Here is a 57186-nt window from a genome sequence, read left to right on the forward strand (position 1 = left end):
CCGAGGGTGTAACCGAAGCCCGGCTCCAGCGGCTCGATCACGAACCGGGAGCGGAACTCGTCGACGACCTCTTCGGTCAACGAGGGACGCTGAGCAATCAGCACGAGGTATTGCCTCCAGTGTTTGGCGCCCGCTATCTGACGCCGTCGTCCCCGAAGAGTACGGGGGGTGCGGCCTCCTACGAAGCCGAACCGCCCGGCTCCGCCCGTCTACACTCCGGCCGGTCGGCCGGCTCAGCTCGTGCTGGAGTGGAGTCCAACGTTCAGCGAGGCGGCCACCACGCAGTTCGTAGGCGCATACTAGGGGCAATGACAAAGCGTGCTGCACCGAAGCGTCACTTGCCCACCAGCCCCTTCAAGGCCCCGGTCACGCCGGCTCCCAAGCACTTCGTCGTGGGCGACCAGGTCACACACGACGTGTACGGCCTCGGCCGAGTGATCGGCATCGAGGACGGAATCGCGGCACTCGTGGATTTCGGCTCGGAGCAAAAGCGGATCTTGAGCCCGTACGCCAAGATGACCAAGCTGTAGCACCGCTCTGCCCGCGTCGGCACGGTCCCCCAGTCGATCCGGCGTGCTCTCGGATCGCGGTTGTGGTCGTGCGGGAACGCGGGCGTGGGCGTGATGGGACACACCACGGCGTCGAACTCGGCGAAGAGCTGCCGCCGGCCGTGGCGGTGGAGTCCGCGACGGCAGTTCGCCTCGATCCAGGGCCACCTCCTCCGCCTTGAGCGCGATGGCGACCATCGCCTCGACGCGCTCGTGCTCCGGATATGAGGGTGGGGAACGCCAGGCGCCGGTCGCACGAGCGTCATGACCGTGCGTGCACGCGGCGAGTCCTCCAGCACCAGTCTCGGGCGAGTCTGCGGCGTGCGCTGTCGTCCGTGACGGATGGTTGCCGTCGGGGCCGACTTCGGATCCGATGCCCCGCCGCAGGAGAGGGAGTTCGTCCATGGCGCAGGAGCCGATCCTGGTGTTGGCCGCGACCGGCGGGCAGGGCGGTGCCGTGACCGACGCGCTGCTGGCCCACGGGACCCGGATCAGGGCGCTTGTCCGCGACCCCGGCCGGAGTGCCGCGCGACACCTGGCCGACCAGGGTGTCGACGTGGTGGCGGGTTCCCTGAGCGATCCCGGGTCGCTCGGCGCGGCCATGAAGGGGGTGACCGGTGTCTTCGCCTTCACCACACCTTTCGAGGCCGGTGTCGAGGCGGAGGTGGAGCAGGGGCGGGCCATCCTCGCGGCGGCGGCGCGAGAGCGCGTTGCGCATCTCGTGTTCAGTTCGGTCGCCGGGGCCGACCAGGACAGCGGGGTACCGCATTTCGAGAGCAAGGCGCGCATCGAGGCGGAACTGGCCGCGGGCGATGTGCCGTACACGATCCTGGGTCCGACGTACTTCTTCGACAACGCGCTCGGCGGAGCGCGGCGCATCCTGGACGGCGTGCTCGATCTGCCGCTGCCGCCCGACCGGCCGTTGCAGCAGCTCGCCCGGCCCGACCTCGGCGCGTTCGCGGCGGAAGTGCTGCTCAACCCCGCTCCCTACGTCGGGCAGCGCATCGAACTGGCCGGCGACGCGCCCACGCCCACGCAGATGGCGGCCGCGCTCGGTGCGGCGCTGGGACGCGAGGTCCGCCACGAGTACGTACCGCTCGCGGCGATCGGCAATCCGGACATGCACGCGATGTGGACGTTCTTGAACGGGTCCGGCTACCGAGTCGACATCCCCGCCCTCCATGCCGCCCACCCGGAGATCCGTTGGACCGGCTTCGCCGACTGGGCACGGCAGACCTGGGCAAGCGCCGGCTGAACCGGCCGTCCGTGCCTTCTGGGCGATCGGCGCCCATGGCTGGGCATGTTCCCTTGGCGCCGCGAAACTTCCAGGCGATCCTGCTTCACCCCAGGAAGCTCAAACGCACCGGCCGGTCGGGGTTGTCGCGGTTGGTGTCCGCCAACCTCCGCTGAGACAACCCCGACCCTACCGATAGGCCTGCCGCAGCTCCATGGGTGATCCAAGGCAACGATGGGAAGCTGCGGTCCCGGGGCCGTCTCACCCGAGGTCATGCAGGAGCCGACGGCTGCGGGATCACCCCGCTCTGCTCCCGGTCCAGCGCGCGATGGTGGTCCCGTGCTGGATCCGCAGCTCACGAGCGCGCTGCTCGGTCGAATACGGCCCAGAAACCTGTATTCACGTGGGGCAACGCGGCCCCCGCCACGATCTGGTGCTCCCGCGCGGACTGCTCCTTCATCCAGCCACGGAGCCCGGCTGTTCAGCGGCCTGCTGTCCGGCCCGCGGCTGGGCGGTGCTGGAAGGCCTGGTCGCCGCCACCATGCTCACGATGGGCCGGCTGCTGCCGACCGCCGCCCGACCGCCCCTCATTGCGCTCGTCGAGCCCCATCGGCCCCGGGGCGCGCATCATCAAGGAGGGGAGACCATCGACGAGGAGTGGCGATGAGGTTGTCGTTCCTTGAACCCCTCTACGCGGAGCCGGGCCCGTTCGCCTCCGTGTACCTGAACACCTCCCGAAACGTCGAGCATCCCGACCGGGCGATCGCGCTGCGCTGGGGGCGGCTGCGCGAGAGTCTGTCCCGTCAGGGCTCGGACCGGGCTCTGGTGAACGCACTGGAGGAGGTGGTCGGCGCCGACACAGAGGTGCCGGGGGTGCACGGTCAGGCCATGTTCGCCGCCCACGGCACGCTCGTCCTGGACGGGGAACTGCCCAGGCCGCCCGAGCACGACTCCGCGCGCTACAGCATCCTGCCGGACGCGATGCCCCTGGTCACCCAGCATCTTCCGGGGATCCCCTACATGGCCGTAGTCGTCCACTACGGCGGCCTTCCGACCGCCGAGACCCACGGCTGGGTGACTCTGGAGGCGGAGGCCGGCACCTGGCCCGAGTCGACTGTCACCCCGGGTGAGCGGCTGCGGCGCAGGGTCGCGGTGGCGGCCTGGCACCATACCTCCGTCCGGCTCGGTCACCGACTGGACGAACGGGCGCGGCGCGCCCATGCCGATGCCGTCGTCGTGGGCGGGGACGAGTGGGCGTGCAACGTACTGGTCCGCCGCCTGCCGCACACCCTGCGGGACAAGGTCGTACGCGTGGGCGGCCGGACCCCCACCGACACAGGACGCGCCCTGTTGGAGCCGCAGCTCGACGGCGTCTTCCGCGGCCGCATGGCCGCGCACGACCGGGAACTCGTGGACATCTTCATCGGCCGGCGTGCTCTGGACGGACCCGTGGCGGAGGGGCTGGCCGCCGCCGTCGCCGCCCTCCAGCGTGGCCAGGTCGCGGCACTGCTACTGAACCGGCCGCCAGGGTCTTCGCTACGGCTCTGGGCGGGCCCCCAGCCCACTCAGCTTGCCCTGACCGAGGCGGAGCTGATGTCCTTCGGCGTGCGGGCCCCGCGCGAGGAACGCGCCGACGAGGCCCTCGTCCGGGCCCTCGTCGGCACTGGTGCCGAGCTGGTCGTCGTGCCGGAGAGCGAGCTGAGGCTGTACGAGGGCGTGGGCGCCCTGCTGCGGTACGCCGACCCGGGGACCCCGTCCTGACGCCGACGCGCTACGCCTCCCGGATCACGGGGCGCCCCTTGCGACCGACCGCCCCGCATCGCGCCACGCGCGGAACATGCCGACACTGGGCTGGAGCGGCGGCGCGGCGTATGAGCGGCGGATGGGGCACGTGGACAGGAGCAGCGGCGCGGAGGAGACGGACGTTTCGATCACCCCGCCCAAGACCTGGACGGCAGGCGTGCCGGCGGTGGCCAACCCGCTGCGGTACTCCCTGGAGCCGACGACGGTCCGCCTGACGACGCTGATGCTGAGTTCAATTCCGCTCATGCGCGCCGCCATAGCCGCAACGGCGGCACCGGCACCGGTCCGCACCCCGAAACCCCCGCTCGGCCGAGCCCACCCGGGCCGCCTCCGGAAGCGGGGGTGAAGATGGCAGTGTGCCGACAAGGATCCTGCTCGAGGGCCGCCCCGGCGCGGGCAAGACGACCGCCCTGCGTCGGCTGGCCGCGCTGCTGCCCACCCACGCGGCCACCGGCTTCACCACGGAGGAGATCCGGCAATCCGGCGCCCGCGTCGGTTTCGCCCTGGAGACCTTGGCAGGCCGGCGGGAAGTGCTCGCCCATGTCGACCTGCCCGGTCCGCCACGGGTGGGGAAATACGGCGTCGACCCGGCCGTCATGGAACGACTGGCGCTGCCGTCGCTTCGGCCGGCAGCAACCGAGGAGGCAACAGGGCGGCTGGTACTCATCGACGAGCTGGGGCGCATGGAACTGGCGTGCACGGCGTTCCGGCACGCGGTCGACGCGCTGTTCGTCGCAGAGGTCGACGTCGTCGCCACGGTCCACAAGTACCGCGATCCGTTCACCGACGCCCTCAAGCGGCGCGCCGACATCGAGGTCATCCAGCTCACTCCGGCAAATCGGGACGTCCTGCCCGGGGAGCTCGCGGCCCGGCTGCAGCAGCCCCGGACGCACGGAAGGCCTCCCCCTCACGGATGAGAGAGCAACCTCCGACCTGCTGAAAGCGGAGTCGGGGCGACAGGATGTGTCGACCGCCCGTCCCGGGATCACCCGGCAACCAGTCGAACTTGTGCTGGGTCAAGCCCGACTCAACCAACACCAGGTTGCACAGGCCGACTACGTACGCCTCATCACTGTCGTCTCCCGTTCCCATGGCGGCGCATCATGCCAGCCCCCTGACGCATGCCACCCTGGAGCCGGAGATGGACGAGCACTTGGCCACGGAGGCCCGCCGGGTCGGCGGGCGGGTCCCGTTCGGGCGGCAACATGCGCAATGGCTACGGGCCCAGAAGGTCATGACGAAGGTCGGTGCGGTCACGGTCCGGGTCCCCCGGGACCGGCTGGGTATGTTCCGGCCTCAGCTGCTGCCCTCGTACGTCCGCCGCACGGGCGCGCTGGACGACATTCTGGTCTCACTGACCGCGAAGGGCCTGACCGGCTGCTGCGGCTCCTGCGCGACAGCCGGCCCGTGCCGAACCCGCGAAGGCCTGCTGGAACGCACAGTCGGGCAGTGTGACGCGTCACATACAGACAACGCTGCACCACTGTGGGAACTTCAAGTGCCCATCCTGCCAGCCTAGTTATTGAAAAGCCGAGCGTGAGGTCCGGCCGACCGCACGGATCGCGTCGCTCGTCCCATCTGTACGTAAGAGGCGGAACCGCGGGCCGTCGGGGAACCGGCGAGAGGGGCGGCCCGCCTGCGGAGAGGATCGAATGCGCTCTTTCGATGCCCTGACGCTTGATCAGGTAGTCGACACGGCTCACTATCCCCTGTCGGAACTCGCGAGCGCCCGGGGACAGGCCGTGGTTTCCCGTGCCCGGCGCGACCTGTTGACTCTCGGATGCACCGTGCTGCCGGACTTCTTTCGCCCGTCGCTACGCGATGTGCTGCGGCAGGAGTGCTCGGCCATCGCCCCCCGGGCGCACCACGACACCGAGACGGTGAACGTCTACAACATCGCAGTGGACTCGGCACTGCCGGAGGACCATCCGGGCCGGAAGATCTTCGAGCGGGGTAACGCGTTCGTCGCGCGGGACCGCATCCCCGCGGACTCCCTCATCAGCCGGCTCTACTCCAACATGGCATTCCGGCACTTCATCGCCCGCTGCTTCGAACTGCCGGAGCTGCACGAGCTGGCGGACCCGCTCTCCGGGCTGGTTCTCAACGTCATCGCGCCGGGCATGGAGCACCCCTGGCACTTCGACACCAACGAGTTCACCGTGAGCATGCTCACCCAGCAAGCGCAGGCCGGCGGCGTCTTCGAGTACTGCCCGAACATTCGGACCGCGCAGGACGAGAATTTCGACGACGTCCGGGACGTAGTGGACGGCCGGGGCGAGCGGTTGACCCGGCGCCTCCCCCTGCAACCTGGTGACCTTCAGTTGTTCAAAGGCCGCTACTCGCTGCACCGAGTCAGCCCGGTGCGCGGCGAGGTCGCGCGCCACTCCGCGATATTCGCCTACAGCGAGCGCCCCGGCGTCATCGGGAGCGTGGAACGGACCCGGCAGCTCTTCGGCCGGGTGCTGCCCGAGCACCTGGCGGCCGAGGGCCGGGCGGTCCGCGGCGACCGGCTCCTGGACTAGGCCCTGTCGTCGAATTCCCGCCTGCCTGCCTGGCGGGCGGCGAGAAGGCGCAGTCGCCGTAGGCCGTTTCCCCCTGCGCGATCCCACGGAGGAGTAAGCCCTGTGCGTTTCGACGTGACCGGAAAAGTCTCACTCGACCACATCTACGACCAGCCCGATCCGCGAACCTATTTCAGGGTGCTGCGCCCGCTCGACTACTGCGTTCCGCAGCAGGCCAAGCCCTACTTCGCCAAGATCATCACGGAGTACCGGGAGGCCCGGCACGTCGCGGTACCGAAGGTGCTGGACATCGGCTGCTCGTACGGAACCAACGCCGCCCTGCTGAAGTACGACGCGACCATGGACGAGCTGTACGCGCGCTACGGCGACGAGGAGCGTGCGGGTGAGAGCCGCGAGGCTTTGCTGGCCCGCGACCGGGAGCTGGCTCGGTCGCGCCGACCCCCGCAAGCGATCCGCTTCGTCGGCCTCGACACCTCCGGCAGCGCGCTGTCCTACGGTCTTGAGGCCGGGTTCCTCGACGACGCGGTGCAAGCCGACCTGGAGGAGCACGAGCCCACACCGCGACAGCGCGCCCAGCTCTCGGGTACGGACCTGGTGATCTCGACGGGCTGCATCGGCTACGTCACCGAGCGGACGCTCACGCGAGTAGTCCGAACACAGGGCACCCGCCGGCCCTGGATGGCGCACTTCGTGCTGCGGATGTTCCCGTTCGACCCCGTCGAGCGCGCATTGGCGAGTCTGGGCTACCGGACCGTCCGCGTCGACGAGGTGTTCAGACAGCGGCGGTTCGCCTCCCCGCAGGAGCAGGCGCTCGTGCTCGACAGCATGTCGGCCGCAGGGGTGGATCCACGGGGCCTGGAGGCGGAAGGCTGGCTGTACGCACAGCTCTACCTTTCCCGGCCGTACGACATCACAGGTACCGACGATCCGAATCGAGAACAGAGTTGAAGACCAGTCAGGATGCGTCAGGCAACGCGACCTTCGCCCAGGAGGACAGCCTCCCGCGCGTGCCGCTGCCTACGCTGGATGCGAGCTGCGAGAGGTTTCTCGCCTGGTGTACGCCGCTGCTGACCGCCGACGAGCGGTCGGCGACCGAGGCGGAGGTTGCCGCCTTCCTCCGACCCGGTGGCCCCGGCCGGGTGCTGCATGCCGCGCTGGAGGAATACGACGCCACGGAGGGCGTGCACAGCTGGCTCGACACCTTCTGGCCGTACCGATACCTGGGCCGCCGGGACCGGATCGCACTCAACGCCAACTTCTTCTTCCTGTTCCAGGACTCCGGCCAGGCGCAGGTGGAGCGGGCGGCCGGGCTCGTCGCCGGGGCCCTCAACTACAAGCGGCAGCTCGATCAGGGGCTGATTCCACCGGTGGTGCAGCGCGGAGCACCTCAGTCGATGGTGCAGAACAAGTTTCTGTTCTCCACCACGCGTATCCCCGGCGTGCAGCAGGACACCGTCCGCGCCCCCTACACCGAGGAGTGGCCGGGCCCGTCCGAGGCCCGGCACGTCGTGGTGTTCTTCCGGGGCGGCATGTTCCGGCTGGACGTGCTGGGTCCGGACGGTGTCCCGCACAGCCTGGATGACATCGAGGCGGGACTGCGCGCCGTGATGAAGGCCGGCGCCGACCCGGCCGGCGCGGACACCTCGGTGGGCCACCTCACCACCATGGCCCGCGCGGAGTGGGCGGCCGCCCGGGAGTCCCTTGTCGCCTGCCACCCCCGCAACGCCGACGCCCTTGACGATGTCGAGACCGCGCTGTTCTGCGTCGCTCTGGAGGACTTCGCCCCCGCGGACGTCCAGGAGGCCTGTGACCAGCTGCTGTACGGCGACCGCGGCAACCGCTGGTTCGACAAGGCCGTGTCCTTCGTCGTCTTCGCCGACGGACGGGCGGGCATCAACGTGGAGCACTGCGAGTTGGACGGGACCACGATCCTCACCTTCACCGACGCCCTGCTCAACACCCCGGCCGAGGAGCAGTCCCAGCAGTCCGGAGCCCGGTCCCAGGGGCTGCCGGCGCTGGAGCGGATCGTGTTCGAACTGGACGACGCGCTGCGGGACCAGGCGCGCTCCGCCGCCGACGCGTTCGCGGCGTACGGGGAGAACACCGCGACCAGCACGCTGTCGTTCGCGGACTTCGGCAGCAGCGCGGCCAAGGTGTTGGGCGTCTCACCGGACGCGTTCGTCCAAGCCGCCTACCAGCTCGCCCACCAGCGCGCCAAGGGACACCTGGGTGCCACGTACGAGTCGATCGCCACCCGGCAGTACCGGCACGGGCGGACCGAGGCGATGCGCGTCGTCACCACCGAGATGGTGGCTTTCGTGGCGGCGATGGAGGACCCGGCAGCGGACGCGGACGCCCGGCGCGCCGCGTTCCGGGCAGCCACCGAGGCCCACGTGGCGCGCGCGAAGGCGTGCCAGGCAGGGCAGGTGCCGGAGCAGCACCTGTGGGAGCTGGAGCTGATCCAGCGCCGGCGCGGGGCCGAGCTCGGGGTGACCGAGCAGCCCGCGCTGTACCGGACGCCGGGCTGGTCGACCATGCGGGACGACTACCTGAGCACGAGCTCCGCGCCGTCCGTCAATATCCAGTACTTCGGCTTCGGGTCGACCAGCAGCCAGTGCATCGGTGTCGCCTATGTGCTGCTTCCCGAGCGGTTCAACCTCTACCTGAGCACGCCGATGGCGGTCGCTGCGCAGATGCGGACGTTCGCCGACCGGCTCCGGGAGGCGATGGACGAACTCCGGGAGCTGCTGGCGTCCGAGCTGCCCGAGGACTGAACGGAGCCCGCCGCCGGACCGGAACTCCCGGCCGGGGATCACGGTCCGGCGGCACGGACGGCTCCAGTCGCTGAGCCGGTCCTGAGCTGAGCTGAGCTGAGCTGAGCTGAGCTGAGCTGAGAAAGGCTAGCCGAATTGCGATCGCGCGCCCAGCGTCGGTGCCGTGGTCATCCCCTCTCGGGACAACCCCGCCGGCTGCCAAGATGCGGAGGCGTTCACGGTCGACACGCCAATCACTCGTCAGGGTCGAGACGTTCGGAGACCTGCTGCTGCCGAGCTCGCAGGTGGGCCTACGATCCTTCTGGGCTGTACGGGCACGCCGGCTTGACCACGCGTGCCCCGTCGCCGCCGCGCAGCGTGGACACGGTGCCCGTGCTGCCCTCGCGTGAACGCAGGCGCACCATCACGTCCCGCAGGGGGCGCAGGGAGATCACCGGAGAGCCGTACTGCAGCACGTTCCCCGGGACGAGGTTGAGCCGGAACCGCTGGTTGATCATCGCCACGATGATCCGCAGTTCGAGCAGCGCCATGTTGTTGCCGACGCACTGCCGAGGGCCCGCCCCGAAGGGGAAGTACGCCATGCGGGGCCGCTCCCGCACGGCCTGCGGGGTGAAGCGGTACGGGTCGAAGGCCACCGGGTTGTCCCAGTGGCGCGGGTTGTGGTGCGAGGCCAGGGGCGAGAGCAGGATCGACGACCCGGCCTCGATGTCGTAGCCGCCGAGGGTGTCGGGGCCGACGGCGGCCCGCGGGAAGATCCAGATGGGCGGATACATCCGCAGGCTCTCGTCCACCACCATCCGCGTGTACGTCAGCTCGGCCGCCGTGCCGGCGTCGGGAGCCCCACCGCCCAGCACGCCGCTGATCTCCTCGTCCAACTCGGCCTGAACGTTCGGGTGGTTGGCGATCGACAGCAGGGTCCAGCACAGGGAAACGGCGGTGGTCTCGTGGCCCGCCAGATAGATGGTGAGCAGCTCGTCGCGCAGCTGCCGGTCGGTCCACGGCTCGCCGGTCGCCGGGTCCTCGGCCTGCTCCATCAGGGCGATCAGCGGACCCTCCCCGGTCCGAGCGTAGTTTTCCCGGACGTCCGCGACCACCTTGTCGAAGACCCGGTGGATGTGGTCGATCTTGCGCTTGCGGGCCGTGGGCAGCCAGGACGGAAGCATTTCGGACGTCGTACCCCGCCGGAACATGACCTCCACGACATCGTCGACGATCCGCTTCAGCACGGCCGACGCGGGCTTGATGTCGTAGGCGAACAACGAACGGCTGAGCGTGACCAGGGTGAGCCGCAGCATCTCGGTCATCAGGTCCACCGGCTCGTCCCGCGCGGCCTTCGCCTCCCACTCGTCCAGCATCTCCTCGGTGGCCGCGACGATGTTGGGGACGATGTCGGTGACCGCGTTCTTGAGGAACACCGGCTGCACGGCCCGGCGGTGCCCGCGCCAGAAGTCGCCGTCCGAGGTGAGCAGGCCCTTTCCCATGACCACGCCGAACTGCTCGTACAGCGGCCCGCGGACGTAGTTGGCGTTGTTCTCCACCAACACCCTGCGCACTGCCCCGGGGTCGGTGACCTGATGGACGGTCATCGGTCCCAGCCGCATGCGAACCAGCTCGCCGTAATCGCGCTGGAGGCCGAGCAGGAACTCGGCGGTGTTACGGCGCCAGGGACCGAGGCTGCCCAGGAGAGGGGCGCCCTTGGGGCCGGGGGCGGTGGGCATCGCGGTGGCGGATGTGGTCGTGGATATGGTGGTCATCAAGAGTCCTTACCTGGTCAGGCTGCGCGGCTGAGCCGTGCCGTGCGGTACCGGAAACGCGCGCCGCACGAAGAGGTGGTCGAAGACCGCGTCCGGGGCCAGCCGCCGCAGCGCGATGGTGCTGCGGGCGAGGAAGCCGACGGTGTAGCGGGCGCGGGGGCGCCGCTTGTGGACGGCGCGTTCCACTACGCGGGCCACGTCGTCGGCGTGGACGGTGAAGGTGCCGGCCAGGGTGCGGCGGCTCCCCGTATAGATCGCCTCGAAGTACTCGGCGGTGCGCTCACGGAACTCGTCGTAGACCTCGCTGACGGCGGGGAGGTTGTCGACGTACGTCGTGCCGAAGTTGGTGGTGCGCACGGGGCCCGGCTCGATGAGGACGACCCTGACTCCGAAGCCGGCCGTCTCCAGCCGCAGCGCGTCGCTGAGGGCCTCGACGGCGTGCTTGGAAGCCTGGTAGAAGCCCCCGCCGGGGACCGCGTAGCGGCCGAAGATCGACGAGATATTGATGACGGTTCCGGTGCCGGCGGCCCGCATGCCGGGCAGCACCAGCTGGCTCAGCCGGGCCAGCCCGAAGACGTTCGTCTCGAACTGCCGCCTCATCTGGACCGGTTCGATCTCCTCCACGGCACCGGAGGCGGCGAAGCCCGCGCTGTTCACGAGCGTGCCGACCGATCCGTGTTCCGCTTCGACGGCGTCGACGGCCGCGCGCATGCTGTCCTCGTCGGTGACGTCCAGCCGCAGCGTGCGGATGCCCTCCGCGGCGAGTCCGGCGAGCGTTTCCAGCCTGCGCGCGGTGGCGTACACGAGCATTCCGCTGCGGTGCATCCGGAGGGCACAGGCCCGGCCTATCCCGGATGAACAGCCCGTGATCAGCACGGGGTTTGGTCGGTTGTTCACGATCTCCCTCTTCTCTCGGTCGCGTCGGACGGTTCGGCCGGTGCTCTACGGTTTGGGGCGGGGCTGTGCGGAAAGGTGCCGTACATGTATCACCGGATCGTGGCCGCGAAGCTGCGCAAGGCATTCTCCGACATCAACTCCGGAAACTGGCAGTCCATGGTGGACACACTCGCACCCGAATTCACGTACGTCTTCTACGGGGAGCACGCGCTCTCCGGCGAGCGTCATACCGTCGAATCCATGACCCTGTGGTGGCAGCGGGTCTTCCGTCTCATTCCCGAGGCCGAATTCGAACCGCAGGAGATCATCATTTCCGGTGGCCCTTGGCTGACCAAGGTGGCCACCCGTGTACGGATCGGCGGGCCGCTGCCCGACGGCGCCCGCTACGACAACGTCATGACCCAGTTCATGCATCTCAAGTGGGGGCGCATCACCGAGATCCACACCCTGGAGGACACCGTCGTCCTCCAGCGGGCGCTCGACCGGATCGCCGCCTCCGGCAACGCCGAAGCCCATGCCGAGCCCATCACGGACAGGCCCTAGGCCTCGCGCCCGGCGCCGGCGCGCGTTCAGCCGAAGGCGCCCAGCTGCTTCGCGAGGTCGAAGGCGTCCAGGGCGAACCAGCTCTCCACGATCACCCCGTCCCGGAACTCGTCGATGACGATTCCGGGGACGGCGAACTCCCGGCCGACAGCCGGGATTCCCTCGTAGGGCTCGCCCGTGTGGGTCCCCCGCGCGGTGAACCGGCTGACGACCTTCTCGCCCTCCAGGATCCAGTCGTCCACCGTCACGTGCAGGTCGGGGAAAGAGGCGCGCTGGATCCGTACCCATTCCTTGAGGTGTTCCACGCCCTCCTCGCTGTTCGAGGCCGTCCCGTGGCTGATATGGTCCTCGGCGGCACCCTCGTAGATGACGTCGAGATTTCCCTTGTTGAGGCACTCCTCGTAGTAGCGCTCCAGAACTGCCTTGTTGTTCAGGGTGTTCGACATTTCTCTCCACTCCCATTCTGTGAGGTGTCGGTAATGGGTCGGCGCGTCAATCGCCTGCTACCGGTCCCTCGAATCCCGTTATCGTCATGACGCGGGCGCCGGAGGACGCGCTCGTCACTTTCCATGTGCCGAGCGCGGGGTCTCCTTCGATGACGGAATTCCCGTCCTCCGCCGCGTGGACGGTGACGCGCCCGACGGTCAGCGGGTCGACCGCGACCGAGATGCCCGCGCCCTGCCTGGCGCACAGCCGCACCACGTTCTCCAGTGCGGACACGGCGAGGGCGGTGCGGGGGACGGCCGGTGTCGCCCACATGTCGTTGGGCGCGCAGGGGCGTACCTCGCCGGCCCAGCGGCCTTCCTCGGTACGGGTCCACCGCGCGCGGGGCACGACCGACGCACGCCAGCTCAGCAGCGGAGGTCCCGAGCGCCAGGTGGTCATCCGGGTGAGGCCGGCGCGGGGTGGGGCGGGTGAGCGCGTGTCCCCCGGCGCGTAGACGATGCGTGCCCTCGCCTCCGGGCCTGGACTACCGTCACGGCCACTCCCGCCGTCACCGGGGCGCCGGAAGCGGACTTCGACCGTCCAGGACCGTCCGTCGTGGACGCCCCGAAGCTCCCGTTCCCAGACCGTCGTAGGACCGTCGAGCCGCAACAGCTCCAGGGGGACGACGACGTCCTCCAGACAGTCGACACTCAGCTCCGGAAAGTCCGGGGGTACGACCCACCCCGCGCCCCGGACCGCGTTCTCCAGCAGCAGGCTCAGCGGAACCGCCTCGGCGCCGTCCACCAGGAAGTCCGTCAGGACCGGGGCGGTCTCCCGGTCGAAGCGGACCCTCGATACCAGCCGGGCGTGCGGCTGATAGGAGGTCACCTCGCCGAGGTGGTGGATCTTCGGGTAGACCTCGGCGTATCCGGGCAGGTCGGGCACGACCGGGTAGCCGGTGGCCTGGCCTGGGTCGATGGCGTCGCCGAGCGGTCCCACGAAGGTGACCTCACCGGCGGAGCCCGCCAGCAACTCGGCCTGCCACTTGGCGAGTCCGTCGGCCACGCCGAGCGGTGCCATGTAGCGCCGCGTCGCCGAAAAGTTCGCGATGAGGCCGATGCGGTCCCAGGTCGGCCAGGCAAGCGTCATCACCGGGTAGGCCGCCCTGCGGTCCGCCCACCTGCCCAGCCGGGCGAGCCCCTCGTTCGCCGCGGCGTACTCCAGCTGGCCGACCATGCCGCCCAGCCGCCCGGTGAGCGAGCCCACGTTGCAGAAGAACTTCAGCTCGCTGCCGGCCAGTTCACCGAAGAGGTAGACGAAGCTCTCGATCTTCGTCTCCACGGTCCGCAGGATGTCGTCGTCCGACTTCTTGGGCAGCCTGGCCGCGGTGTCCACGCCCGCGTTGTGCACGACGCCGGTCAGCGCGTCGCCCTCGCGCGCCAGTAGCGCGCGCACCTGCTCCGGGTCGGTGAAGTCGCAGGGGACGTACTCGATGCGCAGTCCGCGCGCCCGCGCGCCGGTGATGTTGCCCGCCAGCTCCCACAGACGGCGGACGCGCGCGATGTCGCGGCGGATGTCGGGCAGTGGGCGCCCCCGGCGGCTGCCGGACCACAACTGCTGCTCATACGCCTTGAGTTCGTCCGCATCCGCCCCGAACCAAGGTTCGCCCTCGGAGGGGAAGGGCTCTCGACCGGTCACCAGAACCCGCATGCCGTGCTTCTCCGCGAGCGTGCGGGCCAGCTCCCAGCCGATGCCCCGCCCGCCCCCTGAGACCAGGACGCAGTCGTCGGCCCCCAGGCTCACGGCGGGAGGACCGACCGGCTCCGCGACGGGAGAGAGGGTGAGGCGCCGCCCGTCGCGGTGGCCGACCTCGATCTCGCCGGTCCGGCCCAGCTCGCTCGCGACGACGCCGGGCAGGTCCTCCACGGCAAAGAGCGCGGTGTCCACGACGCGCGCGTTGCAGTTGGGGAACTCCCGGTGCAGCGTCTTGGCCAGCCCTGCCCAGATGCCGCCCAGCGGTTGGGCCAGGTCGTCGTCCGGATGCTGCCCCATCCCGCCGCCGAGGTGGGTCACGGCCAGGTAGAACAACCGCCGCGCGGAGGTCTCCGCGGCCCAGTCCTCGTACTGCTCGCGCAGCGCGGTCAGGGTCCGCAGCAGCGGCTCTCGCCACACGCCCGTCAGGTCCGCGGTGCCGCGCGCGGGTGTCCCGCCGCCCAGGGTGAGATCGACGATCGCGTCCACGGCGCCGTCGTCGTCAGGGGGCACGGCGGTCGCCGGCGTACGGCGCCGCACCCGCGCCCCGTGTCCGGCCAGTTCGCGCTCGACCCGCTCGGTGCTCTCGTCGTCGCCCGAGAGGAGCAGGATCCGCATCCCGGCCAGGCGGGACGTCGCCCCGGTGAGCGGCGGCAGCGTGGCGGGCCGCCACACCATCCGGGTCGTCGGCTGCACCCACGGGTCCTCGGGCACCGGCACCGGCTCCCGGGTGGGAGCGGTCACGACGGCACGCGACGATTCGCGCGAAGTCGTCTGCATGTTTCGCGTTCCTTCCTGGTCACGCGGATCACGTCGGTCGGACAGGTCGGATCCGCCGCGCCGATCACTCCGGTCAGGCGCCATCGGCGGGGACGGCCTCGCCCGTCCGGACGTCGACGTAGCCGATCAGGGCCGCCCGGAGGTCCTTCATCTGGAGGACCATCAGGCCGTCGGGACGGGCCGCCACGAACCGGTTCTCCACCCGGTCCGCGGACAGGCCGAACCCCGGAGGCGTGGCGTACAGGTCGACGGGGCTCCGGTCGGCCGACAGGGTGTGGTCGTTCGCCTCCTCGTAGAGGTCGATGCGGCGGATCGACAGGGGTGCGGCGACCGGCACCAGCCGGCCGTCCACCAGGTCCAGCACACCGACCCTGGCCAGTCCGTCCAGCAGCACGCACGGCACGGTGAACCGCGACCACACCGGGTCGTCCGAGGGAAGCGAAAGGGCGTACCGTCCCCGCTTGCCCAGGGGATGGATGCCGGTGCCGGTCGTCGAGACGAAGGGCCCGCTCAGCCGGACCGGCGAGCCCGGCTGGTGGTACGGATCGGGGACGGGGGTGTCGTCCGCGCTGTCCCACGGCTCCCAGCGCGGGGCGGGGGCGAACCTGTCCGCCAGGACCACCCGGGCCGCGAAGTGCGGCCTGTCCGCGACCAGGACGACGCCGCCCGGTGACACCACGTCCTCGGAGACGAGGACCTGGACGACGGTCGCGTCCTGCTCGTCCTCGACGATCTCCGCCGTGATGCGCTTCGGCGCCGTCGGGACATCGCGGTACACCCGCAGGAAGTGCTCGAACCTCAGGTCCTCGAAGGCGACCACGTGCCGGCCGGGCACCAGATGGCGGGCCGCCTCGGCCGCCAATTCGGTGACGAAGGTGCCGGGCAGCGTCGGTTCGCCGCGCACGGTGTGGTGTTCCAGATAGCCGTCGGTCCGCAGGTCGAAGGGGCAGGCGAACTCGGCGGAACGGCCGTTCGAGGACACCAGGCGACGCAGGAAGAAACCGGGAGGCGAGGGCCTGGCGGCCGGGGACGCCGGGGCGTCCTCGGTCCTCAGGTAGCCGGGGTAGAACTTCTCCACCGTGGCCTCCTCCGCGTCCCCGAGGTGCACGACGGAAGGCCGCCGGACGGGGGCGTGCAGCTCCTGCACGAAGTGGTGGACGCCCTCGGGCACCGGCATGCTGCTGTAGGAACCGGCCCGTTCGTAGTACGCCTTCGTCAGCTCGCCCGCGCCCATGCCGACGCTCCCCCACAGCGTCCACCCGATGGTGACCTCCTGGTGGTCGGAGGTGGCCGCCGCATAGGTGGCGGCACTGCCCAGGAAGTCGTTGGCGGCGGCGTAGTCCGCTTCGCCGAGCTGCCCGAAGTAGCCGAGGAGCGAACCGAAGTTGCACCACAGACGCGGCGGGGCATCGCGCAGCGCGTACTTCAGGTTCAGGTACGACTCCACCTTCAGGTCCCGGATGGCGGTGAACTCCACGAAGTCCTTGTCCTTGATGAGAGCCGAACGCTGGAGCCCCGCGGCGTTGATGAGCAGGTCGATCCGGCCGTGCTCCCGCAGAACCTCGCCGAGGGCCTTCTCCACCTCGGCGCCGTCGCGCATGTCGCAGGTGCGGTAGGTGACCCGGTCCGCGCCGCTGACGACGGCCATCTCCTCCAGGTTCCGCCGGGACTCGCGCGCGTGGAGCATCCGGTCGAAGTCCTTGGTGATGCTCGCGACCTTCCGGCCCGCGCCCTTGGCGAGTTCGGCGGAGATGTACGCGGCCCGCCCCGCGGCGAACTCCTCGTCCGTACCGGCGAAGACGGACGGTGGATAGGCGTCGAGGGTGTTACTACCGAACACGTGGATACGTGAACCGAATTCCCTGGCGAGGGATTTGACCACCTCCGCGGTGATCCCCCGAGTACCGCCGGCCACGACGATCACCGAGTCCCGGTCCAGTGCGACGGGCGTGTCCTCGTCCAGCGCGACCGGCTCGTCCCGCAGTCGACAGGTACCGCGCGTCCCGTCGTTCTCGACGACCACGGGAAAGTCACGGGCGACACCGCTCTCCTCCTCGACGCTCCGTACCGCCGCCTCGGCGTCGCCGCCGGAGGTGAGGAACGCGAGACTGCCGCCCTCGGGCAGTTCCAGGCCCGCACTCTTCAGCAGGCCCGTGAAGAGACCGGAGAAGGGGTGCGGTGTGCCCTGCTGTACGGCGCCGAGCAGGAGCATCGTCAGGCCCGAGCCGGGCCGGGCCAGATCGTCGTAGGCGCACTGGACGGCCAGGTACGCGGCGTCGTGCAGGGCGAGCAAAGAGGGTGTGCCGTCCGCGACGAGGGCCTGGTCCGGCGGCACGGCGCGACTGAGATCGCTCAGGATCCGCAGCTGGGTGACCGGCCCCCCGATGTCCGACAGTGCCTCGCGTACGGCCTCGGGGGTGACCCGCGACAGGTGGTGCCAGCCGGCGCGTGGACCGTCGAACGGGGTGGTGGACAGCACGGTGAGCGCGGAGTCCGGGTCCGCCACGCGGGCAACCAGGTCGGGGGCGTCGGTGACGACGACGGCGCCGTCCGGCAGGAACGGGACCGGCTCACGGACCGGGCGGGACGCGGCGGCTTCCCACACCGGGACCCGACGCCGGACCCGCAGGGGCTCCCCGGATTCGGTGTGGGTGGTCGAGCGGAAGCTGTCGCGAAGGGTTCCGGGGGTGCCGGTGGGGTGCGGGGTCCGGGCGAGTTCGCGGGTCCCTGTGGTACGCCTGTCGGGGATGGTCAGCCTTAGCCTGGCCCCTGTCGCGCTTCCGTCGTCCGCGCTCGAGACCGTCACCTCCCCCGCAGGGCCGTGCAGGGCCCTGAGGACAGCCAGGCCTCCGGCCGCGCCCAGGTAGCGGGCGTTCTCCGGGGCGCCGGCCCCGCAGAGAACCGTCTCGTGCTCGGCCTCTTCGTTCTCAGCGGCTACGTCCAGGGGCTCGTCCACGTACGCGAGGACGGGCAGGCCCGCGCGCCGGGCTCGTTCCTCGGTGGTCAGCGCGAACAGGAAGGCACCCTCGGCCAGTTCCTTCTCGTGCTCCGGCAGCAGGTCACCGACGAGGGACCGGTACTCCGGGAGGCTGTTGCCGTTGATCCCGCCGGCCAGGGCGAAGTCCAGCTCCCCGGTACGCAGATACCGGCCGGCCAGGGTGATCGACGACAGGGCGGAGGCGAAGCCCGAGTCCAGCGTCATGTTGGAGCCGTTGAGGTCGAAGTAGTTCGCCACCCGGGCGGAGATGATGTTGGGCATCTGACCGGGGAACGAGTCCTCGTTGGACTCCGGGATCATCGACCGCACCTGTTCCCGCAGCCGGTCCAGTGCCCCCGGCATCCCGGCGGCCCCGGCGACCGGCGATTCGGCGAGTGCCTCGCCGATGTCGTCCAGGTAACACCGGTTGGCGTACAGCATCGCGGCCCTGGTCGGCCCCATGTGCCCCACGAACACCCCGGTCTTCGCGGTCTGCTTGCTCCAGGAGTCCGGCATCCGGTCCCGGAGTTCGTGCGCGCACTCCAGGATCATCAGCTGGCACCGGTCCAGGGCTCGGATCGTCTTGGGAGGCAGCCGGACCTTGTTGAACGGCGGCACCGGGTAGTCCGCTCCGAAGCTGTCCAGCGGCGGCCGGCCGCCCGCCAGCCACCTGGTCACGTCCTCGCGCCCGTCCAGGCCCGGCACATGGGCCGACCAGCCGACGAGAGCCACCCTGCTGTCGGTGGCGGGAGCCTTCGTGGCCGGGGTCTGCGTCACCGCCGCCTCGGCGCGCGGGCGGTTCTCGGAGACGATGAGATGGGCGTTCGTACCTCCGAAACCGAACCCGGACACGGCCGCCAGCCGGGGCCGCTCCGCGCTCTCGGGCCATTCCCTGGACTCCGAGGTGACCTCCAGCCGCGTGTCCGCCAGCCGGAAGTCGGCACGGGGGGTGTCGAGGCGGAACTGGCCGGGGATGGTGTGCTGCTCCAGGCCTTTCAGGCTCTCGATGAGCGAGACGACACCGGCGGCCCACCCTGTGTGCCCCAACAGCGACTTGTTGGACGTGACGGCCGTCGGAGCGGAGGTGCCGAAGTGCTCCCGCAGCGTGGTGAACTCCTCCAGGTCACCGGCGGGCGTACCGGTCGCGTGCGCGTTGATCCACTGCACGTCGGCGGTGTCGACCGCACCGCCCTCCAGGGCCCGCTGCACCGCCAGCCCCTGACCCCGCGCGTTGGGCGCGTAGATCGCCTTGCCCTTGCCGTCGGAGGACGAGCCGAAGGCCCGCAGCACCCCGAGAACCTTGTCGCCGTCCTGCTGGGCCTTGCGCAGCCGCTTGAGTACGACGAGGGCGGCGCCGTCCGCGAAGATCACGCCGTCGGCACTCTCGTCGAGGGCGTGCACGGTGCCGCGCTTCGACAGTCCCTTGAGCTTCGAGAACAGGACGGTGCCGCGCGGCGCCAGCGCGAAGGCTCCGCCGCATACGGCGATGTCCTGTTTTCCCATCAGCAGGCCCTTGGCCGCGATGTCGACGGCGTACAGCGACGAGGAGCAGGCGGTGTCGACCATGTGGAGTTCGGTGGAGGGCGGAAGGACGCCGTCCATGGCCACCTCGCCGACCCGGTGGGGAAGGAAACGCGAGGGTGAGTGGGCGCCGCGCCGGTACCGGTCGGAGAGGGCCCGGTCGATGCCCTCGCGGAGCGTGTCCCGCTGCTCGTCCGGGACCTGCAGGCCGTCGACGATGCCGTGCGTCATCCGGTTCGCGCTCGCGAGGACGCCCGCCTCTTCGAGGTGCTGGCTGCCGTCCGGGGTGTAGCCGACCACGAAGGAGCACCTGTCGGTGTCGTTGCGCGTGACGCCGTCGAGCGCCTGCACCAGGCTGTGGCGCAGCCACTTGGTGGTGAGCTCCGCCTCTCCGGAGCCGCCCGGCATGCCCTCCAGGGCGCCTTCCGCGGCGGCGAAGTCCGTGATGAACACGCACTGTTCGGCGTACGCCTTGTCCTCGGCGGCCAGGTCGGACGAGTGGAAGCTGCCGTGCTGCCAGCGGTCGCGGGGGACCCTGATGAAGAGCTCGTCGCCTGTCGTACGCAGCTTCCAGAACTCGTCGGGGCTGTTGGCCCCGGCGACGGCCATGCCCATGCCGACGACGGCGATGGCGTCGTCACCGAACTCGACGGGTTCTTCGGACGGCGGGACGCGACCGGGCTTGGGGTCGGTGTCTGCTTCGGACACCTCGACCGCCTCCGCCGGAGGCGAGAGAAGGGCGGCGCCGAGGGTGAGGCCGCCGTCGGCAAGGACGACCTGTCCCGTGATCCACCTGGCGTCGTCGGAGGCGAGGAAGGACACGAGTGCCGCGAACTCGTCCGGCCTGCCGAGCCGCCCCCACGGGGTGGCCCGCGCGATGACCTCCTGCATCTCCCCGGCATCAGGGAACTTGTCCGCCACCTCACTGCTCAGCATGGCGGCCGAGGCGACGTTGACCCGGATGCCCAGCGGCGCCAGTTCGACGGCGAGATAGCGGGCGGCGGCCTCGGCGGCAGCCTTCGCCGGAGCGCAGGCCGAGTAGTTGGCCATCACCATCTGCGAGCCGCCCAGCGCGGACACGGTGACGATGGAGCCGCCCCCGCCCCGCGCCATCAGTGGGGCTGCGGACCGAGAACAGCGCAGTCCGCCCTTGTAGTTGGTTTCGATCGCCTTGTCGAGGTGATCCTCGGTGACCTCGTCCGGCGGCAACAGGGCGCCGTTCGCAGCGTTGTTGACGAGGATGTCGAGCCTGCCGTGCAGCCGGTCGATCTCCTGGAACATCCGGTCGACCTGTTCCTGCCGGACCACCGAGGCCCGTACGAGATCGACCCGGGCCCCCTCCGCGACGAGTTCGTCGCGCGTCTGCTTGGCCTGGTCGTGCGAGTGGAAGTAGTTGAGGACGATGTCGGCCCCTCGTGCGGCGAGATCCCGCACGATGGCCTTGCCTATCCCCCTCGACCCGCCGGTTACCAGCGCCACCTTGCCGGTGAGGTTCTTCATCGAAATGCGTGTCCTTCGTGTCCGTCGTGTTCGTCAGGAATCAGGCCGCCGGCGCCGGCTCGGGGTGCCGTTCCAGCTCGGCGATCACGAAGTCGGCGATGGCGTCCAGCGTGTTGTAGGGCGCCAGCCGGAAGTCGGCCTCACGCGGCGGCAGTTCGTATCGCTTGGAGACCCGGGAGAGCAGCTCGACCTGCTTGACCGAGTCGACGCCGAGTTCGGCCTCCAGCTGTGCTCCGCCCTCGAAGACCTCTTCCGGGTACTCCAGCGCTTCCGCGTACAGGGCCCGCAGCTCGCCGAGGACCTCGTCGCGGTCCAGCGCGGCGTTGGGGGCCGCGCCTGCCCGTGCGGGCTCCTGATCGTCCGAAGTCACCGAGCGACGGACCGGCTCCCGCACCCGCTCCTCCTCCGCGAAGGCCTCCGCATCCGTCCGCACCCGCTCCCGTACCTCGTGCCCGTGTGCCTTCCAGTACGCCTCGAAGAGGTCCGAGGGGACGGTCGGGGCCAGGAGCTCGGCGAGTCCGGGCCGGGATTCCGACGTACCGTCCGGATCGGCCAGGCCCGCCGTGCGCAGCTCCCGGAGTGTTGCGTCCAGCGCCAGCCGACCGCCGTCGTCGAGCGCGAGGGTGGGAAGGGAGCGCACGTCCGAGCCCTGGGTCAGCCGGGTCACCAGCTTGGACAGCACGGGACGTCCGCCCGCCTCCACGAACGTGGAAACACCGTCCCGGTGCAGCGCGCGCACCGCCGCGGCGAAACGGACCGGCTGGACGAAGTGGTCAGCGAGGCGGCCGGCGAGGGCTTCGCCGGGCTCGTAGTAGCGCTGGAGGATCGGCGAGTACACCGGCCGCTGGAGCGGGAGCTGATCCAACGTGCGTACGTACGCCTCGAATTCGGGGGCCGCGGGCGCCAGCGCCGGGGTGTGGAAGGGGAACGGCGCGTCGATCTCGATCGCGCCGATGTCCAGCTGCGCGGCGATCGCCGTCACCTGGTCCAGCACCCCGTCAGGGCCGCTCACCACGGTCTGCTCGTCGTGGTTCTCCGTGGCGACCGCCAGCAGCGGGTCGTCCAACAGGCCGAGGAGCATCCGTACCCGGTCGGCCCCGGCCGACAGGGCCACCATGCGTCCGTCGATCCCGTCATGGCGCTCGATGACCGCGACGCGCTGCGCGACGATACGCACCCCGTCCTCGGCCGAGAAGGCCCCGGCGGCCACGAGGGCGGTGATCTCCCCGAGGCTGTGGCCCGCGAGCACGTCCGGCCGTACGCCCCGGTCGGTGAGGATCTCGTACGCGGCGAAGCCGGCGCCGTAGATGGCCACCTGGGACATCCAGGAGTCGCCCGCCAGCAGTTCTCGCAGGTCGGCCGGTTCAGGCCCGAACAGCACATCGCTGATACGACGTGAGAACAGCGCGTCGGTCGCGGAGTCGAGGCGTTCGAACACCCGCTGGATCTGCGGGTACTTCTGCTTCGCCCGCCGAAGGGCTGCGGCGTCGAAGCCGCCCTGACCGGGGAAGACGAACGCGGTGCTCGGGCCGGTGGAGGTGTTTTCGGGCATACCGAAGAATCCCTTGCTGAAAGAAGTGGGTTGGTGGGCGTGGTGGCTCGGACCACGTCAGTGGTGGGAACGGGGTGGGTGGCTAGATCGACGGCTGCGCCGCCGGCCGCGGGGAGCCGTCCAGCAGGTACCGCCCCATGGGGCCGAGGCTTCTGGCGATCAGCCGGTCACCGGCCCGGGTCGCCGGGGCAAAGTGCCGGGGTGCTCCGCGCACCAGCCAGCGCACCATCCGCAGCTTCCAGCTGGTGTCCGGACCGGACTCCACGTGGTCCAGCAGGGCGTGGATGCTGGAGGCGGAGTAGAACTGCGCGGGGTCCACGATCGTGGCGAAGACGCCGACCATGTCCCGGCCGTGCGTGGCGCTGCGGCTCATCGCCCGGATGAACTCGATCTCCTCGGAGCTGTGGTTCGCGATGAGGGCGTGCTCGCAGGTGTACTGGAAGTGGCCCGTGACCAGGGCGTCCCGCCGGCGGCCGTACGCGGCGAGCGCTGCCGGCAGTCCGGCACCACCCGTCGGCGACAGGCCCTGCTCGACGGCCTCCACGAGGAGTTCGGCGCTGCGCAGGCCGTCGGTGATGCCGGCGGCCGTGATCGGGTCCCGGGTGTATCCGGCGTCCCCGACCAGCGCCCAGCCGGGGCCGTGCGAACGGCGCAGGAAGTTCGGCACGGCACCCGTCAACCAGCGGCCCGCGCGCTTGGTTTCGCGCAGCGACGCGGCCCAATCGGAGTCCACGTCCTCGAAGGCGTCGATGACCGTCCTGTCGCGCTCCTCGTCGCCGCTCGCCTTGAAGTCCCGCGCCGGGAGGGCGACGCCCACGATGGTCAGGTCGTCGTGGGTGGGCCACGTGAAGGTGTGCTTGTGAGCGTGCCGGTGGGTGCGCACCCGGCCGTCGTGCGGCAGCCCTTCCCAGTAGGCCCAGTGGCTCTTGTTGAGGACGGGCCGAGTGGCGTACTTCTCGGCGCCCGTGAGCCGGGCGATCGTGGAGTTGGAACCGTCGGCGCCTACGACGAGACGGGCGTGCTCGGTCACGGTGGCGCCGTCGCCCGACCGTCCGCGTACGCCGGTCACGGTGCCCGCCTCGTCCGTGCACAGCTCCCGCACCGAGAAGTCCTCGCGGAAGTCGGCGCCGGCCTCGATCGCGGCGTCCAGCAGGATCCGGTCCAGCGTGGCCCGGGCCGGGGAATACGCTTCGTCGACCCCGTCGACCGCCGGCAACGGGGCCATCAGCCGGGCCCGGCCGCTCTGGAGGCCGTACTCCCGGATCGGCGGGCAGCCCGTGGCGATCAGCCGGTCGAGCAGTCCCCAGCGCTTCAGCCGGACAATGCCCGGCGGGTGCACCAGGTTGGTCGCCGCGGCCTTCCCTCCCGGGAAGACGGCACGATCGAGGAGGAGGACCCGGTAGCCCGCCCTCGACAGGAGCATGGCCGTGGACGCGCCGCTGACGCGCGCGCCGACCACGATGACGTCGTACATGTCAGGTCCCCCAGATACGTTTCGGTGCGTTCGCGTTCCGGACAGCACGGCTAGCCCCTGGTCCCCTGAGGTGCGCGAGTCCCGCTCCGGTCCTCCTGGCCGACGCGCACCCGGGCCTCCTGCGTCGCCCGCTTCTCCCTGGTGCGGCGAGGGGCGCAGAGCATCGACAGGACGCCGAGCGCCGCGAACCCGGATCCGACCCAGGCGGCGGGGACCAGGCCGTCGACGAACCGCTGGGGTGTGGTGTAACCGCCGTACGAGGTGAAGATCGAGGTCAGCACCGCGACGCCCAGGACTCCGCCGAGCTCGCGGAAGGTGTTGTTGGCGCCGGACGCGATGCCCTGTTCGCGCGGGCTGACGACGTTCATCGCCATCTCGGCGACGGGCGCGAAGAACAGCCCCAGACCGATACCGCCCAGCACCAGTCCGGGGACCTGGTCCGCGTACTCGGTGTGGACATGGGACACCGAGGCCAGCCAGCCCAGCGCGACGGCCTCGGCCAGCAGCCCGAGGGCCACCACGAGCCGGCTTCCGATCCAGGCGGTCAGGAAGGACGCGAGGGGAGCGACCAGTACGGGCATCGCCGTCCACGCGAGCATCCGCACGCCCGCCTCCAGGGGCGAGAAACCCTGGATGTCCTGCATGAACTGGGTGAGCAGGAAGACCAGTCCGAACATGGCCGCGAACATCAGCGCGCTCGTGGCGTTGACGGCGGTGAACGAGCGGTTGCGGAAGAGCCGCATCGGCAGCATCGGCGCCGGGGCACGCAGCTCCCACACGACGAAGGCCGTGAGCAGCGCCGCCCCGGCGATCAGGGAGCCGAGCACCTTGCCGCTGGTCCAGCCGTCGTCGGTGGTGCTCACCAGCGCGAAGACCACGCCGAGCATGCCGAGACTCACCAGCACGGTGCCGGGCAGGTCGAGCCGTGCGCCGGGGTGTTTGCTCTCGGCCAGCCGCCACAGCCCCAGGAGCAGCACGACGATGCCGATCGGTACGTTGATCCAGAAGATCCACTCCCAGGAGATCTTCTCCACGACGGTCCCGCCGACCAGCGGACCGAGCGCGACCGCCAGTCCGCTCAGCGCCCCCCAGACGCCGAGGGCGATGCCACGCCGTCGCTCGGGCACCGCCTCGGTGAGCAGCGTCAGGGTCAGCGGCATGACGATGGCCGCGCCGAAGCCCTGCACGGCCCGGGCGGCTATCAGCTCCTCCGGCGAACCGGAGAGCGCGCACGCCGCCGACGCGGCGGTGAACACCGTGAGCCCGCCCAGGAACATCCGCCGGCGTCCGAAGCGGTCACCGGCGGCAGCGCCGAACATCAGGAAGACCGCGAACGCCAGGGTGTAGGCGTTCACCGTCCATTCCAGGTCCTGGAGATCCGTGCCCAGGGATTTCTGGATGGCGGGCAGCGCGGTGATCACGACGAGGTTGTCCAACGCGGCCATGAACACCGCGAGTCCACTCACGACCAGGGTCCATAAGGCGTTTCCGCGGGTTCCATTGGTTGCACGGGAAGGGGACCGACCGAACATAGAAGATCCTTCGTCGAAGGTACGGCGGGCAGGCGCGCGAAGTGGTCCGGGCTAAACGGCGGCGGAGAGGGTGTCCAGCGCGTGGCGCCAGAGGCCGGCCAGCTGCTCCGCTTCGGGGAGCGCGCGGTCGTACAGGAAACTGATCCGCACCTGCTCTCCGTGGGAGAGCAGCGTCACGGACAGGGCGTTGCCCGGGAGGAGTACGCCCAGGGGGATCGCGTCGATCACCGGGGCACCCCGGAAGGACAGCGCGGTGGAGAGGCTGAAGTTCGAGGCGTACAGGGGGGACGCCTGCGGGCTGAGCAGCCGCCGGACCGTCCACCGCGTCAAGGCGGGCGGAAGGATCCCGACGAGCGCCCGGCTGGCCGGTCGCAGACCGTGGGCACGCATCCGGCGGGTCCGCTCGGCGAGCTGAGTGAAGGCGACGTCGAAGGGCGTCCCGCGGGTCGGCAGGGTGACGACCGCGGTGGTGAGGTGGTTGCCGAGGAGGCCGTCCTCGCCGGGCCGTCGGGTGCTCAGCGGCATCCGTACCGGAACCGGTGTCGTGCGAAACCGCGACCGTACGCGCCCGTCGGTCGCAGCGCTCCAGTCGTTGAGCGCCTGCCACAACGCCATGAGGAACGCGTCGTTGAGCGTGCCACCGAACCGTTGGCTCAGCTCTCGCAGTTCGCTCGAGGTCGCGCAGGCGCTGGACACGCCGAGGCGTTCGGGGCGGGGCGTCGGCGCCCTGGGCCACAGCCGGGCGGGATCCGACGCGCGGACGAGGCCCGTACCGACGCTCAGCGTTCCGCGGACCAGTTCGCGGGGGGAACCGCTGATGAGCGGTCGTGGTCCCGTCTCACCCCGCTGTCCGGCCGAGGGGCCGCAGTCGCCGAACAGCATGGAAACGACGTACGCCGCGCCCATGCCGTCCTCGGCGCTGTGGTGAACCCGGTAGCACACCCCGAACTCCCCGTCGACGTGGCCGTGTACGAGGCGCATCGCCCACGGCGGAGCGTTCTCCGGCAGCGGCTCACGGGCCAGGGTGGTGAGCACGGTGTCGAGGGAGGTCCCCGCCGGGAACGCCTCCTCTTCCAGGTGGGCGGCGGGGTCGAAGCCGGAGACCGGCTCCCGCCGGGGCCGTCCACGGGAAGACGTCAATCGGTGTGTCAGGCCGGGAAGTCCGGGCAGCCGCTCCGCGAGGTGGTCGTGCAGTTCCCTCAGCGGCGGGGGATTCCCCTGGAATCGCAGGAACTGGCCGTGGGTCAGTCCGACTTCGCCTTCCATGGAGAGGAAGACCTCGTCGATCGGGTTGAGTCGGTGAGTCATGCGCTCCGCTTCCCTGCCGGTCGCGTGGGGCGCATCCGCGTGGATCGCATCCACGTCTGTCAGGTCGGTTGCATCCGCGCCGGTCGCGTCGGGCGGCGTCCTGGGGCCGGTCACGTCGGCGGGTTGCCGTGCTTGCGGGACGGCAGGTCGGCGTGTTTGGCGCGTAACGCGCGCAGGGCCTCGACGAGCGTGGACCGGGTGTCGGCCGGGTCGATGACGTCGTCGACGAGCCCGCGTTCCGCGGCGTAGTAGGGATGCATCAGCTCGGCCTTGTACTCCTTGACGAGCCGGGCACGAGCCTCCTCGGGATCGTCGGCGGCGGCGATCTCCCGCCGGAAGACCACGTTCGCCGCGCCCTCCGCGCCCATCACCGCTATCTCGTTGGCGGGCCAGGCATAGGTGGCGTCGGCGCCGATGGACTGGGAGTCCATGACGATGTAGGCGCCGCCGTACGCCTTGCGCAGCACCAGCGAGATCCGCGGGACCGTCGCGTTGCAGTACGCGTAGAGGAGTTTGGCTCCGTGGCGGATGATGCCCCCGTGCTCCTGGTCGACCCCCGGAAGGAAACCGGGCACGTCGACCAGGGTCACCAGGGGGATGCTGAAGGCGTCGCAGACGGAGACGAAGCGGGCGGCCTTCTCCGAGGCGTGGATGTCCAGCACCCCGGCGAGGCTGGTCGGCTGGCTCGCGACGATGCCGACGGTCTGCCCGTCCAGCCGGGCCAGTCCGCACAGCACGCTGGTGGCCCAGCCCTCGTGCGTCTCCAGCCAGTCCCCCTCGTCGACGACCTCCCTGATCACCGCGCGCATGTCGTAGGGACGGCTGCCGTCGGCGGGTACGACGTCGACGAGCCCGTCGTTCCTGCGCTCCACGGGATCGTCGCAGGCGTAAGCGGGCGGCAGCTCACGATTGTTGGACGGCAGGAGCGACAGCAGGTGGCGTACTTCATTGAGGCATTCGGCCTCGTCGTCGTGGACGAAACCGGCGACGCCGGAAACCGTGCCATGGACGTCCGCTCCGCCGAGTCCTTCGTGGGTGATCTCCTCACCCGTCACCGAGTGCACCACGTCGGGGCCGGTGATGAACATCTGCGCAGTGCCGCGCACCATGAAGAGGAAGTCGTTGAGCGCCGGAGAATAGGCGGCGCCGCCCGCGCACGGACCCAGCATCACCGCGATCTGCGGGATCACTCCAGAGGCTCTGGTATTGCGGCGGAAAATGCCGCCGTATCCGGCGAGCGCGGAGACACCCTCCTGAATTCGGGCGCCGGCGCCGTCATTGAGGGAGACCAGCGGCGCTCCCGCCGAAACGGCCATGTCCATGATCTTGTGGATCTTGGCGGCGTGGGCCTCACCGAGCGATCCGCCGAAGATACGGAAGTCGTGGGCGTACGCGAAGACGGTCCGTCCGTGGACGGTCCCCCAGCCCGTGACGACGCCGTCGGTGTGGGGCCTGCGGTGCTCCAGTCCGAAGCCGGTGGCACGGTGCCGCCGAAACCGCTCGACCTCGTGGAAGGACCCCGTGTCGAAGAGGAGATCCAGCCGCTCCCGCGCGGTCAGCTTGCCGCGGGTGTGCTGCTGTTCGGTACCGCGGGAGCCGGGGCCGCGCTCCACGTCGCGTCGGGTGGCGTGCAGGAGGGCCACGCTGTCCCGCATAGTCATTCCTCCATATCTGCGGATCTCTTCGGGCATCTCCTTTCCCTCTCGATTATTCGAGGGTGGCTTCGCGTCATGTCAAGGGAGGCCGGGAGTCTCCCGCAGGGCGAGAAATCCCCGGGCGGGCGCGAAATCCCGCGACGCGAGAAGAGGAGGATCCCCCTGAATACGGGCGGTTGTCGCGGGTACACCGCAGTGGCGGGAACGTCTAATTCGCGTACCCGCTACTGCTTGAGTGGGCGCGGCCTTCCGAATGGACGGCCGCGCCCAGTAGACGTCGGATAGAGCGCGCTCAGTAAGAGCCCGGGACCTCCGCGGACCAAGGCCCGTCGTCGTCCGCCGGGGTGAAGCGTGCGGCGGCGCGTTGTACGGCCCGCACCGCGGTCCTGGGCCAGGCCGACAGGTCGTGCCCGGGCTTGAGCACGGCCACGGACCCCATGATCAGCCCGTCCCACCTGACGGGCGCCGCACAGCCGACCCAGCCCGCGGCCCACTCCTCGACGTCGGCCGTGAGCCCGTCCTTGCGGACGGATTCCAGGGAGGCCAGCAACCGCGCGTTGTCGCGGTATGCGCCCGGCCCCGCCCCGTCCGGGACCGGCTCGGCCAGGACCCGGTCCTGGATGACCTTCGGCAGGTACGCGAGGATGGCCCGCCCCGCGGCTCCGGTCCGCAGCGACCGGCAAACCTCCATGAACGCCCTGTGCGTGATGCCGAGTTCGGACAGGTCCGAGGTGCCGACGGCCATGTCCAGGCACTGTTTGCCGGCACCTCCGAAGGGCGCCAGAGCGAAGAGGAACACCAGCCCCCCGTCGGTGGCCGCGTGCAGATCCTCCAGAACGGCGTGCACGACACGTTCGTTGGGCGCGTGTGCGAGGGACTTCAGCCCAAGCCTCGCGGCACCGGCCCCCAGCCGGTACAGACCATGCCCCTCACGGGCGAAGATGCCGTCATAGACGCCCGACTGGAGAATGCGATGAACCGTGGAGTCGTCCAGCCCAGTCACCTCCGCCAACTCACCGGGGCCGTGCATCTGTCCTTCGACCTCGGTGAACGCCCGCTGGACCCGAAATACCCGGTCGGCGTGCGCGCTGCCGCCTAATGTGCCGCGCTTGCTCATATCCCTGCTCCCCGTTCAGGTTGCGCCGTCGCACACCGGACGGACGGCCTGTCCCTTGGCTACCAAGGTAATGACCCGCCCGGTCGCCCCACCCACCCGGACCCACCATCACGGCTCCCCCACACCTGACACACCCCTGTCCGACCTGGACGCGAAGCGGCCGCCAGCCCGATCGTTCTCACCGGATGCCGGATTCTCCGGAGCCAGGACGCCGAATTGAACACGACATGCCCTCCTGGACCGCGACTGGGACGGGAGCTTGAGTGCACCGATGTCACCGGCCAGGCGCCCCGGCGGCACGGTCCAGACCCCGTCAAGGGGGAGCCGGGAGGGACGGAACACTCCTGCGTTCCAAAAGAGTGCGGCAGTCGACCCGCGAACGGACTGCCCTTCACCAGCAGGGGCCGTGCGCTGAGCGGCTCGAGACACGTATCGGCCGCAGCGCGAGGCCTGCCGGTCTGCGCGCGGCGGCCGAGTCAGGTCAGGTGGTGCCGGCCGCGCTGCCCTTCGGAGCGGCAGCGCACGCAGCACAGGACCTGCAGGCGGCCATGGAGGGCAAGGTGTTGCTCGACTGCTCCAACCCGGTCGGGCCGGGCTTCCGGCTGCTGACGGCAGGCGGCCGTACCACCGCGCAGCGACCTTGACCGCGCCCATGAACATGACACTCAGGGAGCTGATCACGCACGGGTCAAGGCGCATTCGGCGCGGCCGGAATTCGACGCTACAGTCCCGTCACACGCATCACCCGAGGAAGCTCAGCCGCACCTGCCGGTTCGGATTGTCCTTGTTGGTGTCCACGAGGCACACGGACTGCCAGGTGCCCAGTTCCAGGCGTCCGTCGACGACCGGGAGGGTCGCGTGCGGTGGGACGATCGCGGGCAGGACGTGGTCGCGGCCGTGGCCGGGGCTGCCGTGCCGATGCTGCCAGCGGTCGTCCGCAGGCAGCAGGGTGTGCAGGGTCGCCAGGAGGTCGTCGTCGCTGCCGGCTCCCGTCTCGATGACGGCGATGCCGGCGGTCGCGTGGGGCACAAAGATGTTCAGCAGGCCGTCGCGGCCTGCCGCCGCCTCGCGCAGGAAGTCCTCGCAGTCCGTGGTCAGGTCGACGACCCGCTCCCGGGAACCCGTGGAGACGTTCAGCATCCGAGTGGTGAAGGCATCCGACATGCCCCCATCCTGACCCATGCGCCGGGCTTCACACCTCGCGGCGCGACCTGCGCTGATGCGAGAGGTGCTCCGAGGGAAGATCCACGACCGGCTCGCTGTTGGTGGAAGCGTGAACGAAACGCGCGAGGTCGAGGTCGTCGTCACGGGCGCTGGACAGGCCGGACTGTCCAGCGCCTATCACCTGCGGCGCACCGGTTTCGAGCCGGACCGTGACTTCGTGGTGCTGGACCACTCCCCCGGGCCGGGCGGCGCCTGGCAGTTCCGCTGGCCGTCCCTGACGTACGGCAGGGTGCACGGTATGCACTCCCTGCCCGGTATGGAGCTGACGGACGCCGATCCGGACCGGCCCTCGGCGGAGGTGATCCGTGCGTACTTCGACCGGTACGAGCGCACCTTCGACCTGCGGGTACGGCGCCCCGTCGACGTACGGGCCGTGCGGGAGGGCGACGACGGGCGGCTGCTCGTGGAGACGTCGGAGGGCAACTGGTCCACGCGGGCGCTGATCAACGCGACGGGCACCTGGGACCGGCCGTTCTGGCCGCACTACCCCGGTCAGGAGACCTTCCGCGGACGGCAGTTGCACACCGCGCAGTACGCCGGGCCCGAGGAGTTCGCCGGGCGGCGGGTCGTGGTCGTGGGCGGCGGGGCGTCCGGAACCCAGCACCTGCTGGAGATCGCTCCCTTCGCGGCCGCCACCACCTGGGTCACCCGGCGGCCTCCGGTCTTCCGTGAGGGCCCGTTCGACCAGGAGACGGGCCGGGCCGCGGTCGCGCTGGTCGAGGAGCGGGTACGACAGGGGCTGCCGCCGAGGAGTGTGGTCTCGGTCACCGGACTTCCGCTCAACGACGCCGTCAGGCGGGGTCGGGCCGACGGGGTGCTCGACCGGCGGCCGATGTTCGACCGGATCACCCCGGACGGGGTGGAGTGGAGCGACAGGCGGCGTGTGGACGCCGATGTGATCCTCTGGGCCACCGGCTTCCGGGCCGCCCTCGATCACCTCACTCCGTTGCGGCTGCGCGAGCCGGGCGGCGGGATCCGGGTCGAGGGGACCCGCGCGGTCGCCGATCCGCGCATCCATCTCGTCGGGTACGGCCCCTCGGCCAGTACCGTCGGCGCGAACCGTGCGGGACGCGCGGCGGTTCGCGACATCAGACGGCTGCTGGCCGGGGAACCGGGCGAGCCGGTCGCCGCGTGAGGCCCCGCCCGGTCAGCCGATCTGCTGCGTGGCCGGGGGCTGTTCCGTGGCCGGGGACTGTTCCGTGGCCGGGGACTCTTCCGTGGCCGGCGGCGGCTGCGTGGCCGGGGACTGTTGCGCGGCGGGAGGCTGCTGCGTGGCCGGGGACTGTTGCGGCCTTCTGCTGGGGATGGGCTGCTGGGACTGGGGCGTTGCCGGGTGGAGTGCGTTGAACGCGGCCACGTTGCGCAGGTGCTCGGAGTAGTCGGCGGTGAAGCGGGTGTCGCCCGGCTTGACGGTGACGAAGTAAAGCCAGTTGCCGGCCGGCGGGTTGAGCACGGCGTGCATCGCGTCCTCGCCGGGGTTGTCGATCGGAGTGGGCGGCAGCCCCATGCGCTGGTAGGAGTTGTACGGGCTCTCCATGCGGGTGTCGGCCAGGCTGGTGTGCACGGTGTTGCGGTTGAGCGCGTAGTTGATCGTGGAGTCCATCTGCAGCGGCATGCCCTGCTGCAGCCGGTTGAAGACGACCCGGGCCACCTTCCCCATGTCGGCCTTGGAGGCGGCCTCGGCCTGGACGATGCTGGCGATGGTGACGGCCTGGTACACGTTCATCGTGTCGCGCTGCGCCCCGGCCGCGACCGGCGCCGCGTCGTATCTCTTGTTGGCGGTATCGACCATGGACCGCAGCAGCGATTCCGGGGTCGCGCCCTTCGCGACGGTGTAGGTCGCCGGGAAGAGGTAGCCCTCCGGGTTGCCCTCGGCCTCGCTCGGCAGCTTCAGGGCGACCTTGCCGAGGGACTTCCGGGTGCTGCCCGGCGCCAGCCCGAGGGCCCTGTCGACGGCGTCGTAGATCTGGCTCGCGCGCCAGCCCTCCGGGATGACCAGCGTGGGGGGCTTCGCCTCGTGGTGACCCCTCTGCAGGCTCAGCAGCGGCACCGCCACGGCGGTGCCGGCCAGGACGGCGCCGGTCAAGACGAGGAGGAGCCTGCCCCGGCGCGTCAGTCGCATCGTGCTGTGTGGCGGAGTGTTCATCTGCATGCGGGCACGGTAATACGTATATGGTCGCAAACCCGACATATCGTCAGCTTGTCGGCCGCGATTGCGCGTCAGCCCGCCGGTTCCAGCTGTGCGTCCCGGCGCACCAGGGCCGCATATCGTCCGTCCAGCTCCAGCAGCTCCTCGTGCGTGCCCCGTTCGGCGACCCGGCCGGAGTCCAGGACTACGATCTGGTCGGCACCGCGGACGGTGGACAGACGGTGGGCGATGGTGAGGGTCGTCCGGTTGGCCGACAGGGCGTCGATGGCCTTCTGCACGGCGGCCTCGGTGCGGTTGTCCAGGGCGCTGGTCGCCTCGTCGAGGATGAGGACCGGCGGGTCGCGCAGGATGGTGCGGGCTATCGCCAGGCGCTGCTTCTCGCCACCGGAGAAGCGGTGGCCCCGCTCGCCGACCACGGTGCCGTAGCCGTCGGGCAGCGCCGCTATGTGGTCGTGGATCTGGGCGGCCCGGGCCGCCGCGTGCAATTCCTCTTCGGTGGCGTCCGGCTTGGCGAAGCGCAGGTTGTCGGCGACGGAGGCGTGGAAGAGGTACGTCTCCTGCGAGACGACGCCGACCGCGCGGGCGAGGGTGTCGAAGTCGAGGTCGCGCACGTCGACGCCGTCGACGGTGACGCGTCCGCCGGTGACGTCGTAGAGCCGGGGCACCAGGTAGCCGAGCGTGGACTTACCGGCGCCGGTCGGGCCGACCACGGCCAGGCTGCCGCCGGCCGGGACGGTGACCTCGATGCCGTCGAGGACGGCGCCGCCCTTGTCGTCGTACCGGAACTCGACCTCTTCGAAGCGGACCTCGCCCTTGATCTGGTCGAGGTGGACCGGCGTCTCGCGCTCGGTGATGTCGACGGGCAGGTCCAGGTACTCGAAGATGCGCTGGAAGAGCGCGAGCGAGGTCTGGATCTGGACGCCGGTCGCCAGCAGGCTCACGGCCGGGCGGAACAGGCCCTGCTGGAGCGAGACGAAGGCGACGATCGTGCCGAGGGAGACCTGCGGGCCGCCGAGCTGGAGGGCGAGGCCGGCGGTCCAGTAGATGACGGCGGGCATCGCGGCCATGACGATCGTGATCACGGCCATGCGCCAGCGGCCGGCCATGTTCGACCTCACCTCGAGGTCGACGAGCTGTTCGGACTCCTCCGCGAAGGACGCGGTGAGCGAGTCGGAGCGGCCCATGGTGCGGCCGAGCAGGATGCCGCTGACGGACAGCGACTCGGTGACCGTGGCGGCCATGGCGGCCATCTGTTTCTGCCGCTGGGTGGTGATCTTCTTGCGCTCGTTGCCGACGCGGCGGCTGATCCACACGAAGACCGGCAGCAGGAGCAGCGAGACGACCGTGAGGCGCCAGTCGAGGGCGACCATCGCGACGATCGTGGCGACCACGCTGGTGGCGTTGGAGACCAGGGAGGTGGCGGTGGAGGTGACGGTGGCCTGCATGCCACCGATGTCGTTGGCGATGCGGGACTGCACCTCGCCGGTGCGGGTGCGGGTGAAGAAGGCGAGCGACATGCGCTGCAGACGGCCGTAGACGGCGGTGCGCAGGTCGTGCATGACGCGCTGGCCGACGGTGGTCGATATCAGCGTCTGCAGCACGCCGAAGACGCTGGAGAGGACCGCGCTGAGGATCATGCCGAGCGCGAGCAGGCTCAGCAGGCCGGTGCGGCCGTCCGGGATCGCGACGTCGAGGGTCTCCCTGAGGAGGAACGGCGTGGCCACGGAGACCAGCGAGGCGGCGCCGACGAGCAGGCCGACGATCGCGAGCCGCCCGCGGTAGGGGCGGAAGAGCTTGAGGATGCGGCGCACCTGCCGGGGCTGTTGCCCGGCGTCGGCGGGCGGGGTCCAGGAGGGTTCACGGTCGGGATGCATGGGCTCCTACGGCGGGGAACGGGGCCGGCCCCGGGAGGCGACCGACGATGACTGACGGATCGTAGCTCATTGTTACCTATACTCACAATGAACGGCATCCTGATATTGTTCCCGCATGACCAGCCCCGATCCCGACGGCCTGCTCGCCGAGCAGTTGCTGCGGCTCACCCGCCGGGTGCACCGCATCCAGAAGCGCCACCTGGAGCGCCGCGAGCTGGGCGTCACCCCGGCCCAGTCCCGGCTGCTGCGCACGCTCGCGCACTACGGCTCGCCCCCGCGCATGGCGGACCTCGCCGAGCGCCTGGAGGTGGTGCCGCGTGCGGTGACGACGCTGGTCGACGGGCTGGAGGCGAGCGGCAAGGTGCGACGGGTGCCGGACCCGGCGAACCGGCGCGTGACCCGCATCGAGCTGACGGACGAGGGCCGGGCTGCCCTGCGCGAAGTGCGCGGGGCACGCCGGTCGGCCGCCGAGGAGATCCTCGCCCCGCTGACGGAGAAGGAGCGCGAGGTGCTCGGTGTGCTGCTGGACACCCTGATCGACGGAGAGTCGGCCAACCGCTGCTGAACCGACCGCGGCCCCCGCTCCCGAGTCGGAGCGGGGGCCGCGTGCGGGTCGGCCGGGGTCAGCAGCGGTCCCGGTCCTCCGTCAGCACTCCCTGCACGGTGGTCAGCGAGTGGTCGTAGCAGCCGTTCGAACCGTGGAGGCGGTAACGCTCGCTCGACGTGCCGACCGCATGCCGCTGGTCGCGCGGGACGTTGGCCGTGTACGTGGCGTCACCGCTGTAGGTGTCGTCCAGTCGCGACCACGCGGTGCGCCGGCCGCCCTGCCGCTCCACGACCGCCGCCCGGTCGCCGAGGGTCAGCACGGTGCGCAGCCGGTCGTCCGTGCCGAGGGTCGTCGCGCCGTTCATCGTGTACGTCCGGTGGGTGTGCGTCGTCCGCGCGGGGCCCTGCCCCCACACCGCCACGGTCTCGTCGTCCGTCCAGGTCGCGTCCAGCCCGTCCGTGTTCTCGCCGTCGGTCCAGCGGTGCGCGGAGGCGTTGGCGAGCGTGCGGGTGACGGTGGTGGTCACGCGGCCGTGGGAGGTGTTCAGGTATCCGGAGACGGTGAGCCGGTGTCCGGCCCGCGTGTCGACGCGGTTCTCGGCACCGGGCGTGTAGGTCGAGGAGTTGATGATGTCGGTCGCCCTGTCCGTGGTGAGCGCGCCGGCGACCCGGGCGCGGTGCGCGTCCTGCCAGACCAGGACGTTGACGGGGGCGCTCCAGCCGGACTGCCCCGCGGGGACGCCCACGACGGAGACCTCGACACGGTGCGGGCGGCCGTCGTTCAGGAGCCCGGCGAAGGGCGTGAGGTCGTACTCGACGGGCCGGACGTCGAAGGCGCCTGGAGCCGGGACGACGTACCAGAGGAAGGGGTTGGACCAGCCACCGGTCCACACGTTCGGGAACGGTGACGCGATTCCGGCGAGTTGCCCGTCGACCTTGATCTGCACCTCGCGGTACGGACCGTGGTCGGCCTTGCAGGAGTACGACGCCGGGTCGGCGACCGTCAGGTACCAGAACTCCTCGCAGCCCCCGCCGGATCCGGTGGCGTACACCTCGGCGACGACGCGCTCGCTGTTGCGCGGGGTGGTCAGGGTCGTGCCGTCGGGCGTGTCGGCGAGGGTGAGCACGCGGTCGGGGGCGGGCGACGCGGGGCGGCCCGCGTAGAAGGTGAGGGTCACCTTGACGTCGATGACGCCGGTGTAGGTGTCGTCCACGACGTTCCCGATGAGCATCTCGACGTCCCGCGGGCCACGGAAGGTGTCGCTGTATCGGGTGACGTCCTTCTCCACGTGCCACTCGATGCCGTCCGGTGACGGCTCGGGCGTCGAGGTGCGCAGGATCTCCACCCCGCCGACGTGCAGATACCCGAGGCGGTCGTACTGACGGCCCTTCACCTTGCCGTCGAGGCGCAGGACGACCCTGCTCCAGCGGTCACCGCAGCCGCTGGGCGGTGTGTACGAGCCCCGGTAGGGGGTGAAGTCACGGAACTGGGCCTCGGCCAGGGTCACCCGGCAGGACTTGGTGTGCGGCCGGTCGACGGGCGGGGCGGCCGTCACCGGGTCGTGCCAGTCGGTGCCGAACTCGGCGGGTACGTCGGCGGCTCGGGCGGCGGCTCGCGTGCCGGCCTGCGCGGCAGCGGACCCGGTACCGAGGAGCGTGCTCGCCAGAAGGGTCGCCCCGGCGAGCATGGACATGACCATCCGTCTTCTCATGGCCGGTGTTCTACGGGGAGTCGGGCCCGCCCCGCAATGAGGCGTCACGCCATCCCTGCTAGCTCGTCAGCTCCGCCCTGTCCCCCATCACGACCACGGGCCGCCGGTCCGGGTCGAGCGTGCGCAGCAGGTATTCCATGTCCGGCCTGGACATGCTGACGCAGCCGGACGTACCACTGCCGTGGTCCATGTGCAGCCAGATGCTCCCGCCCTTGTCCTCGCCCTCGGGGCGCGTCGGATCGTTCGGCGGGGTGCCCTTGACGCGGTTGTAGTCGATGGCGATGACGTAGTCGAAGTCGTGCCAGTGCGACTTGGCCCACCAGTGCGGGGCGGCGAAGGAAGCGTCCTGGGTGTACGGCAGCTCGGCGCCCGGGTCCTTGAGCACGCCGCCCGCGTCGGTGAGCGTGAACACGCCGACGGGGCTGCGCCGGTCGCCGGAGTGGTGGTCGGTGGTCCAGCCCTTCTTGCCGTTGTGCGCCGGCCAGCTCCGGATCCGCCGCCATGCCGCCCCCTGTTTGGCGTAGAGCACGACCGTGGAGTCCGCCGAGTCCTTGCCCTGGCCGTAGACGGCCACCACCTGCCGGGAGCCGGCCGGTATCCGCCGCTGCAGGCGGGTGCCGAGACCGGGGATGCGGTGTGGGTCGCGGCTGCCGGCACCGGACCGCCCCGCCTTGGCGCCGGGTTGGGGGGCGACGCTGCCGCGCCCCTCCGTGCCACATGCGGACAGGGCCGCCAAAAGGGTTCCGAAAGCCGCCACCGCGACCGCCGCACGCCGCACACCGTAGATCCGCACGCACCCATGGTCGCATCACGTTCCGGCTGCTCCGTACGGGCCTGCGGGGCGGCCGTGCCACCCTGCGACGGCGGCTGGCCGGAACCCGGTGGATTTCGCGGACCGTCCGGGAAAACCGTTTGAAATTCACCACTCTGCGACGCGACTCTGTCACGGCTTGTCGCCGCCCCCGCCTTCCCTGACACGAGCCACTGGGACGTCATGCAGATTCAAGACCTTCCGTATTCCAACCCGGGCGTACCGGACGCCAGTTCGGGACCCCGCTTCCTGTGGTGGCTCTGGCGCAACCAGCTGGGCGGCCAGCTCAAGGCGCTGGCCTGGGGCCTGCTGCACTTCGTCGCCGTCGCCGCGCTGCCCTTCTGCGTCGGCCTCGCCGTCCAGGCCGTCATCGACCGTTCCGGCACCCACCTCGCCCTGACGGGTGGTCTGATGGCGCTGTGCGGCACGGCCATCGCGGTCGGCGACACCTTCCTGCACCGGTCCGCCGTCACCAACTGGATCACCGCCGCCGCCCGCGTCCAGCAGTTGCTCGCGCGCAAGGCGGCCCAGCTGGGGTCCGCGCTGACCCGGCGGGTCGCGGCCGGCGAGGTGGTGGCCGTCTCCACCGGAGACGTGGAGAAGATCGGCTGGTTCGTCGAGGCCGTCTCCCGTTTCACCGCCGCCGCGCTGACGGTCGTCGTGGTGTGCGTCGGCCTGGTCGTCTACCAGCCTGCCCTGGGTGTGGTCGTCGCCGTGGGTCTGCCGGTCGTGGCGCTCGCCGTGCTGCCCCTGCTGCCCCGGGCCACGCGCCGCGCCGACGTCCAGCGCGAGAAGGCGGGACGGGCCACCGAGCTGGCCTCGGACACGGTCGCCGGGCTGCGGGTGCTGCGCGGGATCGGCGGCGAGGAGCTGTTCCTGGACCGCTACCGCCGCGCCTCGCAGGAGGTACGGCACGCGGCCGTGCGCAGCGCCCGGATGTGGTCGCTGATCTCCGCGATCCAGGTGCTGCTGCCCGGACTGCTGCTCATCGCGGTCGTCTGGCACGGCATCCACCTGGCCCGCCAGGGCCGGATCACGGTCGGCGAACTCGTCACCGTCTACAGCGCGGTCATGGTCCTCAACTACCCACTGCGGCACTTCGAGGAGATCGCCATGGCGTACTCCTTCTCGCGGCCCTCGGCCCGACGGGCCGCGCGCGTGCTGTCACTCGAGCGGCCCACGGACACCGACGGCTCCCGCGACGCCGAGGTGCCGGGCGGCGACCTGTACGACCCGGCCACCGGTCTGCTCGCAGCCGCCGGCCGGCTCACCGCCGTCGTGTGCGGCGACCCGGACGCGGCCGGGCGCCTCGCCGAGCGGCTGGGCGGCCACCCCGCCGAGCCGGGCCCCTCGGTGCTGCTCGGCGGAGTCCCCCTGGACGAGCTCCCGCTCGACAGCGCCCGCACCGCCGTCCTGGTCCAGGACAAGGACCCGGTGCTGCTGTCCGGCTCGTTGCGCGAACTGCTCGACGTGCCCTCGTCCGGAGCCGTACCGGCCGCGGACGCCCTCGCGGCAGCGCAGTGCGAGGACGTGCTGGACGCCCTGGTGCAGGGGTCGCTGGACGCCGCCGACCCGATGGACGCCCGCATCACCGAGCGCGGCCGGTCCCTGTCGGGCGGCCAGCGCCAGCGGCTCGCGCTGGCCCGGTCCCTCGTGACCGACCCCGAGGTACTGGTGCTGGACGAGCCGACCTCCGCGGTCGACTCGCACACCGAGGCCCGGATCGCGGACGGGCTGCGGCGGGTGCGCTCGGGGCGGACGACGGTGGTGTTCACCTCCTCGCCGCTGCTGCTGGACCGCGCGGACCGGGTCGTCCTCGTCCACGAGGGCGAGGTCGTGGCGGTCGGCGTGCACCGCGAGCTGGTCGACGCCGAGCCGCGGTACCGGGCCGTGGTGACACGGGAGACCGACGCCGAGGCGGCCGCGGCCGCGGCGGATGTGGGCCTGGCCGCGGAGGGCGCCCTGCTGGGCGCCCTCGAGAAGCTTGAAGAGATCGAGGAGAGCGCATGATCGGCGTTGCGCCACCGGCGTACGACCCGGCGGCCCCGACGACCGCCACCACCCTGCCCGTCGGCGCGGCCGCGACCGTGCGCGCCTACGTGGCCGAACTGTTCCGCCGGCACCGCCGGGCCTTCCTGCTCCTCATCGCCGTCAACACCGTGGCCGTGGTCGCCTCCATGGTGGGTCCGTACCTGCTCGGCGGACTCGTCGAGCGGGTGTCGGACGGAGCACGGGAGCTGCGTCTGGGCCTGACGGTCGCTCTGTTCCTGCTCGCGCTCGTGGTGCAGGCCGGGTTCGTGCGGCAGGTGCGGCTGCGGGGTGCGATGCTCGGCGAGCGGATGCTGGCCGACCTGCGCGAGGACTTCCTCGTCCGCTCGGTGGGGCTGCCGCCGGGCGTGCTGGAGCGGGCGGGCACGGGCGACCTGCTCTCCCGCATCACCACCGACATCGACCGCCTCGCGAACGCCATGCGTGAGGCCGTGCCGCAGCTGGCGATCGGTGTCGTCTGGGCCCTGCTGCTGCTCGGCGGGCTCGTCGTGACGGCCCCGCCGCTGGCGGCCGCCGTGCTGCTCGCGGTACCGGTGCTGGTGTCCGGGTGCCGCTGGTACTTCAAGCGGGCGCCCTCCGGCTACCGCTCCGAGGCCGCCGGGTACGCCGCCGTCGCCGCCGCGCTCGCCGAGACGGTGGACGCGGGCCGCACCGTCGAGGCGCACCGCCTGGGCGCCCGGCGCATCGCCCTGTCGGAACGGCGGATCAAGGAGTGGACCGCCTGGGAGAGGTACACACTGTGGCTGCGGTCCGTGCTCTTCCCGGTCATCAACGCCGTCCACGTCATCGTGCTCGGCTCGGTCCTCATGGTCGGCGGCGCCTTCGTGCTGCGGGGCTGGATCGGGGTCGGCCAGCTGACGACGGGTGCGCTCGTCGCGCAGATGCTCGTCGACCCGGTGAACCTGATCCTGCGCTGGTACGACGAGGTACAGGTCGCCCAGGTGTCGCTGGCCCGGCTGGTCGGCGTCCGGGACATCGAGCCGGACGCCGGGGACGCCTCGGTGGCACCCGGCGGACGGGACGTGCACGCCGACCGGGTGCACTTCGGCTACCGCGAGGGCGTCGACGTGCTGCGCCAGGTGTCCCTGAAGGTCGCCCCGGGCACCCGGCTGGCCCTGGTCGGCCCCTCCGGCGCGGGCAAGTCCACGCTGGGCAGGCTGCTCGCCGGCATCTACGCGCCCCGGGAGGGCCACATCACCCTGGGCGGCGCGGAGCTGTCCCGGATGCCCGCCGAACGCGTCCGCTCGCACGTGGCCCTCGTCAACCAGGAGCACCACGTCTTCGTCGGCTCCCTGCGCGACAACCTGCTGCTGGCCCGCGCCGGTGCCACCGACGCCGAGCTGTGGGCGGCGCTGGGCGCGGTCGACGCGGACGGCTGGGCACGGGCACTGGACGACGGCCTGGACACCGAGGTGGGCTCCGGCGGCCTGACGCTGACCCCGGCGCAGGCCCAGCAGATCGCGCTGGCCCGGCTGGTGCTCGCCGACCCGCACACCCTGGTCCTGGACGAGGCGACCTCGCTGCTCGACCCGCGCGCGGCCCGCCACCTGGAACGTTCCCTGGCCCGGGTGCTCGACGGCCGCACGGTGGTCGCCATCGCCCACCGCCTGCACACCGCCCACGACGCGGACGTGATCGCGGTCGTGGAAAGCGGCCGCATCACCGAGCTGGGCAGCCACGACGAGCTGGTCGCGGCGGACGGGGCGTACGCGGCGCTGTGGCGGTCGTGGCACGGATGAGGCGCGGCCGGCACGGCCGGGGGCCGGGGTGTGGGGGCTCGCCTGCGCTCCGCCACGCACGGTCCCGGCCCGCCGCGGCGGCCGCTCCCGGCGCGTACGGAGGTCCGCCCGCTCGGCTGTGAGCCGCCCGGGGCGCCGGGGCGAGCCCGGGCAGGGGGCCGGGTGGCAGGCCTGGCAGCGGTGCGGGACACCGGAACACGCCCCGTGCCGTTGCGCGGTGCCGAACAGGGGTGGAAGGCTGGATAACGGCACCGGCTCGGGGATCGGCCGGGAACCGACCGGTTCCCGCCGCGTGCCCGTGTCGAGCGTGCCGGCGGCGCGCGGCCCCCCGCGGGGGCGCGAGGCCGTCCTCACCACCTGGAGGTACCCGTGGACAGCGCCGACGGATTCGGGGACGACGTATACCAGCCCGATCCCTCGGAGATCCGGGAGGACTCGGGCGTGCTCGACGTCGAGGACACGCTGGACTTCGACGGCGTCGAGGATCCGCTGGACCGCGGCTGGTCCCCTCCCGAGCGGCCGTGGGCGGTGGAGCACAACGGGGTGACGGCGCGCGAACGCCTGACCGGGGAGACACTGGACCAGCGGCTCGCCGAAGAGCTGCCCGATACCGAGGCGCCGGACGGCGACGGCATCGGCGACTGCGACAGCACCGACGGGGAACTGCTGGACAACGAGGTCGGCCACATGCGCTCCGGCCGCCTGGTCGCCCCCGACGAGGGCGCGCACGAGGACGAGGAGAGCGCCCTCGTCGCCACCGACGTCGGCATCGACGGAGCCGCGGCCTCCGCCGAGGAGGCGGCGATGCACATCGTCGACGAGGACTCCCTGTCCGGCTGACGCGGTCGGCGCCGACGTCCCCTGCCCGAACGCGCCGCGCGAGGAGCCGCCATGCAGCAGGACAAGCACCCCGAGTACCGCCCCGTGGTCTTCCGCGACCGCGCCGCCGGGTACGCCTTCCTCACCCGGTCGACCGCGAGCAGCGAGCAGACCATCGAGTGGGACGACGGGGAAACCTACCCGGTGGTCGACGTGGAGATCTCCTCCGAGAGCCACCCCTTCTACACCGGCAAGGCCCGCACGGTGGACACCGAGGGCCGCATCGCCCGCTTCGAGCGCCGGTACGGCGGGACGGAGACGGACGAGGCGATCTGACGGGGGCCAAGGGGTCAGATCATGTTGAGGGCCGCCGCGCAGCCCACCCCTCCGAGCAGCATGAACGCGGGCATCAGCACCCTCAGCTCCACCCAGCTGCCCGCCCGGAACCGCATCGCCTTCGGCGGCCCCAGCGGGTACCAGCGCTTGCGGCCCACCGGAATCGGCCAAAGGATCGGGCACCCGGAGACCGTCAGCGCGTCCCCGATGTCGTGCACCAGCGCGCCCAGCACGATCGGCAGCCCCAGCCACAGGTACTCCTGTCCCGGCGCGGTGAACAGCCAGTCGGAGCCGTTGCCCGGCTTGTCCAGGATTCCCGCGAGAATCCAGGCGCTCGTCGCGGCCAGCAGCCAGACCAGGACATCGCTGCTGGAGCCCCGGGCCGCCCGCCACAGCAGACCCTCGATCGCCAGCACCATGTGCACGAAGAGGATCGCCAGCACCGCCCAGCGCCCCCCGGCGATCGCCACGGCGGAGCTGCCTGCGCCGATGAGGACCGCCCACAGCCAGGTGTGCGTCAGCGTGCGGTGGCCGCCCGAGCGGCGCGCGTCGCCGTTCTTCCTGCTCGCCTTGTAGACGGCGTACGACAGCTTGTCCACGATCTCGCACATCCACCGCGAGATCGGTCCGAAGGCCCGCGAGATGGTGGCCGCCTTGTGGTCGAGGTCCGGGGCGAGCGCCGCGCCCGCGCAGATCAGCGCCCCGACGAGCAGGACCGGCCAGGGCATCGGGTGCCCGGCCGCTGCGGCCGCCGCTCCGACGCCGAGCCAGGCCGCGGCCCCCGACAGTGAGTGTGCTGGTCCCATCATGGCCGCTTCCCGCCCCATTCCTCGTGTGCCGCTGTCCAGTTGACCTGGTGCACCGACGTCTCGTCGGCGACACAGCGTAGCGGCCATGATCTTCGTGTCCGCAGCCGATTCCCCCCTCGGGAGGAAGGCCAGGCAAGATGGGGGCGTGACCCTCATCGATCAGCTGCCGCCGACCGCCGACCCCGACGCCCTGTACGAAGCCTTCGAGTCGTGGGCACAGGAGCGCGGTCTCACCCTCTACCCCCACCAGGAGGAGGCGCTGATCGAGGTGGTCTCCGGGGCGAACGTGATCGTCTCGACGCCCACCGGGTCCGGCAAGAGCATGATCGCGGCGGGCGCGCACTTCGCCGCGCTGGCCCGGGACGAGGTCACCTTCTACACGGCGCCGATCAAGGCGCTGGTGTCGGAGAAGTTCTTCGAGCTGTGCAAGCTCTTCGGCACCGAGAACGTCGGCATGCTCACCGGCGACGCCTCGGTGAACGCCGACGCGCCCGTGATCTGCTGCACCGCCGAGGTGCTGGCGTCCATCGCGCTGCGCGACGGGAAGGACGCCGACGTCGGCCAGGTCGTGATGGACGAGTTCCACTTCTACGCGGAGGGTGACCGGGGCTGGGCCTGGCAGATCCCGCTGCTGGAACTCCCCCAGGCGCAGTTCATTCTGATGTCGGCGACCCTGGGTGATGTGTCCTTCTTCGAGAAGGACCTCACCCGCCGCACCGGCCGCCCCACCGCGGTGGTCCGCTCGGCCACCCGTCCGGTGCCCCTCTCCTACGAGTACCAGCTCACCCCGCTCACCGAGACGCTCACCGACCTGCTGGAGAGCAAGCAGGCCCCGGTGTACATCGTGCACTTCACCCAGGCGCAGGCCGTGGAGCGCGCGCAGGCGCTGATGAGCATCAACATGTGCTCGCGCGAGGAGAAGGACCAGATCGCCGAGCTGATCGGCAACTTCCGCTTCACCACCAAGTTCGGCCGCAACCTCTCCCGTTACGTCCGGCACGGCATCGGCGTCCACCACGCCGGCATGCTGCCCAAGTACCGCCGCCTGGTGGAGAAGCTCGCCCAGGCCGGTCTGCTGAAGGTCATCTGCGGCACCGACACCCTCGGCGTGGGCGTCAACGTGCCCATTCGGACCGTGCTGTTCACCGCGCTGACCAAGTACGACGGCAGCCGGGTGCGCACGCTGCGCGCCCGCGAGTTCCACCAGATCGCGGGCCGGGCCGGCCGGGCCGGCTTCGACACGGCAGGACTCGTCGTGGCGCAGGCGCCCGAGCACGTCATCGAGAACGAGAAGGCCCTCGCCAAGGCGGGCGACGATCCGAAGAAGCGCCGCAAGGTGGTGCGCAAGAAGGCGCCGGAGGGTTTCGTCGGCTGGACGGAGAACACCTTCGAGAAGCTGATCGCGTCGGACCCCGAGCCGCTCACCTCGCGGTTCCGGGTGACGCACACGATGCTGCTGTCGGTGATCGCACGTCCCGGCAACGCCTTCGAGGCGATGCGCCACCTCCTCGAGGACAACCACGAGCCGCGCAGGCAGCAGCTCCGGCACATCCGGCGGGCGATCGCGATCTACCGCTCGCTGCTGGACGGCGGGATCGTGGAGAAGCTCGACAAGCCGGACGCCGAAGGCCGCATCGTCCGGCTCACGGTCGATCTGCAGCAGGACTTCGCGCTCAACCAGCCGCTGTCCACGTTCGCGCTCGCCGCGTTCGAACTGCTCGACCCGGAGTCGCCCTCCTACGCCCTCGACATGGTGTCCGTGGTCGAGTCCACCCTGGACGACCCGCGGCAGATCCTCGTCGCCCAGCAGAACAAGGCGCGTGGCGAGGCCGTGGCCGCGATGAAGGCCGACGGCGTCGAGTACGAGGAACGCATGGAGCGCCTCCAGGACGTCACGTACCCGAAGCCGCTGGAAGAGCTGCTCTTCCACGCGTACAACACCTACCGCAAGAGCCACCCCTGGGTCGGTGACCACCCGCTGTCCCCGAAGTCGGTGATCCGGGACATGTACGAACGGGCACTGTCCTTCACGGAACTGGTGTCCTTCTACGAGCTGGCCCGCACCGAGGGCATCGTGCTGCGCTACCTCGCCAGCGCCTACAAGACCCTCGACCACACCATCCCGGACGACCTGAAGTCCGAGGACCTGCAGGACTTGATCGAGTGGCTCGGCGAGATGGTCCGCCAGGTCGACTCCAGCCTGCTGGACGAGTGGGAGCAGCTGGCCAACCCGGAGGAGATGACCGCCGAGGAGGCCCAGGAGAAGGCCGACGAGGTCAAGCCCGTCACCGCCAACGCGCGCGCCTTCCGGGTCCTCGTCCGCAACGCGCTGTTCCGCCGCGTGGAGCTGGCCGCCCTCGACCAGGTCGGCGAACTGGGCGAGCTGGACGCCGAGTCCGGCTGGGACGCCGAGGCGTGGGGCGAGGCGATGGACAAGTACTGGGACGAGTACGACGACCTCGGCACGGGTCCCGACGCCCGCGGCCCCAAGCTGCTGGTCATCAAGGAGGAGCCGGAGAACGGCCTCTGGCGTGTCCGGCAGATCTTCGACGACCCGAACGGCGACCACGACTGGGGCATCAGCGCGGAGATCGACCTCGCGGCCTCCGACGCCGAGGGCCGGGCGGTCGTGCGCGTCACCGATGTCGGTCAGCTGTGAGCACAGGAGATTCCCAGCGATGACGAACCCGGCCGAGAGACTGGTCGACCTGCTCGACCTGGAGCAGATCGAGGTCAACATCTTCCGTGGCCGCAGCCCGCAGGAGTCCCTGCAGCGGGTCTTCGGCGGCCAGGTGGCGGGCCAGGCACTGGTCGCCGCCGGGCGCACCACGGACGGCGAGCGCCCGGTGCACTCGCTGCACGCGTACTTCCTGCGCCCGGGCCGGCCGGGCGTGCCGATCGTGTACCAGGTGGAGCGGGTCCGCGACGGGCGAACGTTCACGACGCGCCGGGTCACGGCCGTGCAGCAGGGCCGCACGATCTTCAATCTGACCGCCTCCTTTCACAAGCCTGAGGAAGGACCGTTCGAGCACCAGCTGCCGCCGGCGCGTGAGGTGCCGGACCCGGAGTCCCTGCCGACGGTGACCGAGGAGATACGCAAGCATCTGGGCGCGCTGCCTGAGCAGTTGGAGCGCATGGCGCGTCGCCAGCCCTTCGACATCCGTTACGTCGACCGGCTGCGCTGGAACGCCGAGGAGATCGAGGGTGCCGAGCCGCGCAGCGCCGTGTGGATGCGTGCTGTCGGTCCGCTCGGCGACGACCCGCTGGTGCACACGTGCGCGCTGACCTACGCCAGCGACATGACTCTCCTGGACGCTGTCCGCATCCCGATCGAACCCCTGTGGGGTCCGCGGAACTTCGACATGGCGTCGCTGGACCACGCCATGTGGTTCCACCGCCCCTTCCGCGCGGACGAGTGGTTCCTGTACGACCAGGAGTCCCCGATCGCCACCGGAGGGCGGGGTCTTGCCCGCGGGCGCATCTACGACCTGCGAGGGCGGCTGCTCGTCTCGGTCGTCCAGGAGGGCCTGTTCAGGACCCTGTAGTGGGGGGCTCAGACGCCTGCGGGCCGTGGGTTTCTGCGTCGTAGCCAGGCTCGCAGCCCGCGAGGGGTCCGCGATGCCGTCGATCGGCACGCGTGGTTTCCGGCCGGGCTCGGGGCCGCGACGGGCGCGGTGTGCGGTGCCGCCGGGCCGTCGGCGTGTGCGGTGTGGCGCTGGGCAGTGCGTACCACGGGCCGGGGACGTCGTACGGGCGGTCGCCCCGCGGTCTCGCCCTGCCGTGCGGCCGGGCGCGGGGCCGGTGCGCCGGCGCGTGCCTGTTCCACCGCGCGCGCCAGCTCGCTGCGCAACCAGCCGATCTCGTCCGCGTCCTGGGCCGTCATGAGCTCCTCGGCGAGAAGGGACGAGGCCGATCCCGGCGCTCCGTGGTCGGGCGGAGCCGGCCGGAAGCGGTTCAGCCGGGCACGCTCGTACGGATCCCTGACGACGTCCGCGACGTCGACGAGGGGGAGGAAGGCCGCCAGGGTGCCGGCGCGCGCCCAAGGGTCCTCGGCGGTGCGCAGCAGGAATCCGAGATGCCGTCCCCGCCAGTTGCGGGTTCGCAGGTCCACCCCTGCCGCCAGTTGGCCGCGGAGGGTCTCGGGCGTACGGCCCTTGAGCAGATGGGCGTTCTCGCTGCCGGCCGCGAACTGCCGTAGTTCCTCGGCCAGATAGAGCCAGACCACGGCTCGGTAGCGGTTGAGATAGAAGCGCACCGGCACCAGGAGGCCCAGGCGGGCGAGCCGGGTGAACCGGCCGGCGGGGATCTTCATGAGCGCGGCTCCCTCGGCCGTGCCCACGACGTGCACGCGCTCGCGGAGGGCTTCCGGGAAGCCGGGCTGGGAGCGCAGCCGGTCGATCTCGTCCCGCTCGATCCGGGGTCCTCCGCCACCGTCGTCGGGCACGGTACGGATGCGCCCGAGGTGGACGGCGAGTTCGAACTCGCTGCGCTTGAGACCCAGTTCGCGAGCCGCCCGGCTCGGTGCGCAGGTGACGGAGCGGGATGGAACGAACGTGCTGCCCGACATGGTCGTACTCCCCCGTGGAGCGTGTGGCTCACGCCCTGTGCGTTCGCCGTGCACACACCGTAGCCGGTTCGGCGCAGTCCGTGGCAAGCCTGTGGATAACTCTGCGGGCACGCGGAACACGCAGGTCAGAGGTCGGTCAGGGGTGTCCGTTCGGGTCGTCGGGCATCCACCCCGAGGTGTTCGCCGACGCGGTTGACGAGCAAGGTCATCTCGTAGGCGATCTGGCCGATGTCGGCCTCCGCACCGCTGAGCACGCACAGGCAGCTGCCGGTGCCGGCGGCGGTCACGAACAGCACGGCGTCGTCGTACTCGATCATCGTCTGACGCACCGTGCCCGCGCCGAAGTGGCGTCCCGAACCCTTGGCCAGGCTGTGCAGCCCGGACGCGACGGCGGCCAGGTGCTCGGCGTCCTCCCGGCGAAGGCCCGTGCTCGCTCCGGTGACCAGCCCGTCGTTGGACAGGACCAGCGCGTGCCGCACATGGTCCACCCGCTCGGTCAGATCGTCCAGGAGCCAGCCGAGTCCCTGGTTCTGCGCCATGTCTCCGTCTCCCCGTGTGACGTCTCCCCCTGGCCGGAGGATCTGTTGGCCAGCCTTCCCCACGACCGGCGTCCGGGCAAGCAGGATGGGCGTATGGCACAGAAGATGACCGATGAGGAATGGCGGGCGTTCGTCTCGTACGGGACCCGAACCGGCAAGCTGTCCACCGTCAGCGCCGATGGGAGCCCGCATGTGGCCCCGATCTGGTACCTGCTGGACGGGGACGAACTGGTCTTCAACACCGGCAAGGAGACCGTGAAAGGGCGCAATCTCGCCCGTGACGGACGTGTCGCCCTGTGCGTGGACGACGACCGGCCCCCGTTCCACTTCGTGGTGCTGAGCGGTCGCGCCCGGCTGTCGGAGGAACTGGACGAGGTGCGCCTGTGGGCCACCCGCATCGCCGCCCGGTACATGGGCGAGGAGCGCGCGGAGGAGTACGGGGCCCGCAACGGCGTCCCGGGCGAGCTGCTCGTCCGGGTCACCGTGGACAAAGTGGTGGCGGTCAAGGACCTGGCCGCCTGAGGCTCAGCCCACCGAGTCGAGGAGCCGGGCGGTGTGCATCCGCCCGGCGTACTCGACGAGTCGGATCAGCACCTCCTTGCCCGAGTCCCGGTCCCGCGCGTCGCAAAGGACCACCGGAGTGCCCCGGTCCAGATCGAGGGCCCGGGAGACGTCGTGGGCGCCGTAGCCGCGCGCTCCGGCGAAGCAGTTGACGGCCACCACGAACGGGATGCGCCGGTGCTCGAAATAGTCGACCGCCGGGAAGCAGTCCTCCAGCCGGCGGGTGTCGGCGAGGACCACGGCGCCGAGGGCCCCCTGGGAGAGTTCGTCCCACAGGAACCAGAAGCGGTCCTGGCCCGGTGTGCCGAAGAGGTACAGCGAGAGGCCGGAGCGGATGGTGATGCGCCCGAAGTCCATCGCGACGGTCGTGGTGACCTTCTGGTCCACGCCGTCGGTGTCGTCCACCAACTGGCCCGCTTCGCTGAGCAGTTCCTCGGTGCGCAGCGGGCGAATCTCGCTGACGGCCCCGACGAGGGTCGTCTTGCCGACACCGAAACCGCCGGCGACGAGTATCTTCAGCGCCAGGGCGGAGATGTCGCCGGCGGCGTCGGGGTGCTCGGAGACCATGATCACTTCTCTCGGGAGGGCCGGCTGCGGTTGGTGTCGAGGTACTCGGAACGGGAAGTCAGCATCATGACAACTGCGGCAGATCTCCGGGAAAACAGACCGAAATGAACCTGATGTGACCGGTTCGCGCCCGGTTGGTTCCGGAACGTGTACGGAATGGGATGCGGCACGGTGCCCGCCGGGCTGGGAACGTTCATCTACAGCGCCCGCAGTCCCTCGATCACCTCACGCAGGATGCGCTCGTCCGGCAGGTGGGCCGGGGGTACCGGGCGGCTGATGGTGACGCAGCCCAGTTCCAGAAGGTCACCGAGGAGCACCCTGATCACACCCACCGGGAGGTCCGCGTCGGCCGCGAGTTCGGCGACGGACTGGGTCTCCGTGCGGCACAGGTCGATCAGCGCCCGGTGTTCGGGGCCGAGCGCGGTGTCGTCGTCCACCGCCGGTGCGGCGGGGTCGAGGGTGACGAGGGCGATCAGGTCGAAGCGCACACCGGTGGGGCCGGCCTGGGTGCGGCCGCCGGTCATGGCGTAGGGGCGGACCAGGGGCCCGGCCTCGCCGTCGTACCACTGGCTGCCCTGCTCGCTCGGGCCGCCGTTCGGTGTCTCGGTCATCGGTGCCGCCCTTCCGGCTCATCCGGCAGCGGGCGGCTGGGCGGCGACGCGCGGCGCGGTGTAGAGATGCTCGCCGACCCGCTTGACCAGTCGCGCCATCTCGTAGGCGACCAGGCCGATGTCGGCGGTGACGGCGGTGAGGACGGCGAGGCAGGAGCCTTCGCCGGCGGCGGCCACGAAGAGGAAGGCGTCGTCCATCTCCACCATGGTCTGGCGTACGCCGCCCGCTCCGAAGTGCCTTCCCGCGCCCTTGGCGAGGCTGTTGAAGCCGGAGGCCACGGCGGCCAGATGTTCCGCGTCCTCCCGTGCGAGACCGGTGGAGGCGCCGACGGCCAGGCCGTCGTTGGACAGCACGACGGCGTGCCGTACCTCGCTCACCCGCATCACCAGGTCGTCCAGCAGCCAGTCGAGTTCGCCGGATCGCTGGGCGGCCCTCAGGTTCGGGTCCTGGATCATGCCGGGTCTCCTTCAGTACTGTCACTGCCCGTTCCGGGTTCCGGGGCGGAGCCGCGGCCAGGTTGCCTGCCGCCGCCCCGTACCCAGCCGTCGCGGTAGGCCGCCATACGGTCCCGGACGAGTTCGGGGGTGCGCCGGTCGTCGGCGCGCGGTGCGGGGTCGGGCGCCGGCTCTTCGGCGCGCTGATGGCGGAGTTGGGGGGCGAGGCTCGCCTGGCGCACTCGGCGCGGGAGGTTGTCGGAGGGTTCGGAGTCGGCCGGTGGGCGGTGCAGCCTCAAGGTGGCGACTCCGGGGGGCGGGGGTTCGTGCGCGGGGGTCGAGGGAGCCGGTGGGTCGACCGCGAGGGCGGGTCGGCCGCTCTGCGCGGTGACCGCCGCGGGGGGCGGGGGCGCGTCGGGCACGCGCGCGTACTCGCGTGGCGGCTCCGGCCGTACCGGCGCCTCTTCGTGGTTCCGGCGCTCCGCGGAACCGGTGTGCAGCAGCGCGGTGGGCAGCAGCACGACCGCCGTGGTGCCTCCGTAGGGCGAGGTGCGCAGGTGCACCTTGATGCCGTGCCGGGAGGCGAGCCTGCTCACCACGAACAGTCCCAGGCGGTCGCTGTCGAACAGGTCCAGCGCCTCGGACTGCTCGATGCGCCGGTTGGCGTCCGCGAGAGTGTCGGCGCCCATGCCGAGACCCCGGTCCTCGACCTCGACGGCGTATCCGTTGCCGACGGGCTCGCCGGTGACGCGCACGCGCGTGTGGGGCGGCGAGAACTGGGCGGCGTTCTCAACGAGTTCGGCGAGCAGGTGGGTGAGGTCGGCCACGGCCCCGCCTATGACGGCGGCCTCCGGGAGCTGGCGTACCTCCACGCGCGCGTAGTCCTCCACTTCGGAGACGGCCGCACGTACGACGTTCGTCAGGGACACGGGCATGCGCCAGGCCCGGCCGGGTGCGGCTCCGGAGAGAATGATCAGGCTCTCGGCGTGGCGCCGCATCCGGGTGGTGAGGTGGTCGAGCCGGAAGAGGTCGCTCAGCTCGTTGGGATCGTCGGAGCGTCGTTCCATGCTGTCCAGGAGGCTGAGCTGACGGTGGACCAGCACCTGGCTGCGGCGGGCCAGATTGACGAAGACCCCGGAGATGCCGCTGGCGAGTTCGGCGCGCTCCACGGCCGCGTGCAGTGCGGCGCGGTGCACGGTGGTCAGGGCTTCGGCCACCTGTCCGGCCTCGTCCTCGGCGGGCGGTCCGGCGGGGGCCTCGGCCTGGATGTAGATCTCCTCGCCGGCGCGCAGTTTCCGCATCGCCGCGGGGAGCTTGCGCCGCGCGATCTCCAGGGCGTCGTTGCGCAGGCTCACCAACTCGACCACGAGGGCCCGTCCGATGCGGACGGAGATCACGAGCGACGCGACGACGGCGACCAGGCCGAAGAGGACGGCGGCGCCCGCCGGGCTCAGCAGACCGCGTGCGAACGGGTCGGCGCGGCCCGCGACGGCACGGCCCGTGTCCGCCGCGATGGCCCGCATGCCGTCCTGCACGCGCGCGTGGGCGGTGTTCCAGGCGGTCGCCGGTGCCGTGTCGACCGCCTTCGCGCCGGAACCGGCGGCGAGGATCCTGTCCTCGGTGGAGGTGAGCGAGGTGTAGGCGCCGGCGCCGGCCAGGTCGCGCCAGGCGGCGCGCTGAGCGCCGGGCAGGTCGGCGACGGCCGCCTCGGTGAGGGTGCGGCGGGTGGCGGCGGCCGCGCCGAACAGCCGCAGCCGTTCGCCCTGGAGGCCGGCGGCCGGGCGCGCGCTGCCGAGGACGGCGTCCTCCTGGGCCAGCGCCTCGCCGGCACGGGAGAACTCGAACAGCACGCGTGCGTCGGCGCCGACGTCGGCCTGCTGGATGCCGGTCAGTGCGCCGTCCACGCTGAAGGCAGTACCGATGGCGTTCGTGTACTGCGCGTACACCTCGCTCCAGCCGGCCTCGTGGTCGCTTACGGCGGTCCGCAGCGCGCGCAGATGCTCGGCAGCGGTGACGAAGGCCTCGAGGCGTCCGGCGACTCCGGAGGGCAGTTCCTGGCTGTCGGCGACGGTGTTGTCGTCGCCGAGCCGCAGCTTGGCCACCGCGCGGTCGGTACGGGCGGCGAGCCCTTCGAGATCGTCGCCGCTTCCGGACCCCGGGTCGGCGACATGGCGCACGGCGGCGGCGCGTTCGGTCTGCAGGGCGGTGACGGCGGCGGCGATCGGGGCCCGCAGCTCGGCGTCGACCCGCTGGGACTCGCGGAGCCGGGCGACGTCCTGGGCGGTGCTGACGGTGGCGTACGCCCACAGGGCGAGCAGGGAGACGACGGGCACCATCAGCAGGCAGACCACCTTGGCGCGCACCGTGCGGGGGCGTGCGCGCCAACGACCCGCGCGCGGTGGCGCGTTGTCGGGCAGCGTGTGGAGGGGCCGGTCCGCGGCCTCGTCTGCCGGTGGTCCGGCATGTGCGCGACGGCCGCGCGGCGTGGGCGGGGACTGCGCCGGGGTGCCGGCTTCGGGGGTGCTACGGGGTGGGCGCATGGCCTCCTCGCTCGGGACGTGGGTCGTGGGCTCCGGGGCCGGGCTCCCGCTAGCGGGCGGCGCTCTGGACGGGGCGCTGGGCCGAGGCGGACGCCTCGCGCTCGTCGGCCGTGGGCGAGAGGGCGACGAAGGCCGAGGTGAGGAACAGATAGGACCCGAGGCCCACGGCGAGGGGGAAGATGAACTGCATCGCCGTGGCCCCGGGCAGTGCGTCGCCGGAGGGGATGACGCGCACTCTCACCGCGAACATCCCGGTGTAGTGCATGCTGCTGACGGCCGCCCCCATGACGAGGGAGGCGAGCGTGACCGCGAGGGGCGACTTGATGTTGAGCCCCGCCCACAGGGCCGCGGTCGCCGCCACGACGGCGATCAGGACCGAGAGCCCGACGAGCACGGGGTCGTAGGTCACGTCGCCGTGCAGCCGTACCGCCGCCATGCCCAGGTAGTGCATGCTGGCGACGCCCACCCCGGTGGTGAGCCCGCCGAGGAGCAGGGCACGGTTGCGGTCCCGGCTGTAGCCGACGGCGAAGACGCCGCCGCAGACGACGACCATGGCGACGACGAGACTGAGGATGGTCAGCGGCACGTCGTAGCGGATGTCGGTGCCGCTGACGCGGAAGCCGAGCATGGCCACGAAGTGCATGGTCCAGATGCCCGTCCCGATCGCGGAGGCGGCGGTGACGAGCCAGTTGCGGCGCGAGCGGCCGGTGGTGGCGAGCGCGCGCATCGTGCAGCGCAGGCCCAGTGCGGCGCCTATACAGGCCATCAGGTACGACAGCACGGGGGTCAGCCAGCCGAAGGCGGCGTGGTCCAGGTGTCCCATGGCCCCGGGACGCTAGCGGGGGCAGGGGCGCACAAAGGGGGCGCATTTCGAAAGGTGTTGGAATATGACACAGAGAGGTGAAGGAACGATCGCGTCCAGCTCGAACATGCGCGCAGGAATGTCCCCCGTGCCGGTGAGGAATCATGCGGAACATGAGCTACGACCACACGCATGTCCGGGAGTTCTTCACCGCCCGCGCGGCCGACTGGGACAGCAGGTTCCCCGACGACGGCCCCGCCTACGCGGCCGCGGTCGCGGAATTGGGTCTGCGCACGGGTGATCGGGTACTGGACGCCGGCTGCGGCACCGGGCGCGCCCTTGCGCCCTTGCGTGCCGCCGTGGGGCCCACCGGCGTGGTGGCCGGGGTCGATCTGACCGCGGCGATGCTCCAGGCCGCCGTACGGGCCGGCCGGAACCGGGAGGGGCGCCTGCTCCTCGCGGACGTCGCCACGCTGCCGCTGCGGTCGGGGTCCCTGGACGCCGTGTTCGCGGCGGGCCTGATAACGCACCTGCCGAAGCCCGCCGAGAACCTGCGGGAGTTGGTCCGCGTGGTGCGACCGGGCGGCACGCTCGCGCTGTTCCATCCCATCGGCCGGGCGGCCCTGGCGGCCCGGCAGGGGCGGCAGATCACCCCCGACGATCTGCGGGCGGAGGTCAATCTCGGCCCTCTGCTGACCGATTCCGGGTGGCGCATGACCTCGTACGTCGACGAGGACGCCCGGTTCCTCGCAGTGGCGGTCCGCGAGGGCTGAGGGCCGGGGTGGGTCAGTCCCGTCCCGCCACGGCCGCCGCGAAGCCGTCGGGGTTGTCGAACATGACGTTGTGCCCGGCGCCCGGCACCGTCACCACGCGGACTCCGGCGTCCTCCAGGCCCTGCCGGCCCGCGAGTTCACCGCTCTGTTCACCCTGAAGGTAGACGCGGTCGATCGCCAGACCTTCCAGGATCGTGCGCATCACGGGGTCCGAACCGCGCCGGAGGCCGACGGCGCTGCGGTGCAGCGCGCGGGGATCGGCGAGCCGCATGGTGGCCGCCCACAGGGGGCCTACGGCTTCCAGCACGCGCGCGTACTGCTCCTCGACGAACTCGTCCTCCCCGAAGGAGGCGATTCCGCTGCTGCCGGCCGTCCGGGGCGGGAAGGCGTCCAGATTGGCCTCGGCGAGGACCAGCCGGGAGACGAGGTCGGGTCGTCGGTGGGCGAGCACAATGGCGACGGCACCTCCCATGCTGTGCGCGATCAGCTCGGCGCCGCCCACAGCAGCGTCGTCCAGTGCGGCCGCGACGGCGTCCGCGTTCTCCTCCAGTGTGTAACCGAAGTGCTCGGGCCGGTCGATGATGCCGTGTCCGGGCAGGTCCACGAAGAGACTGCGCCTGCCCGCGAGTTCGGGGCGGGCCGCGATGTGCGCGTGGTACACGCTGGAGACCGACCCGAGTCCGTGCAGGTACACCCGCGCGGGTTCCTCCCCGGGCACCTCCGTCCATCGGATCCGGCTACCCCGACTGTCGAATGCGGCCTGCTTCACCGTGCCCCTCCCTGATGACTGCGATGGCGTGTCACTCACCATACCTCGTGATCGATGTATAGCGGTGTCGCAATATCGCGGGCACGGTGTACAGCGGCTCTGCGAGAGAATGTGCTCATGCTGGAACTCGCCATCCTGGGCTTCCTGTACGACGCCCCGCTGCACGGCTACGTCCTGCGCCGGCACATCGCCGCGCTCACCGGCCACGTACGCCCCGTCGCCGAGAGCACGCTGTACCCGGCGATCAAACGGCTGGAGAAGGCGGGGCTGCTGGTGCGGGCCACGGAGCCCGGCGCCGTGGCCGCGCCGCGTCATGTCCTGACGCTCACCGAGGAGGGCAGACGGGAGCTGCGGCGCCGGCTCGCCGACCCGGTTCAGCGCGAGATCACCGACGAGAACCAGTGGTTCGCCCTGCTCGCTTTCCTGCGGCACCTGGACGACCCCGCGGCCCAGGCGGCCGTGCTGCGACGCCGGCTGGCCTTCCTGCAGGAGCCGGCGAGTTTCTTCTACGACGGTGACCGGCCGCTGGCCGCGGAGGAACTGGACGACCCGTTCCGGCGCGGTGTCCTCACCATCGCGCGGGCCACGAGCCGGGCCGAACTCGCCTGGCTGCGTGACACCCTGGCGTCACTCGAGGGCGTCGGCCGCTGAGGTGTCCAGGTGTCTCACCGGGCAGCCGCCCATCCCCGGCACCGGGCGGGTGCCCAGGTCGGCCGGTCGGTAGCCGTTCGGATAGCCCTTGACCTCCCAGTTCTGCCGCGCGAAGTGCGGTGCGCGGCGGGGCGGCAGCAGCCGGACCAGGCGGCCCCGCGCCCGGACCGCGCGGCGCACGAGCGAGGACGTGGCCGGGCTCGGCGGCTCGTAGCGGAAGGCACGCAGGAGCGGCTCGTCGAGCAGGGCGAGCGTGGCCGTGCGCAGCAGGGGTGCCAGCGGGCTCGGGTACCAGGACGCCATCAGGTCGAGCGTGGCGTCCGAGACCCGCCGGGCCCGCTCGTCCCAGGCGAAGTTCTCCTCCTCGTAGGCGTCGAGGAGCTCTTCGAACTCCTCGTAGGTCGCGGGAACCGCGGGGATGCCCATGTGCCGGCCGAGAGTGCGGTAGTACTCGGTGGTGGCGACGATCTCGTGCCGGGACAGGCGGCGCCAGCCGTAGGCGTCGATCCAGCGCCTGGGCATCACGACGAAGGTGGAGAGGACGTAGCGCATGTCGTCGTCGCTGATGTCGTAGCTCCGGTGCATCTGGTTGATGCGGCGGATCGCGGTACGGCCCTCCTCGGCGGTGAAGCCG

Annotated in this window: 47 protein-coding genes and 3 pseudogenes (1 of these 50 only partly in view); 22 read left to right on the forward strand and 28 right to left on the reverse strand. The window is 71.1% G+C overall.

Annotated features, from left to right (window positions below):
* Positions 1-104: pseudogene (locus AC07CM_RS16085) on the reverse strand (DNA-directed RNA polymerase subunit alpha); the annotation flags it as partial.
* 204 nt (positions 105-308) lie between these two features.
* On the opposite strand from AC07CM_RS16085, the gene AC07CM_RS16090 reads away from it, so the two are divergent.
* Complete coding sequence (locus tag AC07CM_RS16090; protein WP_478877007.1) at positions 309-530, forward strand: hypothetical protein; 222 nt, start codon at positions 309-311, stop codon at positions 528-530.
* Between the two features lie 32 nt (positions 531-562).
* On the opposite strand, the pseudogene AC07CM_RS16095 reads toward AC07CM_RS16090, so the two are convergent.
* Positions 563-709: pseudogene (locus tag AC07CM_RS16095) on the reverse strand (amidase); the annotation flags it as partial.
* Positions 710-951: 242 nt separating this feature from the next.
* On the opposite strand from AC07CM_RS16095, the gene AC07CM_RS16100 reads away from it, so the two are divergent.
* From AC07CM_RS16100 to AC07CM_RS16135, 8 genes are all read left to right on the forward strand, one after another.
* Positions 952-1803, forward strand: a complete 852-nt coding sequence (locus AC07CM_RS16100; RefSeq protein ID WP_478877008.1) for an NmrA/HSCARG family protein — start codon at positions 952-954, stop codon at positions 1801-1803.
* 642 nt (positions 1804-2445) lie between these two features.
* On the forward strand, positions 2446-3543 hold the full coding sequence (locus AC07CM_RS16105; RefSeq protein WP_478877009.1) for a baeRF2 domain-containing protein: 1098 nt from the start codon (positions 2446-2448) through the stop codon (positions 3541-3543).
* 76 nt (positions 3544-3619) lie between these two features.
* The gene (locus tag AC07CM_RS16110) at positions 3620-3931 is read left to right on the forward strand and encodes a hypothetical protein (RefSeq protein ID WP_478877010.1); all 312 of its coding nucleotides are present in this window, start codon (positions 3620-3622) and stop codon (positions 3929-3931) included.
* Between the two features lie 10 nt (positions 3932-3941).
* On the forward strand, positions 3942-4502 hold the full coding sequence (locus AC07CM_RS16115) for a nucleoside-triphosphatase (RefSeq protein WP_478877011.1): 561 nt from the start codon (positions 3942-3944) through the stop codon (positions 4500-4502).
* A 173-nt stretch (positions 4503-4675) separates the two neighbouring features.
* Positions 4676-5104, forward strand: coding sequence for a transposase (locus tag AC07CM_RS16120; RefSeq protein ID WP_478877012.1), 429 nt, complete (start codon positions 4676-4678; stop codon positions 5102-5104).
* Between the two features lie 133 nt (positions 5105-5237).
* A complete protein-coding gene (locus tag AC07CM_RS16125) occupies positions 5238-6107 on the forward strand; it encodes a HalD/BesD family halogenase (RefSeq protein WP_478877013.1) in 870 nt (289 codons plus the stop codon).
* A 102-nt stretch (positions 6108-6209) separates the two neighbouring features.
* A complete protein-coding gene (locus tag AC07CM_RS16130; protein ID WP_478877014.1) occupies positions 6210-7055 on the forward strand; it encodes a class I SAM-dependent methyltransferase in 846 nt (281 codons plus the stop codon).
* Between the two features lie 59 nt (positions 7056-7114).
* Entirely contained in the window at positions 7115-8881 is a 1767-nt protein-coding gene (locus AC07CM_RS16135; RefSeq protein ID WP_478877015.1) for a choline/carnitine O-acyltransferase, read from the forward strand.
* A gap of 290 nt (positions 8882-9171) precedes the next feature.
* Here the strand turns inward: AC07CM_RS16135 and AC07CM_RS16140 are convergent, their stop codons facing one another.
* Together AC07CM_RS16140 and AC07CM_RS16145 are read right to left on the reverse strand one after the other, a co-directional pair.
* Entirely contained in the window at positions 9172-10635 is a 1464-nt protein-coding gene (locus AC07CM_RS16140) for a cytochrome P450 (protein WP_478877016.1), read from the reverse strand.
* Positions 10636-10644: 9 nt separating this feature from the next.
* Positions 10645-11532 carry an SDR family NAD(P)-dependent oxidoreductase gene (locus AC07CM_RS16145; protein WP_478877017.1) on the reverse strand — a complete coding sequence of 296 codons (888 nt, stop codon included), beginning with the start codon at positions 11530-11532 and terminating at the stop codon, positions 10645-10647.
* An 84-nt stretch (positions 11533-11616) separates the two neighbouring features.
* On the opposite strand from AC07CM_RS16145, the gene AC07CM_RS16150 reads away from it, so the two are divergent.
* Complete coding sequence (locus tag AC07CM_RS16150) at positions 11617-12075, forward strand: nuclear transport factor 2 family protein (protein WP_478877018.1); 459 nt, start codon at positions 11617-11619, stop codon at positions 12073-12075.
* A 26-nt stretch (positions 12076-12101) separates the two neighbouring features.
* On the opposite strand, the gene AC07CM_RS16155 is transcribed toward AC07CM_RS16150, so the two are convergent.
* The 9 genes from AC07CM_RS16155 to AC07CM_RS16195 all read right to left on the reverse strand — a co-directional run bounded on the left by AC07CM_RS16155 (position 12102) and on the right by AC07CM_RS16195 (position 29669).
* Complete coding sequence (locus tag AC07CM_RS16155; RefSeq protein WP_478877019.1) at positions 12102-12521, reverse strand: ester cyclase; 420 nt, start codon at positions 12519-12521, stop codon at positions 12102-12104.
* 46 nt (positions 12522-12567) lie between these two features.
* Complete coding sequence (locus tag AC07CM_RS16160; RefSeq protein WP_478877020.1) at positions 12568-15033, reverse strand: KR domain-containing protein; 2466 nt, start codon at positions 15031-15033, stop codon at positions 12568-12570.
* Between the two features lie 73 nt (positions 15034-15106).
* Positions 15107-21031 (reverse strand): SDR family oxidoreductase, encoded by a 5925-nt coding sequence (locus AC07CM_RS16165; RefSeq protein ID WP_478877021.1) that lies wholly within the window; start codon positions 21029-21031, stop codon positions 15107-15109.
* A gap of 40 nt (positions 21032-21071) precedes the next feature.
* Complete coding sequence (locus AC07CM_RS16170; protein ID WP_478877022.1) at positions 21072-22583, reverse strand: acyltransferase domain-containing protein; 1512 nt, start codon at positions 22581-22583, stop codon at positions 21072-21074.
* 82 nt (positions 22584-22665) lie between these two features.
* Complete coding sequence (locus AC07CM_RS16175) at positions 22666-24057, reverse strand: NAD(P)/FAD-dependent oxidoreductase (protein ID WP_478877023.1); 1392 nt, start codon at positions 24055-24057, stop codon at positions 22666-22668.
* 50 nt (positions 24058-24107) lie between these two features.
* Positions 24108-25589: an MFS transporter gene (locus tag AC07CM_RS16180; RefSeq protein ID WP_478877024.1), complete on the reverse strand. Its 1482-nt coding sequence runs from the start codon at positions 25587-25589 to the stop codon at positions 24108-24110.
* A 51-nt stretch (positions 25590-25640) separates the two neighbouring features.
* On the reverse strand, positions 25641-26897 hold the full coding sequence (locus AC07CM_RS16185) for a wax ester/triacylglycerol synthase domain-containing protein (protein WP_478877025.1): 1257 nt from the start codon (positions 26895-26897) through the stop codon (positions 25641-25643).
* A gap of 110 nt (positions 26898-27007) precedes the next feature.
* Positions 27008-28552, reverse strand: a complete 1545-nt coding sequence (locus tag AC07CM_RS16190; protein ID WP_478877026.1) for an acyl-CoA carboxylase subunit beta — start codon at positions 28550-28552, stop codon at positions 27008-27010.
* Positions 28553-28844: 292 nt separating this feature from the next.
* Complete coding sequence (locus AC07CM_RS16195) at positions 28845-29669, reverse strand: IclR family transcriptional regulator (protein WP_478877027.1); 825 nt, start codon at positions 29667-29669, stop codon at positions 28845-28847.
* A gap of 359 nt (positions 29670-30028) precedes the next feature.
* Between AC07CM_RS16195 and AC07CM_RS16200 the strand changes: the two are divergent.
* Positions 30029-30307: pseudogene (locus AC07CM_RS16200) on the forward strand (NAD(P)-binding domain-containing protein); the annotation flags it as partial.
* Positions 30308-30410: 103 nt separating this feature from the next.
* On the opposite strand, the gene AC07CM_RS16205 reads toward AC07CM_RS16200, so the two are convergent.
* Entirely contained in the window at positions 30411-30833 is a 423-nt protein-coding gene (locus AC07CM_RS16205) for a secondary thiamine-phosphate synthase enzyme YjbQ (protein WP_478877028.1), read from the reverse strand.
* 109 nt (positions 30834-30942) lie between these two features.
* Here AC07CM_RS16205 and AC07CM_RS16210 point away from each other — a divergent pair, with 109 nt between their 5' ends.
* A complete protein-coding gene (locus AC07CM_RS16210; protein ID WP_478877029.1) occupies positions 30943-32028 on the forward strand; it encodes an NAD(P)-binding domain-containing protein in 1086 nt (361 codons plus the stop codon).
* A 12-nt stretch (positions 32029-32040) separates the two neighbouring features.
* Here AC07CM_RS16210 and mltG read toward each other — a convergent pair whose 3' ends face one another.
* Together mltG and AC07CM_RS16220 are read right to left on the reverse strand one after the other, a co-directional pair.
* Positions 32041-33045 carry an endolytic transglycosylase MltG gene (gene mltG / locus AC07CM_RS16215; RefSeq protein ID WP_478877030.1) on the reverse strand — a complete coding sequence of 335 codons (1005 nt, stop codon included), beginning with the start codon at positions 33043-33045 and terminating at the stop codon, positions 32041-32043.
* Between the two features lie 68 nt (positions 33046-33113).
* On the reverse strand, positions 33114-34916 hold the full coding sequence (locus AC07CM_RS16220; protein WP_478877031.1) for an ABC transporter ATP-binding protein: 1803 nt from the start codon (positions 34914-34916) through the stop codon (positions 33114-33116).
* A gap of 115 nt (positions 34917-35031) precedes the next feature.
* On the opposite strand from AC07CM_RS16220, the gene AC07CM_RS16225 reads away from it, so the two are divergent.
* Positions 35032-35481 (forward strand): MarR family winged helix-turn-helix transcriptional regulator, encoded by a 450-nt coding sequence (locus tag AC07CM_RS16225; protein WP_478877032.1) that lies wholly within the window; start codon positions 35032-35034, stop codon positions 35479-35481.
* 58 nt (positions 35482-35539) lie between these two features.
* Here AC07CM_RS16225 and AC07CM_RS16230 read toward each other — a convergent pair whose 3' ends face one another.
* Positions 35540-37174, reverse strand: coding sequence for a peptide-N4-asparagine amidase (locus AC07CM_RS16230; protein WP_478877033.1), 1635 nt, complete (start codon positions 37172-37174; stop codon positions 35540-35542).
* Positions 37175-37232: 58 nt separating this feature from the next.
* Positions 37233-37967, reverse strand: a complete 735-nt coding sequence (locus tag AC07CM_RS16235; RefSeq protein ID WP_478877034.1) for a L,D-transpeptidase family protein — start codon at positions 37965-37967, stop codon at positions 37233-37235.
* A 201-nt stretch (positions 37968-38168) separates the two neighbouring features.
* Here AC07CM_RS16235 and AC07CM_RS16240 point away from each other — a divergent pair, with 201 nt between their 5' ends.
* The 4 genes from AC07CM_RS16240 to AC07CM_RS16255 all read left to right on the forward strand — a co-directional run bounded on the left by AC07CM_RS16240 (position 38169) and on the right by AC07CM_RS16255 (position 42928).
* Positions 38169-39995 carry an ABC transporter transmembrane domain-containing protein gene (locus tag AC07CM_RS16240; protein WP_478877035.1) on the forward strand — a complete coding sequence of 609 codons (1827 nt, stop codon included), beginning with the start codon at positions 38169-38171 and terminating at the stop codon, positions 39993-39995.
* Positions 39992-41773 (forward strand): ABC transporter ATP-binding protein, encoded by a 1782-nt coding sequence (locus tag AC07CM_RS16245; RefSeq protein ID WP_478877036.1) that lies wholly within the window; start codon positions 39992-39994, stop codon positions 41771-41773. The genes AC07CM_RS16240 and AC07CM_RS16245 overlap by 4 nt, the downstream gene beginning before the upstream one ends.
* Positions 41774-42142: 369 nt before the next feature.
* Positions 42143-42613 carry a DUF5709 domain-containing protein gene (locus AC07CM_RS16250; protein WP_478877037.1) on the forward strand — a complete coding sequence of 157 codons (471 nt, stop codon included), beginning with the start codon at positions 42143-42145 and terminating at the stop codon, positions 42611-42613.
* Positions 42614-42664: 51 nt separating this feature from the next.
* Entirely contained in the window at positions 42665-42928 is a 264-nt protein-coding gene (locus AC07CM_RS16255) for a type B 50S ribosomal protein L31 (protein WP_478877038.1), read from the forward strand.
* Between the two features lie 14 nt (positions 42929-42942).
* On the opposite strand, the gene AC07CM_RS16260 is transcribed toward AC07CM_RS16255, so the two are convergent.
* Complete coding sequence (locus AC07CM_RS16260; RefSeq protein ID WP_478877039.1) at positions 42943-43737, reverse strand: metal-dependent hydrolase; 795 nt, start codon at positions 43735-43737, stop codon at positions 42943-42945.
* 145 nt (positions 43738-43882) lie between these two features.
* Here AC07CM_RS16260 and AC07CM_RS16265 point away from each other — a divergent pair, with 145 nt between their 5' ends.
* Together AC07CM_RS16265 and AC07CM_RS16270 are read left to right on the forward strand one after the other, a co-directional pair.
* A complete protein-coding gene (locus AC07CM_RS16265; RefSeq protein ID WP_478877040.1) occupies positions 43883-46396 on the forward strand; it encodes a DEAD/DEAH box helicase in 2514 nt (837 codons plus the stop codon).
* A gap of 19 nt (positions 46397-46415) precedes the next feature.
* Positions 46416-47282, forward strand: coding sequence for an acyl-CoA thioesterase (locus AC07CM_RS16270; protein WP_478877041.1), 867 nt, complete (start codon positions 46416-46418; stop codon positions 47280-47282).
* 8 nt (positions 47283-47290) lie between these two features.
* Here the strand turns inward: AC07CM_RS16270 and AC07CM_RS16275 are convergent, their stop codons facing one another.
* Together AC07CM_RS16275 and AC07CM_RS16280 are read right to left on the reverse strand one after the other, a co-directional pair.
* A complete protein-coding gene (locus AC07CM_RS16275) occupies positions 47291-48304 on the reverse strand; it encodes a DUF6397 family protein (protein ID WP_478877042.1) in 1014 nt (337 codons plus the stop codon).
* Between the two features lie 125 nt (positions 48305-48429).
* Positions 48430-48843, reverse strand: coding sequence for a roadblock/LC7 domain-containing protein (locus AC07CM_RS16280; RefSeq protein WP_478877043.1), 414 nt, complete (start codon positions 48841-48843; stop codon positions 48430-48432).
* A 93-nt stretch (positions 48844-48936) separates the two neighbouring features.
* Between AC07CM_RS16280 and AC07CM_RS16285 the strand changes: the two genes are divergently transcribed.
* The gene (locus AC07CM_RS16285; protein WP_478877044.1) at positions 48937-49365 is read left to right on the forward strand and encodes a PPOX class F420-dependent oxidoreductase; all 429 of its coding nucleotides are present in this window, start codon (positions 48937-48939) and stop codon (positions 49363-49365) included.
* A gap of 3 nt (positions 49366-49368) precedes the next feature.
* Here AC07CM_RS16285 and AC07CM_RS16290 read toward each other — a convergent pair whose 3' ends face one another.
* The 5 genes from AC07CM_RS16290 to AC07CM_RS16310 form a co-directional block, all read right to left on the reverse strand.
* Positions 49369-49971, reverse strand: coding sequence for a GTP-binding protein (locus tag AC07CM_RS16290; RefSeq protein ID WP_478877045.1), 603 nt, complete (start codon positions 49969-49971; stop codon positions 49369-49371).
* A gap of 197 nt (positions 49972-50168) precedes the next feature.
* Entirely contained in the window at positions 50169-50582 is a 414-nt protein-coding gene (locus AC07CM_RS16295) for a DUF742 domain-containing protein (RefSeq protein WP_478877046.1), read from the reverse strand.
* 18 nt (positions 50583-50600) lie between these two features.
* Complete coding sequence (locus AC07CM_RS16300) at positions 50601-51038, reverse strand: roadblock/LC7 domain-containing protein (protein ID WP_478877047.1); 438 nt, start codon at positions 51036-51038, stop codon at positions 50601-50603.
* Positions 51035-53557, reverse strand: coding sequence for a sensor histidine kinase (locus tag AC07CM_RS16305; protein ID WP_478877048.1), 2523 nt, complete (start codon positions 53555-53557; stop codon positions 51035-51037). The genes AC07CM_RS16300 and AC07CM_RS16305 overlap by 4 nt, the downstream gene beginning before the upstream one ends.
* A 49-nt stretch (positions 53558-53606) precedes the next feature.
* Positions 53607-54380, reverse strand: a complete 774-nt coding sequence (locus AC07CM_RS16310) for an MHYT domain-containing protein (protein WP_478877049.1) — start codon at positions 54378-54380, stop codon at positions 53607-53609.
* A gap of 152 nt (positions 54381-54532) precedes the next feature.
* Between AC07CM_RS16310 and AC07CM_RS16315 the strand changes: the two genes are divergently transcribed.
* Positions 54533-55132, forward strand: coding sequence for a class I SAM-dependent methyltransferase (locus AC07CM_RS16315; RefSeq protein ID WP_478877050.1), 600 nt, complete (start codon positions 54533-54535; stop codon positions 55130-55132).
* Positions 55133-55145: 13 nt separating this feature from the next.
* On the opposite strand, the gene AC07CM_RS16320 is transcribed toward AC07CM_RS16315, so the two are convergent.
* Positions 55146-55901: an alpha/beta fold hydrolase gene (locus tag AC07CM_RS16320; RefSeq protein WP_478877051.1), complete on the reverse strand. Its 756-nt coding sequence runs from the start codon at positions 55899-55901 to the stop codon at positions 55146-55148.
* 117 nt (positions 55902-56018) lie between these two features.
* On the opposite strand from AC07CM_RS16320, the gene AC07CM_RS16325 reads away from it, so the two are divergent.
* A complete protein-coding gene (locus AC07CM_RS16325) occupies positions 56019-56552 on the forward strand; it encodes a PadR family transcriptional regulator (RefSeq protein WP_478877052.1) in 534 nt (177 codons plus the stop codon).
* Here AC07CM_RS16325 and AC07CM_RS16330 read toward each other — a convergent pair.
* Positions 56529-57186, reverse strand: the 3' portion of a protein-coding gene (locus AC07CM_RS16330) for an oxygenase MpaB family protein (protein WP_478877284.1). It continues 248 nt past the right edge of the window; the window shows 658 of its 906 coding nt (coding positions 249-906); its start codon lies beyond the right edge, outside the window — the gene reads right to left on this strand; the stop codon is at positions 56529-56531. The genes AC07CM_RS16325 and AC07CM_RS16330 overlap by 24 nt on opposite strands.

This window comes from Streptomyces sp. NPDC044061, from assembly GCF_056434305.1.

Coding starts and splice junctions, on each gene's coding strand:
- AC07CM_RS16090 (WP_478877007.1), top strand. CDS start 309: ATGACAAAGCGTGCTGCACCGAAGCGTCACTTGCCCACCAGCCCCTTC.
- AC07CM_RS16100 (WP_478877008.1), top strand. CDS start 952: ATGGCGCAGGAGCCGATCCTGGTGTTGGCCGCGACCGGCGGGCAGGGC.
- AC07CM_RS16105 (WP_478877009.1), top strand. CDS start 2,446: ATGAGGTTGTCGTTCCTTGAACCCCTCTACGCGGAGCCGGGCCCGTTC.
- AC07CM_RS16110 (WP_478877010.1), top strand. CDS start 3,620: ATGCCGACACTGGGCTGGAGCGGCGGCGCGGCGTATGAGCGGCGGATG.
- AC07CM_RS16120 (WP_478877012.1), top strand. CDS start 4,676: ATGGCGGCGCATCATGCCAGCCCCCTGACGCATGCCACCCTGGAGCCG.
- AC07CM_RS16125 (WP_478877013.1), top strand. CDS start 5,238: ATGCGCTCTTTCGATGCCCTGACGCTTGATCAGGTAGTCGACACGGCT.
- AC07CM_RS16140 (WP_478877016.1), bottom strand. CDS start 10,635: ATGACCACCATATCCACGACCACATCCGCCACCGCGATGCCCACCGCC.
- AC07CM_RS16150 (WP_478877018.1), top strand. CDS start 11,617: ATGTATCACCGGATCGTGGCCGCGAAGCTGCGCAAGGCATTCTCCGAC.
- AC07CM_RS16155 (WP_478877019.1), bottom strand. CDS start 12,521: ATGTCGAACACCCTGAACAACAAGGCAGTTCTGGAGCGCTACTACGAG.
- AC07CM_RS16160 (WP_478877020.1), bottom strand. CDS start 15,033: ATGCAGACGACTTCGCGCGAATCGTCGCGTGCCGTCGTGACCGCTCCC.
- AC07CM_RS16165 (WP_478877021.1), bottom strand. CDS start 21,031: ATGAAGAACCTCACCGGCAAGGTGGCGCTGGTAACCGGCGGGTCGAGG.
- AC07CM_RS16170 (WP_478877022.1), bottom strand. CDS start 22,583: ATGCCCGAAAACACCTCCACCGGCCCGAGCACCGCGTTCGTCTTCCCC.
- AC07CM_RS16175 (WP_478877023.1), bottom strand. CDS start 24,057: ATGTACGACGTCATCGTGGTCGGCGCGCGCGTCAGCGGCGCGTCCACG.
- AC07CM_RS16180 (WP_478877024.1), bottom strand. CDS start 25,589: ATGTTCGGTCGGTCCCCTTCCCGTGCAACCAATGGAACCCGCGGAAAC.
- AC07CM_RS16185 (WP_478877025.1), bottom strand. CDS start 26,897: ATGACTCACCGACTCAACCCGATCGACGAGGTCTTCCTCTCCATGGAA.
- AC07CM_RS16190 (WP_478877026.1), bottom strand. CDS start 28,552: ATGCGGGACAGCGTGGCCCTCCTGCACGCCACCCGACGCGACGTGGAG.
- AC07CM_RS16195 (WP_478877027.1), bottom strand. CDS start 29,669: ATGAGCAAGCGCGGCACATTAGGCGGCAGCGCGCACGCCGACCGGGTA.
- AC07CM_RS16205 (WP_478877028.1), bottom strand. CDS start 30,833: ATGTCGGATGCCTTCACCACTCGGATGCTGAACGTCTCCACGGGTTCC.
- mltG (WP_478877030.1), bottom strand. CDS start 33,045: ATGCAGATGAACACTCCGCCACACAGCACGATGCGACTGACGCGCCGG.
- AC07CM_RS16220 (WP_478877031.1), bottom strand. CDS start 34,916: ATGCATCCCGACCGTGAACCCTCCTGGACCCCGCCCGCCGACGCCGGG.
- AC07CM_RS16225 (WP_478877032.1), top strand. CDS start 35,032: ATGACCAGCCCCGATCCCGACGGCCTGCTCGCCGAGCAGTTGCTGCGG.
- AC07CM_RS16230 (WP_478877033.1), bottom strand. CDS start 37,174: ATGAGAAGACGGATGGTCATGTCCATGCTCGCCGGGGCGACCCTTCTG.
- AC07CM_RS16240 (WP_478877035.1), top strand. CDS start 38,169: ATGCAGATTCAAGACCTTCCGTATTCCAACCCGGGCGTACCGGACGCC.
- AC07CM_RS16245 (WP_478877036.1), top strand. CDS start 39,992: ATGATCGGCGTTGCGCCACCGGCGTACGACCCGGCGGCCCCGACGACC.
- AC07CM_RS16255 (WP_478877038.1), top strand. CDS start 42,665: ATGCAGCAGGACAAGCACCCCGAGTACCGCCCCGTGGTCTTCCGCGAC.
- AC07CM_RS16260 (WP_478877039.1), bottom strand. CDS start 43,737: ATGATGGGACCAGCACACTCACTGTCGGGGGCCGCGGCCTGGCTCGGC.
- AC07CM_RS16270 (WP_478877041.1), top strand. CDS start 46,416: ATGACGAACCCGGCCGAGAGACTGGTCGACCTGCTCGACCTGGAGCAG.
- AC07CM_RS16275 (WP_478877042.1), bottom strand. CDS start 48,304: ATGTCGGGCAGCACGTTCGTTCCATCCCGCTCCGTCACCTGCGCACCG.
- AC07CM_RS16280 (WP_478877043.1), bottom strand. CDS start 48,843: ATGGCGCAGAACCAGGGACTCGGCTGGCTCCTGGACGATCTGACCGAG.
- AC07CM_RS16285 (WP_478877044.1), top strand. CDS start 48,937: ATGGCACAGAAGATGACCGATGAGGAATGGCGGGCGTTCGTCTCGTAC.
- AC07CM_RS16290 (WP_478877045.1), bottom strand. CDS start 49,971: ATGGTCTCCGAGCACCCCGACGCCGCCGGCGACATCTCCGCCCTGGCG.
- AC07CM_RS16295 (WP_478877046.1), bottom strand. CDS start 50,582: ATGACCGAGACACCGAACGGCGGCCCGAGCGAGCAGGGCAGCCAGTGG.
- AC07CM_RS16300 (WP_478877047.1), bottom strand. CDS start 51,038: ATGATCCAGGACCCGAACCTGAGGGCCGCCCAGCGATCCGGCGAACTC.
- AC07CM_RS16305 (WP_478877048.1), bottom strand. CDS start 53,557: ATGCGCCCACCCCGTAGCACCCCCGAAGCCGGCACCCCGGCGCAGTCC.
- AC07CM_RS16310 (WP_478877049.1), bottom strand. CDS start 54,380: ATGGGACACCTGGACCACGCCGCCTTCGGCTGGCTGACCCCCGTGCTG.
- AC07CM_RS16315 (WP_478877050.1), top strand. CDS start 54,533: ATGAGCTACGACCACACGCATGTCCGGGAGTTCTTCACCGCCCGCGCG.
- AC07CM_RS16325 (WP_478877052.1), top strand. CDS start 56,019: ATGCTGGAACTCGCCATCCTGGGCTTCCTGTACGACGCCCCGCTGCAC.